The organism is Fundidesulfovibrio putealis DSM 16056 (genome assembly GCF_000429325.1).
In the GTDB taxonomy this organism is placed as follows: Bacteria; Desulfobacterota; Desulfovibrionia; order Desulfovibrionales; family Desulfovibrionaceae; genus Fundidesulfovibrio; species Fundidesulfovibrio putealis.
Genome location: NZ_AUBQ01000014.1, coordinates 57,672 through 114,699, shown reverse-complemented (window position 1 = coordinate 114,699; position 57,028 = coordinate 57,672). Strand labels below are relative to the sequence as shown.

The window sequence follows — 57,028 nt, the reverse complement described above, 5'->3', positions numbered from 1 at the left end:
GATGATAGAGCATGCTCACGTGGCTTATGGGAGCGGTCTCAGCCTGAATCCAGCCCGGCTCGGAAATCTCCAGGGAAGACGTGGGCAGCACCATGTTGTCCAGCGGCGAGAACAGGTTGAGCTTGGGCATGTCCGGCGGGCTCTTCAACTGGTTTATGCGCGTGATCAGCGGTCCGTTGTGGATGATGCTGCGCCCAAGGCTGCCGAACGCCAGGGCGGCCAGCTTGCTGCCGTGGTTGGGCGCGCCGAGGATGGCCACGGCCTGGACCAGCTTGGCCGTGTCCGGGTCGGCGATGGCCGCGCGCACCAGCAGGCCGCCCATGCTGTGCCCCATGAGCACGATGGGCTCGCCCCCGCACAGCCCTGCGGCCTCGCGCACTACACCCTTGATCTGCTCGGCCAGTTCCCAGAAGTCATACTTCACGGTGTTGTAACTCAGGCAGAAGATCTTTTCGTAGCCGCAGCGCCTGAGCATCCACTTGTACAGGTACCAGGCCGAAGCGTTGTGGTAGAGGCCGTGGATCAGAAGCACGGGAGGGCGGGTGCAGTGGGGCGAGGGCGCGGGCTTCCAGAGCTTTTTCGCGAATCCCACGGGGTAGGTGAGGTACGCCATGAGCTGGCTTGAAACGCTGGAAAGAAAACCCGCCACCACGCACCACAGGAGCCCCTTGGTTCCGGGGCAGGCCCGGGGATGGGACGGGTGGGGGGTGTTGGCCGCTTCGTACCAGAAGAAAATGTAGGTCAGGCCGGAGATGGTTGTTCCGGCTCCGAGTATGCATAGCAAAAAAGTCAGCAACATCAGAGACTCCCGTGAAATGGGACCGCTTGGCCCGCAAACGGGCTTCCTGTACGACAGATACGCACCTGTGGCAATATGGGGTCAATTGTTACAAAATGCCTTCGCGCTTGACGCCGCGTCCCTGAAAGGGGACTGTCATGAAATTGTGCAGTCATCAAAGGAGTATCAGGTGGTTGAAATATTTCGGCATCTGAGTGTCTGCTTTACGGCGGGCGTATTCGGCGGACTGGTGAACGCCCTGTTCGTCTGGGGGATGGGAGCGCTGGGCGCCGCCGCCTTATTCGGGATAGGGATAGCCCCGGCCTGGACCCTGCCCTGGCTGTATCAACGGCTGGTATGGGGCGGAATTTGGGGCTTTCTGTTCCTGATTCCGGTGATGACCAGATCCGTGTGGGGGCGCGGGGCGCTGCTGGGACTTTTCCCGAGCCTTGTGCAACTGCTGGTGGTGTTCCCCAACGTGCTGGACAAGGGCATGTTCGGCCTGGAGCTTGGCGCGCTGACCCCGGCTTACGTGCTGGTGGCCAATTCGGTCTGGGGCGCGGCGGCGGCGTTCTGGATGACCTGCGCCCAGGAACGGACCCGTCGGCGCGGGCGGTTGTAGCCTGTTGAATCAAAACAATGAAAAAAGGGTTGACCTGCGGAGCGGACGCATATAAAAGCTTCCCTTCGTGAGGCGGGCGGGTAGCTCAGTTGGAAGAGCATCGGCCTTACAAGCCGGGGGTCACAGGTTCGAGCCCTGTTCCGCCTACCACGAAGATGCGCGGGAGTAGTTCAGTTGGTTAGAACGCTGGCCTGTCACGTCAGAGGTCGCGGGTTCAAGTCCCGTCTCTCGCGCCACTAGAAAGCAAGAACCCGGAGATTCTCCGGGTTCTTTTTTTTGTGTCTTTCCCCGGACTCGGGGGCCGGACCTTCGCGGTCCATTTTTTTTCCCGAGTTTCGTATTTTGCCCCTTGACCTTTTTGCACGGCGCATATAAATCACGCTTCCCCGCGACGGAGAAGACGTCGCAGGGCTGCGCGGGAGTAGTTCAGTTGGTTAGAACGCTGGCCTGTCACGTCAGAGGTCGCGGGTTCAAGTCCCGTCTCTCGCGCCACAAAGTTCCGGGGTGACGCCCCACCCAAAACCGGTCAGGACCACCATCCTGGCCGGTTTTTCGTTGGCGCGCACAGGAGTGGGAGACCCTCGCCCCGGCGCTGGGCTTTCCCGCCTGGACGGTGTACGCTCATGAGCATGACCACGCGTTACCCCCTTCTTCTCGGTCTGCTCTTTTCGGTCTTCTGGATAGTCCTGGCCGTATCCCCTGTTTCGCGCGATGTCTGGTGGGCGGAGAACATTCCGGTGCTGATGGTTTGCGCTTTCCTGGCGGCCACGTACCGGCGTTTCCGCTTCTCCGGCCTGGCCTATACGTTCATGGCCGTGTGGCTCTTCCTGCACACCGTGGGCGGGCACTACACCTTCGCCAATGTTCCGTTCGGATGGGTGACGGACCTTTTCGGGTTCGAGCGAAATCATTTCGACCGCATCGCCCACTTCTCCGTGGGGTTTTACGCCTTCGCGCTGGCGGAATACCTCCAGCGCAAGCGCCTGGCGCATCCGGTGGTGGTGCTGGCCTTGAGCCTCACCTCGGTGATGGCCCTGGCCTGCGCGTACGAGATTGTCGAGTGGTGGTACGCGATCCTCGTGGGCGGGGACGCGGGGGTCGAATTTCTGGGCAGCCAGGGAGACCCCTGGGACGCTCAGAAGGACATGCTCGCCGACACCCTGGGCGCGGTGTTCACGCTGGCCGTGTTCGCCGCGCGCGAGGGGAGAGGACTGTTCAAAAGAACGCTTAACGACGGACGCGTGTCGGTATAGTTGTCGCGTGCCCGGCCTCTCGTTCCTCTCAGCGGTTGACAGCACCTCTTAGCCGCCGTAAGCGCTTTCCTTCACAAGACACTCCAGGAGCGCGATAATGAACAAAACCGTCCATTACATCATCGGCGACGGCATCGGACCCGAGGTCTTCGCCGCAGCCCGCCCCGTCATCGACGCCGCCGTGGCCAAGGCCTACGGCGATACCCGCAAGCTGACCTGGAAGGAGCTTCTCGCAGGCGAGAAGGCCTTCAAGGAGACCGGAAACTACCTGCCCCAGGAGACCCTGGACACCCTGGCCCAGGCCGAGCTGGCCATGAAAGGCCCCCTGGGCACTCCCGTGGGCGGCGGCATCCGCAGCCTGAACGTGACCATGCGCCAGGTGCTGGACCTCTACGCCTGCATCCGGCCCATCAAATACTTCCAGGGCATCGAGTCGCCGGTGAAGCGCCCCGACCTGGTGGACATGATCGTGTTCCGCGAGAACACCGAGGACGTCTACGCGGGCATCGAGTGGGCCTCCGGCTCCGACGAGGCCAAGCGCCTGATCGAGTTCCTGCGCTCCCTGGGCAAGAACGTGGACGAGACCGCCGGTGTCGGCATCAAGCCAATGACCCCCAAGGGCTCCAAGCGCCTGATCAAGAAGGCCATCGAGCACGCCATTGCCCAGAAGAAGCCCAGCGTGACCATCGTCCACAAGGGCAACATCATGAAGTTCACCGAAGGCGCTTTCCGCGCCTGGGGCTATGAGATGGCCGCCGAGGAGTTTTCCGCCGAAGTGATGACCGAGGCCCAGGCCAAGGAAGGCATGACCAAGCCCGTGCTGCTGAACGACCGCATCGCCGACGCCATGTTCCAGGAAGTGCTGATCCGTCCCCAGCAGTACTCGGTGATCGCCACCACCAACCTGAACGGCGACTACCTCTCCGACGCCCTGGCCGCCCAGGTGGGCGGGCTCGGCCTGGCCCCCGGCGTGAACATGAGCGAGAAGCTGGCCTTCTACGAGGCCACCCATGGAACCGCCCCCACCATCGCGGGCATGGACAAGGCCAACCCCGGCAGCCTGGTGCTGTGCGGCGCCATGATGCTCGAGCACCTGGGCTGGTTCGAGGCCGCCAAAAGCATCCACGACGCCATGGACAAGGCCATCAGCGCCAAGACCGTCACCGTGGACCTGGCCAACCAGATTCCCGGCAGCACCACCCTGGGCTGCACCGCCTTCGGCGAACTGCTCCAGAAAAACCTGTAGGCGCGGCGCTTCGGCGCGTGCCCTCGGGACGTGAAATACTGAGGCGTCCGGCCCGCCCCTTTGCGGGGCAGGCCGGACGCCTCTTCGTTTTTCTGCAGTCCGCTCTAGGCGAGCTTCGCCAGCGCCCACACATACACGGCTGATACGGCCAACTGGCAGACAGTGGCCGGGACGCCGTAGCGCAGGAATCCCGCGAACTGGACCGGGCGCCCATGGGAGGCGCATATGCCCACGCTGACCAGATTGGCCGAGGAGCCGATCATTGTGGCGTTGCCTCCCAGCGTGCCGCCGAACATCATGGCCACGAACACCGGCAGCGCAGTGTCCGGCCAGTCGGTGAAGCCCAGGCCAAGGGCTTCTTCAGGCACCATCTGCATGAGCACCAGATACCCCTTGGTCATGAGGATGGCCGCCGCCACCACGGGGATGTTGGCCAGAAAGCCCGAGGCCAGCCCCACCGCGCCAAGCAGCGCGAAACCAGCCAGCAGCAGGTTGTCGCCGAAATTTGCGTGCATGGCCCGCGAAAGCCCGCCCATGACCCCGGTCTTGGTGAACACCTCCACGAAGCACATCATGCAGAAGATGAAGATGAGGGTCTTCCAGTCGATGTCCCTGAAGATGGCATCCACCGGCTCCACCTTGGAGGAGTAGATGGCCAAAAGGGCCAGCGACGCTCCGATGATGGCGGCTGCCGGCGGGACGATGGGGGTCGGCAGGATGTCCCCGGTCAGGAACAGCCCGACCATCACCGCCAGCGTGAGCAACGCGAAGAGGCAGAAGCCGGGGCGCTCGAGCGGCTTGGGTTTGAGTCCGGGCGGCAGTTTGCGCCGGGTGCGCCAGATCTGCGGAAACAGGAGCGGCATCAGGGGGATCAGCACGATGATGGCCATCACCCCGCCCAGGCTCACCTTCTTCAGGTATTCCACGAAGCCAAGCCCGATGGACTGGCCCACCAGGAAGGTGGCGGGGTCGCCCACCAGGGTCAGGAGCCCGGCGGCGTTGCTGAGCATGGCCGTCAGGATCATGGGGCCGACGAAATCGACCTCCAGCTCGCCGCACACCCGGATCAGGATGGGGGCGATGAGGATGACCGCCGTGGCGTTGGGCAGGATGGCGCAGACCACGCTGACCATGGCGGTGAGCATCAGGAGAAAGCGTCTGCCGCTGCCCCCGGTCATGATGAGAAAGCGCGTGCCCACGTTCTCGAAGATGCCGGTGGGGCCGAGCACCCGCGCCACGACCATGCCCCCGAACAGGAGCGAGAGCGCCCCCTCGGAGGCCACGAAGGTGTTCAGCACGTCCTTGTGGGTGATTGCGCCGAGAATAGTCAGGATGGACAGCCCGAGCAGGGCGGCCAGGGTCATCTCCAGCAGGTTGAAGGCGATGCAGAGGATGACCGCCGCAAACACGGCATAGATGGAATATACTTGGAAATCGTGCATGAGCGGCGGCCTCCGTGTGGACGGGTTAGCGTGCGTGGCCGGTCACAGCGGGGGCGCCCAGATGAGGCCGCCGTCTTTCCAGAGCCGGTTCAGGTCCCGGTCGAGCTTCAGCGGGCTGCCCGCGCCCAGGTTGCGGGAGAACATCTCGCCGTAGTTGCCCACGGATTCGATCACCCGCACGCCCCAGTCCGGAGGGATGCCCAAGGGCTTGGCCAGCGCCCCGGCGCGCTCCAGCAGTTGACGCGCGGCCACGCTGCGGTTCGCAACGTCAGCGATGTTGGCCTGGGTCAGCCCGCACTCCTCGGCGGCCACCAGCAGGGACAACACCCCTCGCAGCACCGTGGTCCACTGCCCGTCGTCCTGGCGGGTCGCCGGAGAGAGTGGCTCCCGGCCGGATGCCTGGGCGATTATTTCGATGAGCTTCGTGCCGTCCGGCATCAGGCTGCGCTCGGCGGCGAGCACTGTTTCGTCTCCGAGGACTCCCCGGCACTCCCCCGACACGAAACCCTTCCAGGCCTGGGCCGTGCTGTCATAGAGGACCGGGTCGAAAGTCAGGCCGGTCCTGGCGGCGATCTCCTCGATGTCGCGCACGTGGGTGGATCCCCGGACCACGCCGATTTTGGCCTTGTCCAGGGCCGCGCGGACAGCGGAGGCATCTTCCTTCCTCACCGCAATCGCCTGCCTGGTGAACAGCAGCGGCCCCACGAAGGCCACGTTGAACGCCGCCTCGCGCCCGATTGTCCATGTGGTGTTTCGGGCCAGCAGGTCGATCTCCTTGCTCATGAGCGAGGTGAAACGCGCTCGCGAGGCCAGAGGCAGGTAGGCGCATTTGGCGGGATCGCCCAGCACGGCGGCGGACACGGCGCGGCAGAAATCGATGTCCATGCCGGACCACGTCCCGGTGGCGTCCTGCATGGCCATGCCGGGGATGTTGTCCCCCACGCCGCAACGGATGACTCCGTTTTTCTTGACTGCGGAGAGCGTCTCCCCGGCGATGCACGGCGCGACGGCGAACGATACAACCGCGACTAGCAGGAGCAGTATCTTCACGTGTATTGACCTTCGTGTGCGGCTGTGCGTGCCGGATGAGGTTTCATATCCGCGAGGAATTTACATGATTTATAGGTCAGGTAGCGCGTTGATGCAATGGCGCTTCGCTTCCTGCGGGCAGATTTGGTGGAACGATGCCTCGTGCGTCAGCTTCCTGTGCGGGGAAGCGGCTGACGAGCACTATCGTCCAGGCGAGGAGGGCTGCGCGGGCGCGTGTCGCAACGCGTTTTTTCGATGGGGCGTAGTGGGACGGGCAGAATGGGCCGCGCTGGTCAGGCCGGACAGGCGTCACATGCGGTGCGCTGTCAATGCCCGGCGGCGTATGAACGCGCAAAGGCGGGAGTCAGGCTGGGAAAACAAAAAGAGCTCGCTGGACGCGAGGGAGAGAGTCCCTCCGCGTCCGGCGAGTGATCGGTATCAGTCTTGCCGCGCGCAGGCGGCGGTTCTAGCGCAGGAAGTCCAGGTCGCTTGCGACCAGTTTCTCGGCGATGCGGCGCGGATTGGGGTTGTAGTTCCCCGCTTCCACCTGCGCCCGCAGCGCTTCCACCCTGTCCACCCGAATGTCCGGGGACGCCTGGGCCGTTTTGGCGGCTTCCGCCACCAACTTGGCGTCAGACGAAACAGAAACCCTATCGCCCGAGGAGGACTGGCTCTTGGCCTTGGCTTTGGCCTTGACGGCTGCTGCCGCTTCCGTGCCTTCACCCTTGTCCACCTTGGACTGTACGTACGGGTTGGAACCTCCCAATATGTTCTTGATGTCCATGTTCCCCTCCTCGGCGGGAATTTCCCGCCGAGACGCCCGCTCGGATTCCTTGGTGGATGAAGCCGCCTCCCCAGACAGCCTACCCTGCGGGCATCTCTTCAACGGGCCTGCGGCCCGTTAAAGCATCGTCTCGTCGACCTTTTCCAGCGCGATGTGCCAGAGCTTCTCCAGAATACGCACCCGCTCGGCTCCGGTCACTTCCTCCGCTTCGTTTTCGCCCAGGACCCGGAAGATCTGCAAGTCCATATCCTCGGGCGGGTAGGCGAAATGGAACTTCGTCCTGAACGCGGTTTCCAATTCCTTCTTGATGTCCACCACCACCGGGTTTTCGGACCCGGTGACGATCAGGCTCTCCACGATCTCCGCAGCCACCTTGTGAACCAGATCCCGGCGTTTGGCCTCGCGTGAGATCTCAACCTGATCCTGCGTCCCGGCGGCCTGGAGCGACCTTCGGTACCGCGCCAGCCTTCGCGCCGTGGTGATCTGCCGCCCGTATGTGCGCAGCATGTTGCGAAGCAATGCTGGGTTGGCGGCCATTTCTTGATTCTCCTCAGTCGTCACGAAACCTATCGGCCAAGAGGGCGGCGGACTTTAGGGGGGGAGGCGAAATAAAACCGGAACGCCCAAACGGCTTGAACCCTGGGCCGGATTCACATAGAGACGCGCTATGCAGGCATCAGTGCGCGAAGTTCTCGTGGTGGTCAAGTCCGGCGACGTCAAAGCCCTGGAACTGGCCGGTCAGATCGTATCCCGGCTCGACGGGCTCGGCTCGTCGGGGCGCATCGTGGAAAACCGTACCGACCAGGAAGGCTGCACGGACGCCTTCTGCCTGGCCAGCGGCGGGCCGCGTCCGCAGCTGGCCGTGGTGCTGGGCGGCGACGGCACGATGATAAGCGTCGCCCGCAAGCTGGCGAGCGAGTGCGTGCCGCTCATGGGCATAAACCTCGGCCGCCTGGGTTTCCTGACCCAGCTCACCGGGGACGACTGGCGCGAGCCGCTGGAGCTGGTGGTGCAGAAGGGCTTCGCGGTGAGCCAGCTCATCATGCTCACCTGCGAGGTGGCCCGCAACGGCAGGCAGATTTTTCACAGCGGCGCGGTGAACGACGTGGTGGTGCGCGGCTCCATGGCGCGCCTCATAAAGGTGGGCATCGTGTTCGGCGGCGAACGCCTGGGCGGCTTCCGGGCCGACGGCATGGTTGTGGCCACGCCCACCGGGGCCACGGCCTATTCCATGAGCGCGGGCGGGCCGCTGGTGCACCCGGACCTCCAGGTGCTGACCATCACCCCCATCTGCCCGTTCCTGTGTGATTTTCGCCCCATGGTGCTGCCCACCGACCGCCCCCTGGACATGGGCGTGGAGGAGGCCACGGCGGACGTGGTGCTCACCTGCGACGGGCAGGCCACCTTCCCCTTGCAGCCCGGCGACTGGGTGCGGGTACGCCGCTCGCCCCATACGCTCAGGCTGGTGGCCGTGGGCAGGCACTCCTACTTCAACAAGTTACTCGACAAAGGATTCATCAGGGAACGATGAGCCCGGTCAGCTTCCCCACCATGGGCTCGCCCAGCGAGCTCCGCTACGGCAAGGACCCGCTTCTCGACGCGTGGCTTCTGCACTTCATGAGCGAGAACCACATCGAGTACTCCATCGACCCCCTGCGCAACGCCTCGCCGGAGCAGATGCGCTTCATGGCGGCACTGGGGCCGGACGAAATTTACGTGCCCTGTTCGGACATGATGCTCGGCCATCTCCTTGAGAAGCATCAGGAACCCTCGCTCATGGACGCCTACTCCAAGGTGTGGCGAGACGTGCTGGAACTGATCGAGAACCACTGCCCCGGCGAGTACGAGAAGATGATGATCCTCTCGCTGTGCGACCACAAGTACCGCCAGGCCGTGAACGCGCCGGTGCTCATCCCCTCGCGGCTCCTGAAACGCCTGACCTCCATCGTGCTGGCCCAGGCCGGGCAGGACGACCCCCACCGCGAGCGCAAGCGCCTGCTGAACCGCCGCGCCAGCCAGTTCATGGAGACCCAGGCCATGAACGTGGCCCTGAACACCTGTCCGGGCATGGCCGTCAACTGCGCCACCATCCGCGACATGCGCTTCGAACTGGACATGCTGGAGATATCGCGGCTTCTGTGTCTCTCCGTGTGGAAGCCCATCTGGGAGAGCGACCACTTCGCGCCGCAGCCCCGGGAGATCGAATCCGAACTCCTGAACTGCGGGCCTTTCGACGTGCTGCGCCGCGCCCTGGACCCAGGCCGTCCCAAGTCCATGAAGATCCTCTACATGCCGGACACGGCGGGGGGGCTGTTGTTCGACATCCTGGTGGTGCGGGTGCTCCTGCGCATGGGCCACCGGGTGATCCTGGCCCTGAAGGACGGCTTCTTCTTCGACTGTCCCACGGTCTGGGACTCCGACGACGACCCCGTGCTGGCGCAGGCCCTGGCCGGTTCGCGCCTGCTGGGCGACAGCCGCGCGGGCAAGAATGCCCTTTTGCAGGCCCTGAAGGAGACCCCCTTCCTGGTGATCTCCGATGGCAGCCGCGAGCGCCTGAACCTGTACAAGACCAGCGTCACCTTTGCGCGCGCCTGGAAGGAATCCGACCTGGTGATCGCCAAGGGGGAGCTGAACCACCGGCGCATCATGCTGACGCGCACCAAGTTCACCCGCGACGTCATCTGCGTGCACCACGGCGCGGACGGGCTGCTCCACGTGGACCTGAAACCCAAGCCGTCCGGGCTTCGCACCTTCACCGAGCCGGAGATAACGGCCAAGGCCGAGGCCATTATCGCCCGCATGCGCGCCGAAAAAGCCGCCGGAAAGACCATTGTGTTCTATTCGGCCATCGTGGGTTCCATTCCCCACGAGACGGAGACCGCCATCAAGGTGGTCACCACGTTCGTGAAACAGCTTCGCGCCAGGCTGACGGGGACGCACATCATAAATCCCGCCGAACACTTCGAGGAGGGCATGGACGCCGACGACCTGATGTTCATGTGGGAGAAGGTGCAGCGCTCCGGGCTCATCGGGGTGTGGCGGTTCCAGTCCAGCTCCGACATCGAGCAGGCCTTCGAGATGATGGGGCGAAGCGTCCCCCCGGTCTGGACCGGCAAGGACGCCACGTTCTCCACCGGCTGCACCAAGGAGATGCACATCGCGCTGGACGTGCAGCGCTCCCACCCGGAGATGCAGATAATCGGGCCGGACCCGGAGAAGTTCTTCAGGCGGCGCGAGTACGGCGTGGGCAAGTTCATCGACGCGGCCATCGCGGCCAGGTAGCGACACGCTGGGGCAGGGTGGTTATTGTTCCGCCCCGCGTCGGGTGCGTCTGTCGGCGGGCGCATCCGGGAGGCTCGGTCTGCGCGAGAACACCGCGCGAGCGAACAGGGCGATGCGATCCTGTCCTGACAACGCCACGCCCCGACCGGTTCAGGGCTCCTCCCGTCCGGGTCGAGTCATCTTCTCTTCACACCTCCAGCTTGCTCAGTTGCGCTCCCTCGTTCGGGCGTCCTGGTGACGCATCTCGGCGCGCCTCTCCGGCATCCCCTGTCTGCTCATCTTGAAAGAAGGTTTGCACCTAGTAATTGATTTTGACTTTCAATTTCGACTATTGGTCTTTCACCCATCCACCAAGTCGGGACACCGGGGAGCGCGGCAGGCAAATCAGGAGGCAGGCAGTACCTCCCGCGCTTCCCGGACCGACATGCCGGACTCTTCACCAAGAACTATCACGCGAGGGTGATCTGCCTCCTAAAGCGCGAACAATCGTTTTCGGGGTTGTTGTTCCTGCCTGGGGTTTGCTAGCATGTTCATCGATATGACGACCAAAGAACAGAAAGAGAAGGTCTGTGAGGGCGAGGCCCCATCGACGAACGGTGGCGGGCTGGGCGGCGTCAGGCCGCCTGTGGTGCGGCTTCGCCTGTGGCTGGAGACCGAGGACGGCATGTTCTTCGGCACGGGCCGGGGCATGCTGCTGGAGGCCGTGGACCGTTTCGGTTCGCTGAAAAAGGCTGCAGAACACCTGGGGATGTCCTACCGGGCGGCCTGGGGCAAGATCCGCAAGACCGAAAAAGTGCTTGGCGTCCAGCTTATCGAGCAGGCGGGCAGCCGCAAGGGCGGGCACACGCTGACGCCGGGCGGACGGCTGCTCATGGACAAGTTCGGCGAATGGTACGAGGCTGTGGAGGCCTCCGCCGTGGGCAAGGCCCGCGAGCTGTTTCCCTGGGCCTGCATGAGCTTCAAGGAAGCCCATCCCCCCCGCAAGCACGACGAGGACGAATCCTGAGTACGCCTTCCCCAAGCCGCACTATTCAAACACAAGCCGCAACTGCCTCACCCCCACGCCGCCGAAGACCACGGCGTCATCATCATAAATATATTCGCGCAGCATGCTGAAGCCGAGCGTGGCGTACAGCCGTTCGGCCTGCACGTTGCCGATCTCGCAATAGAGCTCGATTCCAGTGCCCCCCGCTGCGCGCGCCTCCTGCATCACACGCTCCATGAGCCCCCTGGCGACGCCGCCTGCCCGGAACGGGCGGCGCACGGCCAGATATTCCAGCAGCCACATGCCCTGCGGTTCGGGATCGTCACCGGGCGAGAGCCAGTAGAGCAGGCGCTTCTGGCGTTCAAGCGCCGCATCCACGAGCTCGGGCGCGATGTTGAGCCCTGCCGCGACTTCTCTGAAGGGATCGGGAGAACACGGGAACTCCCCGAAGGGGACCGCCGGGCGCGCGGTGGCCGTGCCGGAGCACACGCCGTCAACAAGGGCCACGAAGGTGTTGTCGATGCGGCCCCATACCTGGGCGGGATGCATGGCGAGGCGCGCCATCACACGCAGGATCAGCGGTTCCGGCAGGTTCAGCAGGTAGTCCAGGATGCCGCGCTTGTGCTGGGCGCGGGTGGCCATGAGGATCATTTCGGCCAGGCAGGGGGCGTAGCCCGGACCTGCCCGGTAGACCGAGAGCGGTTCCGTGTTGTTGACTGGCATGGATAATCCTACCACGCCGGGGGGCATGGGGCAACGCGGGAGCCGGACGCGGCGTACGGCTCCCCTTCACTCATCCTTGCCGTATCAGCGTGCCTTGCACTGGTTCAGCGCGTTGTTGCAGTTGGCCACGCACACGTAGCGCTGATTGGCGTCGGCTATCTGATTGCAGACCCCCACGCAGTTCTGCCAGTTGTTGTTGCAGTTCACTTCCTGGCGTCTCTGCTGGCGATTGTCGTCGTTCTGGTCGTAGTAGCCTCCGCCTCGCTGGTTGTAATAGCCACGGTTGTCATCGTAATATCCGCCCTGGTTTGTGCCGGGGATGCATCCGGCGGCAGAAGCCAGCACGCACAGCAGGAGAAGGGGGAGCAGGGTGGTCGGTCGCATGGGGGCCTCCTGAAAAAGTGTTCGTCTTATCATACCCAACATGAACCGACCTGCAAGTCAATCTCGTCTGCCCATTGACCACGCCCCGCATGGGCTGTAAGACCAGACCCCGCTACCCACTACTTCCCAGGAGCCTCACGTCATGGCGGTATACGAGGCGGTCATCGGCCTTGAAGTCCACGCCCAGCTTCTCACCAAGAGCAAGATTTTCTGCGGCTGTTCCACCGCGTTCGGCGCGGACCCCAACGAAAACGTCTGCCCTGTCTGTTCGGGCATGCCGGGCATGCTGCCCGTGCTCAACGAGAAGGCTGTGGAATACGCGGCAAAAATGGGCATGGCCGTTGACTGCACCCTGAATCCGGTGTCGGTGTTTGCCCGCAAGAACTATTTCTATCCCGACCTGCCCAAGGGCTACCAGATCTCCCAGTACGAGCTGCCCATCGCCGAACACGGCAAGGTGGACATCCTGCTGGACGGACAGGTCAAGACCATCGGCGTCACCCGCATCCATATGGAAGAGGACGCCGGGAAGAACATCCATTCCTCCACGGACAACGCAAGCTACGTGGACCTGAACCGCGCCTGCGTGCCGCTCATCGAGATCGTCAGCGAGCCGGACATGCGAAGCGCCGAGGAGGCCGTGGCCTACTTGAAGGAGCTGCGCTCCATTCTGGTCTATCTGGGCATCTGCGACGGCAACATGGAGGAGGGGTCGTTTCGCTGCGACGCCAACGTCTCCATCCGCCCCAAGGGGCAGGAGGCCTTCGGCACGCGCGCCGAGATAAAAAACGTCAACTCCTTCCGCAACGTCCGCCTGGCCATCGAGTACGAGATCCAGCGCCAGAAGGACTGCCTGGAGGACGGCGAGGCCATCGTCCAGGAAACCCGGCTTTACAACCCGGACAAGAACATCACCGCCTCCATGCGCGGCAAGGAAGAAGCCCACGACTACCGCTACTTCCCCGACCCCGATCTTGTGCCCCTGAAGCTCGACCCCTCCAAGGTGGACGCCTGGCGCGCCGAGCTGCCGGAGCTGCCGCGCGCCAAGCGCGAACGCTTCATGCGCGACTTCGGCCTCTCCGTGCAGGACGCCGACGTGCTGACCGCCGAGCGCGAGATTGCCGAATACTTCGAGCAGGCTCTCTCCGCCTACGACCAGCCCAAGAAGATCGCCAACTGGGTCATGAGCGAGCTCATGCGCGAGATGGCCGAGGCCAAGCTTACTGCGAAGCAGGTGGCCCTCAAGCCCGCCGAGCTGGCCGCGCTGGTGAAGCTCATCGACGACGGCGTCATCTCCGGCAAGATCGCCAAGCAGATCTTCCCCGAGCTGTTCGCCCAGGGCGGCGACCCGCAGGCCCTGGTGAAGGCCAAGGGCCTGGTGCAGATCTCCGACACTTCGGCCCTTGAAGCCGCCATCGACGCCGTCATCGCCGCCAACCCCGCCGAGGCCGAGGCCTTCCGGGGCGGCAAGACCAAGCTCATGGGCTTCTTCGTGGGCCAGATCATGAAGGCCACCAAGGGGCAGGCCAACCCCGGACTGGTGAACGAACTCTTGGCCAAAAAACTCAGCTAGGACTTTAACTCCATGACCGATCATATTCAGTTCTCCCCCGAGAAGGATGCCCTGATCCTGCTCGACCAGCGCATCCTGCCCGGACGCGAGGAATATTTCCCCTGCACCAACACCCAGGAGACCATCTACGCCCTCCAGACCATGGTGGTGCGCGGCGCGCCCGCCATCGGCGTCACTGCCGCCTACGGCTGCTACCTGGCCTCGCGCGAGGTGGCCTCCGCCAGCGACTGGAAGGCCGCCCTGGAGAAGCTCCTCGTCGAGCTGGAAGAAGCCCGTCCCACAGCAGTGAACCTGCGCTGGGCCGTGAAGCTCATGCGCGACGCCTGGAAGGCCTCTCCGGGCCTGAGCCTGCCTGAGCTGTCCGCCAAGTGGCTGGCCATGGCCAAGGACATCCACGCCCAGGACATCGAGATCAACACGGCCATGGGCCGCTTCGGTGCGGACCTCATCGACGACGGCGACACCGTGATGACGCACTGCAACGCCGGAGCCCTGGCCACCGCCGGGTACGGCACGGCGCTTGGCGTCATTCGCGGCGCCTGGGAGCAGGGCAAGAAGATCTCCGTGATCGCCAACGAGACCCGCCCCTTCCTGCAGGGCGCGCGTCTCACCGCCTACGAGCTGGCCAAGGACGGCATCCCCGTCAAGGTCGCCTGCGACAACGCCTGCGCGCTCCTCATGCAGCGCGGCATGGTGCAGAAGGTCGTGGTCGGCGCCGACCGCATCGCGGCCAACGGCGACGCGGCCAACAAGATCGGCACCTTCGGCGTGGCCATCCTGGCCAAGCACTTCGGCGTGCCCTTCTACGTGGCGGCCCCGGCCAGCACCTTCGACCTCGCCTGTCCCTCGGGCGCGGACATCCCCATCGAGGACCGCACCCCCCGCGAGGTCACACACATTGGCGAGCACCAGATCACCCCGCAGGGCGTCGGCGTGTTCAACTACGCCTTCGACGCCACCCCCTCGGAGCTGATCGCGGGCATCGTCACCGAGCGCGGCGTCATCCGCGCGCCCTACGTGGAGAACATCGCCAGGATTATTGGCGGGAAGTAAGTAAGAATCAGGATGCCTCCGGCGGCCAAAGGGCTTCGCCCTTTGGAAACCCTCTCCGCTTCGCATTCCAGCGCGGCAGACTGGAGTTTCCTCGTAAACCGGATGCAGAACGTCCACTGCAAAGGTTTTCAAGCAAGGCAAAGCCTTTGCAGGCAAGTGCCGGGTGCGGGACGCCTGCCTCTTCTGGAATTGGAACACGGCAGACTGGAGTTTTGACGGGAATTTGGTGCAGGACGCCGTCTCCGCTTTGCATTTCTTGACGGAGTATGGGTTTTCGACGAGGGCTGGGTGCTGTCACGGTCGGGTTCTGGCGGGCGGGCGACGAATCGTCTTCAAATCGGTTCTAGCCCGCCCGCCAGGACACGAACGGGACAGCACCCAGCACCCGCCCCGACGACCTGCCCGACCCGGTCCCGGCCCGGTATGCCCAGGCCCTACCCAGCCCTTTACGCCGCCAGCAGCGGTGTTACACTCTCTCCCCAGCGGGAGCACTCCAACATGAACCTTCGCATCAACGGAAAATCCACCACCCTGCCGCACCCCCAGACCCTGGAAGCCTACCTGGCCTCCCGGAATCTGGACCCTGCGGTCGTGGTCATCGAACTGAACGAATCCATCGTCCCCAAGGACAAATGGGCGCAAACCCTCCTCGCAGAGGGCGACAGCCTGGAGATCGTGTCCTTCGTGGGAGGAGGCTGATATATGTCCGACAAGCTCACAATCGGCGGCGTCACCCTCCCGAGCCGCCTCTTCCTGGGGTCCGGGAAATATTCCTCCAACACGCTCATCCCGGCCATCGTCGAGGCCAGCGGTGCGGGCGTCATCACCGTGGCGGTTCGCCGCGTGGACCCCGAGGCCGGTCAGGAGAACATCCTTACCCATATTCCCAAGACCTGCATCCTGATGCCCAACACCTCCGGCGCGCGAAACGCCGCCGAGGCCGTGCGCATCGCGCGCCTCGCCCGCGCGGCAGGTTGCGGCGACTGGATCAAGATCGAGGTGATAAGCGACAACCGCTACCTGCTGCCCGACAACCAGGAGACCATCGAGGCCACGCGCATCCTGGCTGCCGAGGGCTTCACCGTGCTGCCCTACATGTCGCCGGACCTGATGGCCGCCAAGCGCATGGCCGAGGCCGGAGCCGCCGCCATCATGCCGCTGGGCGCGCCTATCGGCACCAATCGGGGTTTCCGCACCAAGGAACTCGTGCGCATCATGATCGAGGAGCTTGAGCTGCCGGTCATCGTGGATGCCGGGATCGGGCGGCCCTCCGAAGCCTGCGAGTGCATGGAGATGGGCGCGGCCGCCGTGCTGGTGAACACCGCCGTGGCGTCGGCGTCGGACCCCGTGGCCATGGGGCGCGCTTTCGGGCAGGCCGTGGCGGCAGGGCGCGCGGCGTTTCTGGCCGGGCCGGGAGCCGTGCAGGAGAGCGCGAAGGCGTCGTCGCCGCTTACGGGATTTCTTCACGAATAGAGACGTACCATGACATTCTACGACGAACTACGCCGCTACGACGGCTTCGACTTCGCGTCCTTCTTCGCCTCGGTGACGGACGCCGACATCGCGCGCATCATCAGCAAAGAGCGCCTGTCCCGCGAGGACTACTTGGCGCTTCTTTCCCCGCGCGCCACGTCCCACCTGGAGGCCATGGCGCGCCGCGCCAGCGAACTCACCGTGCGCCACTTCGGCAAGGCGGTGCTCTTGTTTACGCCGCTGTATCTGGCCAACCACTGCACCAACCAGTGTGTCTACTGCGGCTTCAACACGAAGAACGCGTTGGAGCGCCGCAAGTTGACGCTTGAGGAGGTCGAGGCCGAAGCGGTCGAGATCGCCAAGAGCGGGCTGAAGCACATCTTGATCCTCACTGGGGACGACCGCAAACAGACTCCGGTCAGCTACATCGCGGATTGCTCCAAGGTGCTGAAGAAGTACTTCACCAGCATCGCCGTGGAGGTCTACGCCCTCACCCAGGACGAATACGCCGAGCTGGCCGCCGTGGGCGTGGACGGCATGACCATGTTCCAGGAAGTCTACAACGAGGAAATCTACGCCGAGCTGCACCCCAAAGGCCCCAAGCGGGTTTACCGCAACCGCCTGGAGGCCCCGGAGCGCGCGGCTGCGGCGGGCATCCGCCAGATCACCACGGGGACGCTCCTGGGGTTGAACGACTGGCGCACCGAAGCCTTCTTCACCGGCCTGCACACGGACTACTTGCAGCACACCTACCCGGACGTGGAAGTGGCCATCTCGCCGCCGCGCATGCGCCCGCACCTGGGGGGCTTCCCGCCCAAGGTGATCGTGTCGGACGCGGACATGGTGCAGTATATTTTGGCGTTCAGGCTGTTCATGCCGCGCGGCGGGGTGACGCTCTCCACGCGCGAGAACGCGAAGCTGCGCGACAACCTGCTGGGGCTTGGCGTCACCAAGATGAGCGCGGGCGTATGCACCCAGGTCGGGGGCAGGGCGTCCGGCCAGGAAGACCCCGGCCAGTTCGAGATATCCGACGAGCGCAGTGTGGCCGAAATGGCCCAGATGCTGTACTCGCGGGGGTATCAGCCGGTGTACAAGGATTGGCAGTATTTGTAGGATGCAGACAATAGTTTGAACAGCAGTTGAACATTGAACAAATTATTGTTTCGAGTGAGGTCCTCCTATGGGATGGGAAGAGGTAGTTAAGTTCTCTCTCGCTGTGTTCTCCGCTGCTGTATCAATCTCTGCGGCCGTAGCTTGGCTGACGAAGAAATTGTTCAGTTCTTGGTTTGATAAATCACTTGAAAAATATAAGGCCAAGCTAAATGGAGACATAGAAACACATAGGGCATGCCTCAAGAGGGATGCAGATGAATATCAAGCGCGTATTTCTTTTGAATTGAGCCGTATTGATAATGAAAGGTCTTTTAGGTTTTCAAAGCTACATGAAGAAAGGCTCGAAGTTATAAAGTCAATGTATGGTAGTATAAGCTGTATTGGTGTTTATCTTGAGTCAACTTTGTCCGTATTGCATCGCTTGGATGATATGTCGATAGAGGAGATGTTTAGCAACGTTGTTGATAGCTATAATGAGCTTTTGAAAGTATATCCGCGTAATGGATTGTTTTTTTCTCCAGAGTTGTGTGCTTTGATTGATGATTTTCTTGCGAAAATGAGACAGGCTATTCGTGCGATTCAAGTGTATCCTCTTGATGTTGAGCACGCCACATATATAAATAATCCCCTGATTCTTGGCACGCGCCATGAAATGTTAGAAGGTGTTAGGGGTAAGTACAGGGATGAAATAAAAGTGTTGCAAGAGCGTTTGGCTGGAGAATTTAGAGAGTTGTTAGGCGTCAACTAGCAATGATTCGGTTTGTTTTCGGGTTGGATATACTTTTAGGATGACCGCATGAATCCCTTCCAGCAGGGCCTGTCGCGCTATCTGTCGCCGGACGATCTTTCGCGCGTGCGCTCCCTTCGCATCGGCATCGCGGGCGCGGGCGGGCTCGGTTCCAATTGCGCCTGGATGCTGGTGCGCTCCGGGTTCTCGAACTTCGTCATTGCTGACCACGACGTTGTCGATGCCAGCAACCTGAACCGCCAGTTCTTCTTTATCCGCCAGATCGGCATGCCCAAGGTCGCGGCGCTTCGCGACAACCTTCTGGACATCAACCCGGACGCGAACATCCAGGCCGTGCAGACCCTCATCACGCCCGACAATGTCGCTTCCCTGTTCGCGGACTGCGACGTTGTCGTCGAAGCCTTCGACGCGGCCAGCGCCAAGCGCATGATCGTGGAGGCCTACCTCCCTACGGGTAAATTTCTGGTGGCCGCGTCAGGTCTTGCGGGGTATGGCGATGCTGACCGCATCGTCACGCGGCGCGTGCGCGATAACTTCGCCATAGTGGGCGACATGGCCAGCGCGGCCACGGAGCAGTGTCCGCCCCTGGCCCCGTGCGTCACGGTTGCGGCGGCCAAACAGGCCGATCTGGTGCTCGAATTCGCTTTGCGGAGGCAAGCGTGAAGAAATCCATGCGTAATTTTCTGGCTGGCGGCATCTATGCCATCCTCTCGGAGGAGCACTCCAATGGCCGTTCCAATCTGGAGGTGGCCGAGAAGCTCCTGGAGGCGGGCATCACCGTCATCCAGTATCGCGAGAAGGACAAGAAGGCGGGGGCCATGTACGACGAGTGCCTGACATTGCGTGAAATGACGCGCTCCGCCAAGGCCACCTTCATCATCAACGATCACGTGGACCTGGCCCTGCTGGTGGACGCCGACGGCGTGCACGTCGGGCAGGAGGACCTGCCCCCGGCGGCGGTGCGCAAGCTCCTCGGGCCGGACAGGATAATCGGGCTCTCCACGCACGGTCCCAGCCAGGCGCGCGCAGCCCAGACTTCCGGCGTGGTGGACTACATCGGCGTCGGCCCCATCTTCGCCACCAAGACCAAGAAAGACGTCTGCGATCCCGTGGGCTTCGAGTATCTGGACTATGTTGTGGAGCATATCCCCATGCCCTTCGTGGCCATCGGCGGCATCAAGACCCACAACCTGCCCCAGGTGCGCGAGCGCGGAGCCCACATGGCCTGTCTGGTAACGGAGATCGTGGGCGCGGACGATATTTCCGGCACCGCCAGGAATCTTCGCAATATGATGAAGGCGTAATTTTCGTTTGGAGCCGGGCAAAGCCCGGATGCGTCAACAGGCATACATCATCGGGAGGACGGCGTGGAGATCAAGGATTACAAGGCCATCGAACCTGTTCGCTTCGACAACGAAGTAGCCAAGGGAGTCGCCGGGCGCGTGCTGATCGGCAAGGCTGACGGCGCGCCCAACTTCTGCATGCGACTGTTCGAGATCGCACCCGGCGGCCACACGCCGCGCCACACCCACGACTGGGAGCACGAGATGTTCTACCACAGCGGGCAGGGTGAAGTGTACGGCAACGGGCAGTGGAACCCGGTCGGGCCGGGCAGCGCCGTGCTCGTCAAGCCGAACGAGGAGCATCAGGTGCGAAATACCGGCACTGAACCGCTGATGCTCTTGTGCCTGGTTCCCTCGGGTGCGCCGGAGCTGTAAGAGATAATATGCCTCCGGCGGCCAGGGGGAGAAGCCTCCCCCTGGACCCGGCTTTCCGCTTCGCATTCCAGCGCGGCAGACTGAAGTTTCGACGGGGGCTGGGTGCTGTCCCGGTCGGGTTCTGGCGGGCGGGCGACGAATCGTCTTCACATCGATTCTAGCCCGCCCGCCAGGACACGGACGGGACAGCATCCAGCACCCGCGTCGGCGCAATCTGGCCGCTAACTATAATAAAGGCATCGCCATGAATACCGCACTCATCCTGATCGACCTCCAGATGGACTACTTCGCGGGCGGCCCCATGGAGCTCGTGGGGGCCGAGGCCGCCGTGCTGAAGGCGGGCCGCGCCTTGGGCTGGTTCCGCGAGCAGGGCTGGCCGGTCATCCACGTGCAGCACCTCTCGGTGCGCCCCGGCGCGGGCTTCTTCATCCCCGGCACGCCCGGCGTGGAGATCCACCCCGCAGTGGCTCCCCAGGAGGGCGAAGCGGTCGTCCAGAAGACTTTCCCCAACTCGTTCCGGGCCACGGAACTCCAGGACCGCCTGGACGAGGCCGACGTGAAGCGGCTGGTTATCGCCGGAATGATGACCCACATGTGCGTGGACGCAACCACCCGCGCAGCCTTCGACCTGGGCTACGAGTGCGTCGTGCTGGCCGACGCCTGCGCCACGCGCGCCCTGGACTACGGCCACGTGAACGTGCCCGCCGCGCATGTGCAGGCGGCCTTCATGGCGGCTCTGGGCGCGGTGTACGCCACCGTGACCGGCGTGAAGGACATGGCCGGGGAGCTGCGGTAATCGCCGTTTTTCAGAGGACTTGACAAGACGTCATGCGATAGTGCAAAGTACCCGTCCTCAGCGGAGCCCCCGACCTCGGGGATTCAAGGGGCCACCCCCCTTGCCCGCCGGGGCCTTAACCCGGGACATACCTCCAATGCCAGCCACTCTCGCCATTATCGGTCGCCCCAACGTGGGCAAGTCCACCCTGTTCAACCGCTTCCTGCGCAGGCGCAAGGCCATCACCCACGACCGCCCCGGCGTCACCCGCGACCGACTGGAAGGCCAGGCCGTGCTGGCTGGCGTGCCGGTGAACATCATCGACACGGGTGGCCTGACCCTGGAAGACCCGCAGGGCCTGGAAGTGGACGTGCTGGAGCAGGCGCGCCGCGCCGTGACCTCGTCGGATCTGGTGCTGCTGGTGGTTGACGGCCGCGAGGGCATCACCTCGGAAGACCAGCGCGTGGCCCAGCTGCTGCGCCAGTCCGGCAAGCCCGTGCTGGTGGCCGTGAACAAGGTGGACGGCGGCGAGAAGGAAGACCTCTTCATGGCGGACTTCCACTCCCTGGGCCTCGATCTGGCCCCGGTCTCCGCCGAGCACGGCTTTGGCATGCGCACCCTGGTGGACGACATCATATCGCGCCTGCCCGAGGTCGCGGAGCCGGAGGAGCGCATGGAGACGGAGCTCACGCTCTCCATGCTGGGCCGTCCCAACGCGGGAAAAAGTTCGATAATCAACGCCATGGTGGGCGATTACCGCATGATCGTCAGCGATCAGGCCGGAACCACCCGCGACGCCGTGGACGTCACCTTCGAGAAGGACGGCAAGCGCTTCGTGTTCGTGGACACAGCGGGCGTGCGCCGCAAGGCCAAGATCGACGACGCCCTGGAGCGCATCAGCAGCCTGACGGCGCTGGGCAGCGGCAGGCGCGCCGACGTGACCATCCTGGTGGTGGACGGCCCCGAGGGGCTGGCCATGCAGGACAAGCGCCTGATCTCCTACCTGGACAAGGAGAAGGTCCCCTTCCTCATCGTCATCAACAAGGTTGATCTCGTGGACGCCAAGGGGCTGGCCGAACTCAAGCAGGCCGTGAGCGAAGAGCTGCGCATCTGCAACCACGTGCCGGTCATCTTCACCTCCGCCGTCAAGGGCAAGGGGCTGCGCGACATCCTGCCCACTGCCCAGGCCATCCGCGCCGAATGCCATATCCGCATCGGCACCGGAGAGCTGAACCGCCTGCTGCGCGAGGCCTTGGAGCGCCACCAGCCGCCTCTGGTGAAAGGCAAACGCCCCAAATTTTACTACCTTACCCAGACGGGGACCGTCCCGGCTACCTTCGTATTCTTCGTCAACGATCCCGAGCGCATCAAGGATAGCTACGCCCGCTTCCTGGAAAACCAGCTGCGCAAGCTTTTCGGCATCCGCCACGCGCCGGTGAAGTTGCTTTTCCGGGGCAGCCGCCAGAGGAACGAGGAAGGGGAGATCGAGAACAGGCCCAGGCCCAAGCCGCAGAAGCCGGGCAAGGACAAGCCCTATCCCTCGACCTACGTGAAGCCCGCAGCGCCGAAAGCCGCCGTGGCGAAGTCCGGCGAGGCCGGTGCAGATGCGGGCAAGTCCGGCAGCGAGAAAGCTTCGGGAGACAGGCCTGACAGGGACCAGTCCCGTGGCCGGAAGCCTGCCGGTGAGAAAAGTTCGGGAGACAGGTCCGACAGGGATCAGTCCCGCGCGAGAAAGCCCTCCGCCCCGAGAACGGGCGGCTCGAAAGCTGGCGGCCAGAAATCCGGTGGGTCGAAAACCGGCGGATCAAAGTCCGGAAGCCAGAGGTCAGGCTCCAACAGGGCAGGCTCGTCGCGGTCGCGCTCCAAAGGGTAGGGGGCTCCCAGCGCCTGCCTGACGGGACCCGGATTATCGCCAGGTAAAGGCCGGGTCCACGCTGAAGGAGCGGGCCACGTCCTTGACGATGGGGTCGAACGCGGCTTTGAGCTGCTCGGCGTAGCTCAGTTCGAAGCTGGCCTGCACCCCGTGGGCCAGCAGGGTCTTTCGATAGAAGATCATCCCGTCTTTGACGCCCGAAATCACGAAGAAATCCTTCCCCAGATGCTTGTAGCTGACCTGCGCCCCGGCTTCCTGAAGAGCCTGGGCGTAGGCTTGGCCGATGCTCTCCCCGAGCACGTCGTTGAAGGACGCCCAGCAGGCCAGCCGCGCCTGCCCGTCCGGCGAACTGAAGACCTGCCCGTCGCCACTGTCCGATTCGCCTTGCCCCGTCAGGTACTTTTTAGGCCAGGCCACGACATAGCCGTACCTGTGGTTCGTGTAGCAGCCGTACACGCCGGTCTGTCCGCACACGGCGTCCAGCCGCGCGGCGACATCGGGCGAAGGCCTGCCTTGGCCTGCCCAGCCCAGGCTGCTCATCGTCAAGACCAGCGCCAGCGGAGCCAGTGCTGCCAGCACTGCATAACGTCGTGTCATGCTCACCCCTCCCTCACACATTATGGCCCGCTTGGCGGCGCAGGGTCCTCGCCGGGCGTCACTTCCCGTGGGGAGTCGCCAAGGCGCATGCTCCACACGCGAAACGGGTAGGCCGATCCGGCCTGGACGTCCGTGTAGCCTGTGAACAGAAGTCCCTGGCCGTCCGGCGTCCAGGACGGAGCGAAGGCGGTGAGGTTTTCGGGGGTGAGCCGCGTGGTCTTGCCGCTCTTGGGATCATACAGGAACAGCGCCGAGCTCAAATCCGGCACTTTCTTGTGAAAGAGCTTCGTGCCTGGGACCATCATGGAGTAAAGGATTTCCCCGCTCCCGCCAGGGCGCAGGCTGAAGCGGTCCGCGCTGGTGACGGCGTCCTGCTTTCCTCCCGTGACGTCACTTAGCGCCACGCGCCGTGCCTCTGATCCGTCAGGCTTGAAGAATCGCAGCCAGCGCATGTCCTGGGCAGTGATGAACGCTCCGTCCGGGGTCCAGGCCAGTTCAAAGAGTGAACCGTCGCCGGTTGTGGGCAGTTGCACGGGGTTTTCGCCGCTTCGCACCAGCCAGAGGCTCTGGCGTCCGTCCTCGCCCATGCGGGTGAAGGCCACGCTACGACCATCCGGCGAGAACCGGGGCGTCTGAAGATAGCCGCCCGGCTTGGCCAGCAGCGACTGTTTTCCGGTCGCCGTATCATAAACAGCGATACTGGCCTTGGCCGCGTCTTCGCCGTGCTCAACCCACACGGCCCGGAGTCCGTCCGGCGCGAGCGACGGCTGCCGCCCCTGGCCGATCTTGCGGGGCTGGCCGGATTGTCCGTCCAGGAGCATCACCGCACCTTTCAGGCCATATATGAGGGGAGTGGAGGGCTCCGCCGCAGACGCCCCATGTGCGGGCAGTGTCGCCAGGATGGCGGCGAACAGCGCGAGGCTCAGCAATCGACGGAACATGGCGCGTCCTCCCTCGGCAAACCAGTCTCGAGAGGACGATAGACCAGGGGGCGGGCGGCGTCCAGGCGGGGATGTGCTATCGCGTCTGTCGCGCAGCCCGCCAGGATACTGCCGCTGCTGCCAGGGCGGACAGGCCGAAGATGATGAAGCAGGACTTGAGCGCGGGCAGCGCTTCGGGGCCGGTCTGGCCCGTATGGGCCTCGCCCAGCACCAGCGCCAGCAGAAGGCCCGTCACCGACAGCGACAGGCACATGCCCATCCCGCGCATGGTGGACATGAACCCCGAGGCCATCCCTTTGTGGGCCGGGTCCACGCTGGACATGATGGCGTTGAAGTTCGGCGATACGAACAGCGAAAATCCCAGCCCCAGCACCACCTGCACCCCGACTATCCACAGCGTTGTGGTGTCGCTTCCGTTTCCCGTCAGCATCAGAAGTCCCGCTCCCAGCACGACCAGTCCGACCGCGCTCACCCGTGCCGGGTGCGCCATGTCCGACAACCTCCCCGCCAGCGGCGAGGCCAGCGCCTGCACCGTTGGCTGCACCAGCAGCAGATACCCTGCGTCGTGCGGGGCCATCCCCTGCACGCTTTGCAAAAAGAGGCTCAGCAGAAAGCTTGTGGAGAACGCAGCTGCGTATCCCAGCACCGAAGCCACGTTGGCCAGCGCAAACGCAGGATTTCGCCGGATGTACCCCACGTCCACCATGGGGTTGGCGTGTCCCTCCTGGAACTTCACGAAGCGCCACAGCAGCACGCCCGCCGCTGCCGAAAGCGCCGCGCCCCACCAGGACGGCTGCACCGAGAGCCCGAGGATCAGCCCCAGCATGGCCGGGATGAACAGCGCCGTGTCGGCGTAGCCCACCGTCTGCGACCGCTGCGGCCTGACTTCCTGGTAGCTTCTGAAGATGAGCGCGAAGGCCGCCACTCCCGCCGCCGCCGACAGATAGAAAATTACCCGCCAGGACAGCCACGAGGTCAGCGCCCCGCCAGCCAGAGGCCCAAGCGCTAGACCGGCAAAAATAAACGACAGGTTGAAGCCGATGGCTCGGCCCGTGCGCTCCGGCGGCACGATGGTCACGAGTATCGCTCCGCTGACCCCGAACGTCAGCGCGTCGCCCACGCCCTGGAGCGCCCTGGCGAACAGCAGCACCCCGGCGCTGTCCGCCAGCCCTGCCGTGAGCGAACTGACCGAGAACAGCACGCTGCCCGCCATGAACAGGCCCTTTCGCCCGATGAAGTCCGAGGCGCGGCCCACCGGCAGCATGCAGGAGGTGGAGAAAAGCAGGTGCACCATCATCACCATGGCCATCTCGCGCGCTGAAAAAGAAAACGCCCGCCCGATGGTGGGCATCGCCACCGACAGCGCCCCGTACAGGAACGGCGTCAGGAACGACGCCAGCCCCACGGCGATCTGCGCTTCGAGCGAACGGCGTTCGGCGGCGTCCATGATGAGTGTGGCGTCTCCTGGAAGGAGTTAGGGGAGATATGCTGGGCTCCGCCCAGACCCGGCAGGGCGCTGCCCTGCACCCGCCAGGGGAGAAGCCTCCCCTGGACCCGGCTTTCCGCTTCGCGTCGTGCGCGCGCAGTCTGCGGCGGGGCGGTGAGGCGGGGCATCCGCCGGGAACGCCCAAAGCGGCTTATCCCGGCGGCCAGCCATCGCCGAAGACGGCGATTTTCAGCAACAAAGCTGGAAATGTGGCTCGTGCTTCAGCGTTTTCCTGCGAGATGCCTGAAGCGTATCGCCTCGGGACGCGAAGCGGCTTGAGCGGGAACTGGTCACTATCCCGCCCGTGTTCTGGCGGGCGGGTGCCAAGGGCTGTAACGGTCGCGTCCTGCTCGACGGGCGACGAATCGTCTTCAAATCGATTCTAGCCCGCCGAGCAGGGCGTGAACGGGACAGCCCTCGGCACCCGCTTGAACCACAGAGTGCCGCCCTGGAATGCGAAGCTAAAAGCCGGGTCCAGGGGGAGGCTTCTCCCCCTGGCCGCCGGAGGCATCTTACTCTTATTCTTAATCTTTACGAGACGGCGCTGCCGGGCGTCACCTGCGCGGACGGGGCCAGCAGCTCCAGTCCGCCTTCGCGCTTCACGGCCAGAATCATGCCTTGCGACTCCACGCCGCGCAGCTTGCGTGGCTTCAGGTTGGCCACGACGACCACCTGGCGACCCACCAGATCCTCGGGCTTCCAGAACTCGGCGATGCCCGCGACGACCTGGCGCGGCTCGCCGTCTCCGGCGTCCAGCTTCACCAGCAGCAGCTTGTCGGCCTTGGGCACGGGCGAGGCCTCGAGAACGGTGGCCACGCGCAGCTCGATCTTCTGGAAATCCTCGAAGTCGATGGGGTCCTTGGGGCCTTGCGGGGCGGGGGCAGCAGCTGGCGCGGCCTTGGGCTTGTCGGCCTGCTTGGCTTTGGGAGCGGGCTCGGCGGGCGTGTCGGCCACGGGCGGTTCCACGCGCGGGAAGATGTTGGAGGCCTTGGCCACTTCGGTCCCGGCGCTCAGGTTGCCCCATCCTTCGGCTTCTGCGGGGAGATTGATGGAGGCGGGGTCTTCGGCGACGCCGAGCTGCGCCAGCATGGCCGAGGCGGCCTCGGGCATCACTGGCCAGAGGTGCACGGCGACTTTGCGCATGCATTCCAGCACGCAGTACATCACCGTGGCCAGACGCGAGCCGTTCTGTTCCTTGAAGAGGCTCCAGGGAGCCTGGGTGTCGATATACTTGTTCAGGCCGCGCACCAGCTCCCAGAGCGAGTCCAGGGCCTTGGCGGTCTGGAAACGCTCGAAGAGGCGCTGGTAGTTCAGGCAGGCGTCCTTGGCCAGCATCATGAGCTCTTCTTCGTCCGGCCCGCCCTGTCCGGCCTGGGGAATCTGCCCGCCGAAGTATTTGTGGGTCATGGCCAGGGTGCGGCTGAAGAGGTTGCCCAGGTCGTTGGCCAGATCCGAGTTGAAGCGGCCGCACAGGGCCTCTTCGGAGAAGGACGAGTCGTGCCCGAGGCTCATCTCGCGCAGCAGGAAGTAGCGGAAGCCGGACAGGCCGTACTTTCCGGCCAGCGAGAGGGGCTCCACCACGTTGCCCAGGGACTTGGACATCTTGGTGTCCTTGATGAGCCAGTAGCCGTGCACGTTCAGGTGCTGGAAGGGTTCCAGGCCCATGGCTTTGAGCATGGTGGGCCAGAACACGGCGTGGGGCTTCAGGATGTCCTTGGCGATCAGGTGGTTGGCGGCGGGCCAGAAGCGCTGCATCATCTCGCCGTCGGGCCAGCCCAGGGCGGTGAGGTAGTTGAGCAGGGCGTCGAACCAGACGTAGGCCACATAGTCCTTGTCGAAGGGCAGCTCCACGCCCCAGTCCAGGCGGGACTTGGGCCGCGAGATGCACAGGTCTTCCAGCGCGCCGGACTCCAGCAGGGAGACAACTTCGCTGCGGTACTGCTCGGGGCGGATGAAGTCCGGGTTGGCCTTGATGTGGTCCAGCAGCCACTGCTGGTACTTGGCCATGCGGAAGAAGTAGTTCTTCTCGGCGATGTATTCGGGCTTGGTCTTGTGGTCGGGGCAGAGGCCGTCCACGAGTTCTTTTTCCGTGTAGAAGCGCTCGCAGCCGAAGCAGTAGTGCCCGCCGTACTCGCCGAAGTAGATGTCGCCGGAGTCGTACACCTGCTGGAGCGCCATCTGGACCAGCCGCTTGTGCTCGGGGTCCGTGGTGCGGATGAACTGGGTGTTCTCGATGCCGAGCTTGGGCCAGAGGTCCTTGAAGATGGCGCTTATCTCGTCGCAGTATTCCTGGGGGGACTTGCCTGCGGCCTCGGCGGCCTTGACGATCTTGTCGCCGTGCTCGTCGGTGCCGGTCAGGAAGTGGACCTCGCGCCCCATGAGCCGGTTGAACCGGGTCATGGCGTCGGCCAGGATGGTGGTGTGGGCGTGTCCCAGGTGGGGGCGCGCGTTGACGTAGTAGATGGGCGTGGTGATGTAGAAGCGCTCCACGGCTATTCTCCGGAATCTGGCGTTGTGGTCGGTGCGCCCTCGGGGCGGCGCGATTTGGGCTTGCGTTTGCGTTTGCGCTTGGGCCGGGCCGGGGCGTCTGCGGCGGGCTGGCCTTCGGCCACGACTTCCCCGTCGTCGCCGTCGGTGGGCTCGGCAGGCATGGCGGGCAGCAGACCCTGCGGGGGCTGGGAGGCGTCCGGCGCCGGAGCGTCTGCGGCGGGCGCCGGAGCCTTCTGCTGCGGCGCGGGGCGCTGCTGTTGCGGCGGACGCTGCTGCGGCGCCTGCTGCGGGGTGATGTACGGGGTCCAGGTCTCGCCCGCGATGGCGCGCCATTCTTCCAGGGTGATCTCCCTCTCTTCACCGGATTCGGTGTAGATGGAGAGCGTCTCCGTGAAGAGGTTGGAACGCAGGATCTTCACCGGGCCCTGGCTGGTCTGGTACTTCTTGCCGATCTTGGGGCAACGGCGCTGGAATTCCTCGTAGGCGTTCTGCTCGTAGGCCAGGCAGCACAGCAGCCTGCCGCACATGCCTGATATCTTGGCCGGGTTCAGGAACAGGTTCTGTTCCTTGGCCATCTTGATGGTCACAGGCTGGAACTTGCGGATGAACCGGGCGCAGCAGCACATCTGGCCGCAGTTGCCGATGGCCCCGAGCATCTGTGTCTCGTGGCGCACACCGATCTGCCTGAGCTCGATGCGGGTGCGGTAGGCCTTGACCAGATCCTTGACCAGCTCGCGGAAATCAATGCGTCCGGGGGCCGTGAAATAGAAGACCATCTTGGAACGGTCCAGGAGGATCTCCACATCCACGAGCTTCATGTCCAGGTTGCGTTCGTTGATGCAGCGGCGGCAGTGCCGGATGGCGTCGCGGGCAAGCTCGCGGTTTTCGTCGTGCTGGATCATGTCCTCGTTGGAGGCCAGCCGCAGGATGGGTTTGATCTCGCTGGCCTGCATGTCGGCGGGGGGGGCGTCCAGCACGCTGGCCACGCGGGCCATGGCCGTGCCCTGGTCCGTCTTGACCAGCACGTATTCCCCGACTCGCACCCCGTAGGAGAGCGCGTCGAAGTAGTATATCTGGCCGTTTTCCCGGAACCTCAGTCCCAGAGTTGTGCTCATGATCGTATCCGAGTCGCCCTTAAGCGGGCGGTTGAAGATGTGTTGAACACCATACTCTAGCTCATAGTGTAACGAACTTCAAATGCTACGGGGAGGTATCGGCAGGACGGCCGGACTTGACGGGCAGGTGGCGGGCCGTGGGCCTTTTGCCGCAGGATCGGGAAGGCAGGGCATCGGGACGGGCTGGGCAACCGTGCGCAGGCTGCGTACGAGAGGTCGAGAAATGAAAATGTTCACCCTGGAAGAAAAAGTCGTTTTGATTTGTTGACAAGCATGTGCCGAATGGGTAGTTACCGCTTCCGCGCTGACGGGAACCCCGAAGGCACCCAGGGTGGGTCATTAGCTCAATTGGTAGAGCAGTTGACTCTTAATCAATTGGTTGTAGGTTCGAGTCCTACATGGCCCACCACAAATTTCAAGGGATATCAGGCGGATAGCGTGATATCCCTTTGTTCTTTCAGTTGACAGTTCTGCCTCGGATGTGTAGATGAGGTCCCGCGCTGACGGGAACCCCGGAAGCACCCTCAGAGTGGGTCATTAGCTCAATTGGTAGAGCAGTTGACTCTTAATCAATTGGTTGTAGGTTCGAGTCCTACATGGCCCACCACGAAGTTCAAGGGATATCAGGCACCGCCTGATATCCCTTTCTTCGTTTTGCATGCCTGTCGCGATCGCACGGTGTGCGATCACATGGGCGGCTTTTTCCCCATGCCCTGTCCCATTCCCGGAGGCATGCCCTGGCCCATCGCGGGCATGTTCAGGCGCTGGTAGCCTGCCGGGATGGCGAACTGCGACGGGTCCACTGTTCCCTGCCTGATGTTCCTGAATTCCATGATCATGGTTTCCGCGCCGCTCTTGTAGACGGTCCTGATGGGGTAGCCCAGCTTCTCCGCGAACCAGGCGGTCAGCTCCCCCTTCGATTTGTCCTTGAAGTCGAAGGCTTTCATCTCGCACTCCCACCCGTCGAGAGTCTCCTTTCCTATGGAACGCCACTGGCCTTCCTCGGTGCTGCCTTCCCGGATGGCCGCCGCACCCATCTGGGCCGGGTCCAGCTTCATTTCCATATACATCTTGGCGTCAGGCATCAGCATAAGGACCTTGCCCGCAGTCGGATCGGTAATCACGATCTGTCTTTGGCCTTCCATGGAGACGTCCATGCGCATCCGGAGGTCCTTCACGGAGGCCCTGCCGCTCATGACGGGTTTGCCGTTCATGGTCTGGAGCATGTCCGCTGTGAAGTCGGACGCCAAGGCGGCGGGGGCGCACAGGAGAAAAATCGCCAATGAGAAGCACAACGACGTGAACGGGTTCATGCTGGCTCCTTTCGCAGAGTTTTAAAACGGTAAGACCCAAGGCGCGCCGGGTCAAGCGCCGGGACAGGGCAGGGGAACGCGTGGCAGCCGCGCTCGTTGGAAATAGTATTCGCGCGTGGCTGGCCGGCGGATCATATATACTGTTCTGCGCGGATTGGGGCCCCGGCGTTCCGGATTCGTGCCCTCTCACAGCGCCTTGGCTTTGGACTCACGGCACGGGCGTCGCGAACATCAGGGCGAACGATGGATAACCATCTGGGTCGCACCTCGATTGTCTGGAGCACTTTGTGAGATTCAGCTATGCATGAGACGCAAATAAGGTACAATGGCGGATCGGTCGTCGAGACAGGATGCAACGATGGTCGATTTGATCAGTTTTTGCAAAAGTCCGGTTTTTTCAGATTGACATCCGTAGTAGGGTTTCCCTACATTCGAAATGTTATAATATGCTGAAAATGCAGGATAAGCACGAAGGTTTCGCCAGAGTGTCCTGCCAGGAATAAAATAGTTGTTCCGATTCGATTTCGATTTGGTTTCTCTGGGAAGCTTCTTGTGTAAATTTTGTCGAGAATCTTGTTTTATCGGACAGTCCGGAATGTCAAGACGGCGTTTTAGGGTGGATTTCAACTTTCGGCAGGTTGTGCGCTTCAGGTGTTGGCATTTAAATTCAGTGTGTTACTGGGTTTGACCCCGCTTGGCACGATCTTGGCTTAGTGTAGAAAACCATCGCGCTCCAAAGCCGTTCCGGTCGCGACGACAAACTCAAATCCCAAGGTATCGTCTATGACAGGAAGAGCATTGTGTCTGCTGCTGTTATTGTGTGTTGCCCTCCTGAACGCGTGTGGCAACAAGTCCCGTGACGAGATGATGCTTCAGGGCACCCAGCTTGTCGAAAAAGGTAATTCCAAAGGCGCGATAGTCGTCTTCAAGAACCTCCTTGAAAAGTATCCTGGGGACATCCCCGCCTCCATGGCTTTGGCTGAGGCCTACGTGGCCACAGATAAGCTTGCCCAGGCCGAAAGCGAACTGAAGTCCATCATGCAGAAGGCCCCCGCAACGCCGGGCCTGCCTGTATTGTATGCTAAGATTCTCATTGCCCAGCGCAAGCCCCAGGAAGCGCTCGACGCCTTAAAGCCCGTGCTGGATGCCCCTGGCGCCAGTGGCGAGGCCTGGGAGCAGGCCGGGCACGCCCTGATGCTCTTGGGTTGGTTCGACGAAGCCCAGCGCTCTTATCAGAAGGCCCTCTCGATCTCCGGCAGCTTGTCCAGGTCCCGGATCGGCCTGGCCGAATCCTACTTCCAGCGCAAACTGACCGACCAGGCCAAGCGCGAGATCGACCTGATCCTGGCGGATTCTCCCAAGAACCAGTCCGCGCTGCACATGCTCGCCCAGATTCAGGTTCTTGCAAACGATGATGACGCCGTCATCGAAACCTACGGCAAGATAGGGAAGTTCTACCCGGCAGACGTCAGGGCGCGTTACCTGGAAGCCTTCCTGAAGCTCTCCAAGAAGCAGGACGCCGATTACGCCATGGCCGTGTCCACCGCCCTGATCGGAGAATTCCCCAAGGCTCCTGAAGGCTACAAGCTCAAGGGCCTGGCGTACCTCGCCAAGAACGAGGGCGCCCTGGCCCTGGAACCGCTCCTGACCGCCCACAAGCTGCGCCCCGACGTAGACACCAACCTGTTCCTGGCCCAGACCTACCAGGGACTCGGCAACCTTGAGACGGCCGTCAGCCACCTTCAGTCCATCCTTTCGGCAAAGCCCGACCTGGAAGGCCCCAGGCGCATGCTGGCTTCCATCTACCTGCGTCAGAACCGCCTGGACGAGGCGATCGCCGAGACCCAGAAGGTGTTCGAACTCTCTCCGTCGGACCTCGGCGGCCAGCGCATCCTCGCGGACGCCCTGGTTGCGAAGAAGGAATACGACAAGGGCCTGGAGCTGTTCACCAAGATGAGTGAGCAGCCTGGATCCCCTCCGGTGATTTTCCTCAAGAAGGGCATGCTGCTGGCTATGAAGGGCGACAACGCCGCTGCTGAAGTCGACCTGCGCAAGGCGGTCGAGGCCGGAGGCAAGACCCTGGAGCCGCGCCTGTACCTGTCCTCCTTCCTGGCAGGACAGAACCGCATCGACGAGGCAGTCGAGGTGCTCCGCTCGGGCATGACCGAAGGAGCCGGGGCCGCCCTCGCGTACAACGGCATGGCCAAGCTGCGCCTGCGCCAGAACAAGCTCGACGAGGCCAAGGAACTGCTGGAAAAAGCCAAGCAGTTCGAACCCAAGGTGCTTATCACCTACTACAACCTGGCAGCCATCCAGGCCGCGACCGGCAACCTCGACAAGGCCGTCGCCGAATTCGAGGCGGCCCTCGCCGTGGCTCCCGATGACCAGCGCGCTCTGACCGGCGCTGCCGGCGCCTGGGAAACCCAGGGCGATCTTGTGAAGGCCCAGGCCCTTCTGGAGCGCGCCGCCAAGAACCACAATCCCCAGGCGTCACTGGCGCTGGCGTCGTTCTTTGTCAGGCGCTCCGACAACGCCAGGGCCATCGTAGTCCTGGATGAAATGCTGGCCGCCAATCCCAAGGACATTCAGGGCTGGCTCACCAAGAGCCGCATCCATTCCATCATGGGCGACCAGGAGAAGGCCCTGTCCTCCCTGGGACGAGTCGAGACCCTCAACCAGAGGCTCGGTCTCCTGGAAAAGGCCAAGTATTATCTCGCACAGAAAAATACCGCCCAGGCGCTCGAGGTGGCTCAAAAGCTTCGCAGCATGAACACCCGTTCCGGCGACTACGCCCTGCCTCTTGCGGAGATCCAGGAAATGGCCGGTCAGGCTGACGCTGCCAAAGCCACCCTGACAAACGTTCTGCGCGACGATCCTGCCAATCCCCGCGTGCTGACCTCCCTGGCCAATATCGAATCCCGCGCCAACAACACCGCTGAAGCCCTGGCTCTGTTGGACAAGGGCATCACGGCTGGAATGGATCCCGCATACGGCAACGCCCTCAAGGGCGTTATCCTTCAGCAGAAGGGCGACCTCAAGGGCGCCCAGGAACTGTACGAAAAAGCCCTTCGCTACCAGGAGCGCCAGGCATTGGCCCTGAACAACCTGGCCATGATCTACGCCGACCAGGCGGGTCAGGCGACCAAGGCCCTGGAACTGGCGGTCAAGGCTTACACCCTGGAATCCAACAGCGCATCGGTGATGGATACGTTGGGTTACGCGCTTTTGAAAAACGGTCGCGCCAAGGAAGCTGTGGTGGTCCTTGAGCGTGCAAAGAAGTTGATGCCCAACAGCAAGGACATCGACAAGCATCTGGAGATGGCGCGGGCAAGCGGACCTGCCTCGTAGAAACCGGCTGGAAAGATCGCGGCAAGAGTCCACAGTTTGAACGCGTCCTGGGGGAGGGAACACATGCAGAATCATACCGATGACCAACACACAGGAAGGCTGACGCTGAAGCAATGCGCCCTGGATGTGCTCGTCGCGCTGACCGCGCTTCAGTTGATGCTCGTTCTGCCGCATCTGGGCTTGAAGGGGCTTGATACATCCGTATTTGCGTCCGACAAGGCCGTGCACTTCCTGGTGATCGCCGCGTTTCCCTCCATGCTTGTGGGGATCATCCTGGCCTACGCCGCCAAGAGCAGGGGCATGGTGATCCATCTGACCAAGACGGCGATTTCGATCCTGGTCTCTTACGTGCTGTTCCTGGCCCTGGAGGAGTCGCGCATCCCCAACCGGCTGGGGCAGACCGAAATCGCCTGGGGTCTGGCCGTGTTCGCCCTTCTCAGCCTTTCTTGCGAAATGCTGCGCAGCTTCGGCATGTCGGCCAGGCGCAACGGGGGCCGCGTGCTGCTGGTGGGCAACGGGATCATGGCCCAGCAAATGAAGGACATGGTCCTGGAACATTCGGACCGCTTCGAACTGGTCGGCACCGTGGAATACCCCGCCACCAGCCAGGAGGCCCGCTCCGAGGACGCGCAGGACATCTTCGAGACCGCGAAGCGCCTGGGCGCCACCAAGGTCGTCATTTCACTTACTGAACGCCGGGGCGTGTTTCCGCTCCAGGATATGCTGAGCTGCAAGCTCTCGGGCATCGAGGTCCTCGATTCACCCGCGATGTTCGAACGCATGACCGGGAAACTGCTGATCGAAAACATCACCCCCAGTTGGTTCATCTTCTCAAACGGGTTCCGGGTCACCCCCCTGTTGCGGGCGACCAAGCGCACCGTGGACGTGATCCTCTCGGCCTTCGGCCTGCTGGCCTTCGCGCCGATCGGCCTGCTGGTGGCGCTGGCCATCAAGCTTGAATCCCCCGGACCGGTCTTTTTCCGGCAGATCCGCGTGGGCCAGGGCGACAGGAACTTCAGCCTGATCAAGTTCCGCTCCATGTGCAAGGACGCCGAGAAAAACTCCGGAGCGGTCTGGGCTCAGAAGAACGACTGCCGCGTGACCCGCCTGGGTCGCATCCTGCGCAAGACCCGCATCGATGAGATCCCCCAGCTGGTGAACGTGCTCAAGGGCGAGATGAGCCTGGTCGGGCCTCGGCCTGAGCGCCCGGAGTTCGTCCGGACCCTCAAGGAGCGCATTCCCTACTATTCCGAGCGCCATTACGTGAAGCCGGGCGTTTCCGGCTGGGCTCAGGTACGCTACCCCTACGGGGCCTCCGTGGAGGACGCCGTGGAAAAGTTGCGCTACGACCTTTACTACATCAAAAACATTTCCATATTTCTTGATTTCAAGATAATACTGAAAACCATTGCAGTCATGCTCTTCTGCAGGGGCGGAAGATAGAAGCTTATGGTCTCAGTCAACCGGGATTTACACGGCAGCCGTCATGGCCAGACACAGCCCAGGAGGAAACCAGAGGTGACGACGATTCTTTCCATCGCTCTTACTCTATTGATGGCGACCAGCGCTTTGGCGGGGGATTACGCAATCGTTGTCGGCGACAAGCTGGCTGTAGCGGTCGAAGGCGAACCCGACCTGAGCATCGCCGCATCTGTCCGGCCCGACGGGAAAATCACCTATCCCCACATCGGGGAAGTGGTGGCTGCGGGCCTCACCCCAACCCAGCTCGGCGAGCGTTTGGCATCCCAACTCAAAACCCTTGTCCGTAAGCCGCAGGTCAGCGTCACCATTGTGGATGGGCAGAACGACAAGGTTTACGTCGTTGGCGGAGGGGTCAAGCCGACATTCTTTGCCTTGGCCACCCACAAGAGCCTGTTGCAGGTGCTCGCCAGCATTGAAGACCTGAGCGTGGCCGACCTGAGTCAGGCTTCCCTCGTCCGTGAGAACGCAGTGGTCATCAAGGGACTGCGCGAGCTCTACGAAGAGGGGGACGTGTCCCGCAACCAGGAGCTGAAGGCCGGCGACGTCATCGTCATTCCGGTGCTGAAGGACCGTTTCGTGTATGTCTCCGGTGCGGTCAACTCGCCGAGGACATTGCCCTACCGGGAAGGGATGACCGTTCTGGACGCCTTGATGGAGGCCGGAGGTTTCACCAAGTTCGCCAGTAAGAACGACACCAAGATTGTCCGTCGTAGCGGCGACAAGGAAGAGATCGTCAAGGTCAAGGGCAAACGCCTGATGGAAGGCGGGGACTCCAGCCAGAACCTGCTGCTTCGGCGCGGCGACATGGTTATCGTGGAGGAAGGGTTTTTCTAGCCCTTAACGGAGAAATTGCATGTCTAGTGCCTTGAATGATTATGACTATTATTTGAAGATCATTCTCACAAGGAAGAAGCTGTTTGTCTCTGTCTTCTTGCTTGTGATGACTATCGGCGTCATTGTGGCGTATATGCTTCCGAAACAATACGAAGCCAAAACAACAGTGTTCCTTGAACAGAACGTCATAACGGATCTGGTGAAGGGCATTGCCGTTTCACCCTCCGTTGACGCCAAGCTCAAGATGCTGTCCGTCGCGTTGCTCAGCAGAAACATGGTCCTCAAGGTCCTGAGCGAACTGGACAAGGATCTCTTCCTTCAGGATGAGCGCCAGGTTGAAGCCTACCTCGCCGACCTGACCAAGCGGATCATGATTTCTTATCAGGAGAAGCAAGGCGTTTTCAGGATCACCTTGCGCGACAAGGACCCTGCATTCGCCAGCGATTTCGTAAACACCCTGACGCGGAAGTACATCGACACCAATACGTCCTCCAAGCGGGAGGAGTCGTTCGAGGCCAACAAATTCCTGGCCGAACAGATTGACAGCTTCAAACGCCGCATTGACGCGGCGGACGACGCAATCAATAAGTACAAAAGTGAAAAGGGCCTGATCCTGGCCACGGATGATCTCTATCTTCGCGGTGAGATAAACAACGCGGAGAAGAAGCTGGAGGAGCTGGCCATCAAGCGTAGCGAGCTTGAGGCCAAAAAACGCATTTTTGTGGAGCGGGGGCCTGAGCCGGGCAAACTCGCAGAGGCCGAGGCCAGGTTGTCGGAACTGCTTGGCCGCTACACATCCGAACATCCGAAGGTGGCTGCCGCGCAGGCTGAGGTTGCGAGGCTGCGCAGCGGTCGGGGTGACTCTTCGTCGCGCAAGACCAATGCGGCAGTTCGTGACGGCCTCCAGATGCTCCAGGTGGAGATCGACGCGTACAAGGAAATGGAAGCCCGCCAGCTGCGGATCGTGGAAGACAGCAAAGCCCTTCTGCGCGAGATTCCCAACGTGAGATCCACCTTGGCCGAGCTGGTCCGGAAGAAAGAGAACGAGGGAGTTGTCTATCAGCAGCTCGTATCGCGCTATGGGCAGTCGGAAGTTTCCAAGCAGATGGAACTGCAAGACAAGTCCATCACCTTCCGCATCCTTGACCCCGCCGTGAAGCCGTTGTCCCCTGTCAGCCCCAACAGGATGCTGATAATCCTGGGCTCGGCGGGAGCCGGGCTCGGCATCGGGTTCGCGCTCATTTTCCTGCTTGATTTCTTCAAGGGCGGGATCAAATCGCCTACTGCCCTGAAGGAGTTCGACCTGCCCGTGTTCGCCGTGATTCCCCACATGCCGGATGTGGCTGCGGACGCGAAGCAGCTCCGGGTGGATAGGATATTCCTCGTTTTTGCTACAGGGTATCTCGTTTTGATGCTGAGTTTCGCCATGGCGGATATGTTCCGTCTGGACGAACAGGCACAGCTCGCCCGCAAATTCGTCAGCTCCAAAATCAGCACTGTCCTCAATAAATGAACAAGGGCAAGGATATCTAATGAGCAGAATTGAAGAGGCCCTCAACAAGGCCGTTCAGACGAGCCCCGGCCGCCCTGTGAGCCGGGCCAAAGCGAACGCGCCTCTTGCATCGGAGTTGGGCGAAGCCCTTGCGCCGATTCCTTCCGAGCACACACTCCAGACGTTGACTGCCCCGCATTCCCATACGGCTGAAGAGTATCGCAAACTCAAAGAGGCGCTCATCAAAGAGTCCAGCCGGGAAGGGTTCAACAACGTGGTGCTGGTCACCAGCGCCAACCCCAAGGAAGGCAAGTCCGTCACGGCCCTCAATCTGGCCATCAGCCTTGCGCAGGAGTTCGACTATACCGTGCTGCTGCTTGATGCCGACCTTCGCGCGCCCAAGAGCCACACGTATCTGGGCATAGAACCCAAGATCGGCCTTTCGGATTGCCTCCAGGGCAAGGCCGACTGCTCCGAAGCACTGATACGTCTCGCCATTGGACGTCTGGTGCTTTTGCCTGCGGGAAAGGCGCTGCCCAACCCGGCGGAGCTGCTCTCGTCCAACAAAATGCGCCAGCTTCTTCAGGAACTCAAGCATCGCTATCCCGACAGGTTCATCCTCATCGATTCGCCGCCGGTGAACATGTTCGCGGAGACTCGCGCTCTGGCCGCCATGGCCGACGCCACCATTCTCGTGGTGCGCGAGGGCCAGTCATCTCGAGAGGACATCAGCGACGCCCTTGAGGCCCTGGATCACCGGGTAATGGGCGTGGTTTACAACGGCGCGCGGGAACTGCCTTTCCGCAAGTCCTCCCACTACGACCACTACGCCTATGCGGCGCCTCAGGAGTCTGGCCAGTGAGCGGGGCGAATGGGCGTGGCGGACAACCGGAGAGGAACGTGTACGAGTCATTCTTCAACTTGGAGCATAAACCCTTCGAGTTGGTGCCGAATCCGTCGTTTCTTTACATGAGCCAGGCACATCGCAAGGCATTGAACTACCTGACGTACGGCATTCGCCAGCAGAGCGGATTCATTCTACTGACCGGCGAGGTGGGCACCGGAAAGACAACGCTCATTCGCAGGCTCATCAACAGCCAGTTGACCGACGTGACCCTCTCCAAGATCTTCAATACGAAGGTCGAGGCCCAGCAGTTGCTGGAAATGATCCTGGAAGACTTCGGAGTGCGCCCCTCGGGCAAGGACAAGCCTTCGCTCCTTCGCGAGTTGAACGATTTTCTCATCTCTCAATATGCCAAGGGCCGCCAGTGCGTGCTTATCATCGATGAGGCCCAGAACCTCACCCATGAACTGCTGGAAGAAGTGCGGCTGCTTTCCAATCTGGAGAACGACTACCAGAAGCTTCTGCGCATAATTCTGGTTGGTCAGCCCGAGCTCAAGCAACTGCTCGCCGCGCCGGAGCTTCTTCAGTTGCGCCAGCGCATCCAGGTCAGCTGCCATATCCATCCGCTCCCGGCCACGGAGATGGAGGGGTACATCACCCACCGCCTCGAATCTGCGGGAAATCGCAACGCCGTGAGCTTTTCCTCCGAGGCGTACGATGCAATCTCCCAGTATACCAGGGGCGTGCCGCGCCTGATAAACATTTTGTGCGATTATCTTCTCCTGGACGCCTTCGCCCGTGAGTCGCACGAGATCACGGTGGACGCCGTGCATGAGGTGGCAGGCGACCTCAACTTCGACAACCAGTACTGGAACCCCGTTGTAGACCCGGTCGATGCGGATTCCGGCCCTGCCGAGACCCTCGGGCAGCGTCACTCCGCCGGACGGGCCACCGCAAAGATCACTTCGCTTCTGAAGAATCTCAACGGCAGGCTCAAATGCATCGAGGACGCGCTGCCCAGGTTGGAGTCCTCCCGTCAGCCAGTTATGCCCGACCAGAGCGCGCTTCACGGCCAGTTGACGCTTTTCCAGGAGAGCCTGCAGGCGCGCCTGGACGAGATGAACCGCAATGTGAGCCATATCGCAGGCGAGGTGGACGCGTTGAAAGAGCGTCTTGAGCGTCACGATGATGTTGTGGTTCCCCCGGCCGAGTTCGAATGCCAGACGGCGTCCGCGCCGCCCGAAACCACTGAGGTAAAGGCCGAACCTCCCGCCAAGGGTTGGATGAAACGTCTGATATTTGGAGCGCTATAGGATGCTGGATATGCGGGTGCCACTCTATTTGACCGTGCTCCTGGCGTTCTTCGCCATGCCAGTTTCGTCCCTGGCCGGTACGTCGGAATATTCCATGACGCTTGGCGTCGGCGAGGAATACAACTCCAACGTCAATGAAAAATCCAACGCCCAGGCGGATTGGGTCAGCAAGGCGACCGCCGTAGGCAAGGTCAAATACCAGTCTGCCCGGATCGAGGCGGATGGTGAAGTGGACGGCTCTTTCAACGTCTATGCGCTGGGCAACCGAAACGACGAATTCAAGGGCAGCGCGCTGGTCAATGCAAAAGTGACGCTTGCTGAAGAACTGCTCTTTGTGGAAGCGCATGGAACTTTCAAGCAGGTATATAACAACCTTATTCGAGGCGAGACAAATCCCACTGACTCCACAAGGTCTCAGGTTGACCAGTACGTTACAAGTGGGAGAGTATACATGACTCCGCGCCTGTCCGACAGGCTCTCGAGCATGATCGGCTACGAGTTCATAGGGTACTTCTATGGTGATGGAGCAAATACGGATTCTAACATCAACTCAACTTCATATGGAAGTGCCAAAAACAAAATCAGCAATGGAGTGTTTGCGAACTTCGTATACGAGTTGACGCCGCTGTGGCAGATCACTCTCGATGCAAACACCTTACGGCAGGACTCCCGCACCGGTGGATTGCAACGGACGTACGTAAACGCTGGGTTCAGGTGGCAGTACTCCGAGGATGGATACATCTCGGCAAAAGTTGGTCCCAGATATTCAGCCTACGACAACGGCAACACCAGCCTCAATCCCTATGTTGATGCAGTCTGGTCTCACACGCTCAACAGGTTTACGGCGAAGGCGATTCTGTCCTCCCTGTATACGGAGAACCCGGTAGCGACGTACTCCACATTGAAGAAAACCGCAGGGCTTTCCCTCGCCTGGCAGGGGGAAAAGCTGAATCTTCAGGCGAATGCGTCGCTCAGCAACACGGACGGCGAGGACACGCGCGATTCGGACCAACTCGCACTGGGAGTTGTCGCCCGTTACGAGATCACTCCGCGTTTGATGCTCAAGGCCGGGGCTTCCCGCAATTCGACTGTGACCAGCAGCTACACCCAGGTCCGCTGGTATGCGAACGGCGGCCTGGAATATTCCCTGGGCAAGGATTTCTCCCTGGAGGGCTACTACCGCTGGAAAATTTACGATTCGAGCCAGGGCTCCTCACTCAACTATAATGTGAACATCGTGGGTTTGAGCCTGAAGAAAACCTTCTAGGACGTTATGAAAGCCCCCGATGTAATTTTGAATGCCCTTACGGTGGACGTGGAAGACTATTTCCAGGTCCAGGCGTTCGCGGATGTCGTCTCCCCTCATCAATGGGAATCATTCGAGTCCAGAGTGGAGGACAACACCTACCGCGTGCTGGACCTGTTCGCGGAACACGGGCTGAAGGCCACGTTCTTCGTGCTGGGCTGGGAAGCGAAGCGCCGCCCGGCCATGGTCAGACGCATCATCGGCGAGGGCCATGAACTGGCCTGCCATGGGTATGGACATCAGCTGATCTACCGCATCGGACCCGACGCGTTTCGCGCTGACGTCCGCAGAGCGAAAGACCTCCTTGAGGATATCTCGGGCCAGCCCGTGCATGGCTACCGGGCTCCCAGCTATTCCATCACCGCCCAGAGCCTCTGGGCCTTGGACATCCTGATCGAAGAAGGCTTTCGCTACGATTCCAGCATCTTTCCCATTCATCACGACACCTATGGCATCCCGGACGCTCCGAGCTTTCCGCACATGATCCGGCGGGACTCGGGCTGCATCATGGAGTTTCCACCCAGCACGCTGGAAATGAGCGCCATGGGCTTCAAGTACAAGCTCCCCGTGTCCGGCGGAGGCTACCTTCGCCTGTTCCCCGTGGAGTTGGTGCGGCGGGCTCTGAGCAGAATCGGGCGGCGTGAGCGCCAGCCAGTGGTGCTGTACTTCCATCCCTGGGAGCTTGATCCAGGCCAGCCCCGCATCCGCGCGAAGCTCAAATCCCGCCTGAGGCACTACGTCAATCTGCACAAGACGGAAGGCAAGCTTCGCCATCTCTTCGCCTCGCTGCCGTTCGCTCCCATGGGCACGGTCCTGGAGCGCGCCATGACGGAGCACCTTGCATGCGCCAGGTAGAACCTGGGGCGGGCCGCATCGGTGGGCAGAAGAGTCTGCGGCTGCTCGATCCCGACTCCGCTGTCGATTCCGGCATGTGGGACGCTTACGTGGATTCCGCTCCGGGCGCGTCATCGGCGCATCAGATGGGATGGCTGCGGGTGATCAAGCGCGTTTTCGGCCATGAGACCTATGCCCTGGCCGTGGAAGCAGCCGACTCGACCCTTCACGGTATCCTGCCGCTGGTCTTTCTGAAGAGCCGCTTGTTCGGCACGTTCCTGGTTTCCATGCCTTTCCTGAATTACGGCGGCGTGCTGGCAGACGGTCGCGAAGAGGAGCGCCTGCTGCTTGCTGAAGCCGCAGAGCTGCGGGAACGCCTGGGCGCTGCCCATGTGGAGCTGCGCCATGCCGGGACTGTCGTTGAGGGTTTGCCTGTCCGTTCCCATAAAGTGAGCATGCTGCTGCCTCTTGGCGATTCGGAAGAGGCCCTGTGGGCCAAACTGAACGCCAAGGTGCGCAACCAGGTGCGCAAGGCCCAGAAGAGCGGGCTGACGGCCACAGTGTGCGATCAGGCCTTGCTGGACGGGTTCTATGCGGTGTTCGCCCACAACATGCGGGACCTGGGGACTCCGGTATATCCGAAATCCTTCTTTGCCAGGATACTTGAAGAGTTTCCGGCATCAAGCCGCATCATCATGGTCGAGCTCGACGGGAAACCCGTCGCCGGCGGGCTGGTCATGTGGCATCGCGGCAGGCTTGAGGTGCCCTGGGCTTCTTCGTTGCGGGAGTACAACTCCTCCTGCCCCAACAACCTGCTCTACTGGGAGGCCATCCGCTTTGCCGTCGGGCAGGGGCTGGACGTCCTGGATTTCGGCCGCTCCACCCCCGGAGGCGGAACGTACAAGTTCAAGGCGCAGTGGGGGGCGGCTCCGATCCAGCTGCACTGGCAATACATGTTGAAGCCTGGCGATTCCATTCCGGACATCACTCCGACCAATCCCCGCTATCAGGCCGCCATCGCGGTCTGGAAACGCCTGCCGGTTCCGGTGACCAAGGTGATAGGCCCTTTGCTGGTACGCAGCATTCCCTGACCCGGAGCCAGAATCATGCCCCGTAATCTTTCCCCTTCCGCTTCCCCTGTCCGTTGTGCCGACATCGCATCGTCGGCGTTCGACGCCGTGCGGGGGGATCAGGCCGCGCGGCGCTTTGGCGACGACCTGCGCGGGCGTTTCCATGCGGAGCACTGCCACCTGTTCAGCTCGGGCAGGGCGGCCCTGAGCGCGCTGTTTTCGGCCCTTCGCGCCCGCACCCCGGAGCGTGACACGGTTTCGCTCCCGGCGTTTACTTCCTACTCCGTGGCATCCGCAGCCGTCCGCTCGGGACTCAAGGTGGCCTTTTACGACCTGGACCCCGCCACCCTCTGCCCCGAGCCAGGCAGTTTCGAGCGCAGCCTCGGCCCTGATGTGGTCTGTGCCGTGGTCTGCCACCTGTTCGGCTATCCGTGTCCCATGAACGGGCTTGCCGACATCGCTGCCGGGCACGGTGTGCCGCTGGTGGACGACGCCGCCCAGGCCATGGGGGCGACAGTGGAGGGCCGCGCGACGGGCATGTCGGGCATCGCCGGCATCCTGAGCCTCAGCCGGGGCAAGAACATTACCTCGGTGGACGGCGGCGTGATCCTGACCAACGACTCGGAGCTGTCCAGGGCCATTGCCGGTGTCGCGTGTGAGCCGTCGCGCCGTCGCGACATTCCTGCGCTTGCGCTCAAGGCGCTGCTGATATGGGCTCTGCAACGCCCGCAGATATACTGGCTGCCCCGGAGTCTGCCGTTCCTGAAAATCGGGGCGTCGGTCTTTGAGCCGGATTTCCCCATCGGGGAGATGTCCCCGTTCCAGGCCGCCCTGGGGCGCAGGATGTTCGGGCGCCTGGACGAAATCAACCAAGAGCGCGTCCGCAATGCGGAGGACATCATCCGCCGCAGCGGCAAGCCCGGCAGATTTCCCGAGCCCGCTCCGGGGTCCCGGCCGGTTTACCTCAGGCTGCCCTGCCTGGGGCAGGCTGGCAGGGAGATTCCGGAAATGGGAGTCGTGCGCTCCTACCCCCAGGCCCTGTGCGATCTCCAGGAACTCAGGCCGCACGTCGTCCACGGCGCGCAGGACTGCCCCGAGGCGCGCAGGCTGGCCCGGGAGCTGGTAACACTGCCGACTCACTGCTTCGTCACCGAGGCCGACCGGGAAACGCTCGCAAGGAGCGTGGCATGACAACATTCATCTTCTGGGCCTGCCTGGCGGTCCTGGTCTATTCCTACGCGGGCTATCCGGTCCTTGTGGCTCTGGCGGCCCTTGTGGCAAGGACGCGCCCCTCGCGCGGTCCTGGGGGCGACACCCCGCAGCCCTCGGTGAGCATCCTGCTTTCCGTGTTCAACGAGGAGGCAGTGATACGCGAAAAGATCGAGAACTTTCTCGCTCTTGATTACCCGCCTGAGCTTCTGGAACTGGTGGTGGTCTCCGACGGCAGCACGGACGCCACGGAAGGCCTGGTGGCCGGGCATCCCTGCGGGCGCGTCCGCCTGCTCTGCCAGTCCGTCCGGCAGGGGAAGACCGCAGCCCTCAACCGTGCGGCATCGGAAGCGGCCGGGGATATCCTGGTGTTCACCGACGCCGACTCCATGTTCCGTCCCGACGCCCTGCGCCGCCTGGCCGCACGTTTCTCCTCGCAGGACGTGGGACTGGTGAGCGGGCGGACCCTCTACGTGGACCCGGCGACCGGCAAGCCCCTGGCCGCTGGTCTGTACCGAGCCTACGAGGAGTGGATCAAGGGCTACGAGAGCGAGGCGTTTTCCATCGTCGGGGCGGACGGCGCCATCTATGCGATGCGACGGGAGCTTTTCGAGCCCCTGAGCCCCGACTTGATCAACGATTTTGTCCACACCATCCAGGTTGCGGCCAAGGGCAAACGGGCGGTCAGCGAACCGGACGCCGTGTGCGTGGAACCCGCCGCCGACAGCGGCGCGGACGAGCTGGCCCGCCAGACCCGGATAATGTCCCAGTCCTGGCACGTGGTGGTTTCGCAACTGCCGCTTCTGCTTGCCGCCGGAAAAACCGGATACGTCTGGCAACTGCTTTCCCACAAGGCGCTGCGCTGGCTGTCGCTGCCGCTGATGGCCGGGCTCCTGGTCGCGAATGTTTTCCTGGCCGCGTGCGGGCCGGGATACGGCGTGTTTCTCGCGGCGCAGCTGGCTGCATACGGCGGAGCATGGGCCGGATACCGGGGCGCTGGCGGAGTGTTCAGAGTGTCGTATTTTTTCGTCCTGCTGCAAGTTTCCGGAATACTGGGGTTTGTGGGCTTTGTGCGGGGGCGGCGTTTTGTCACTTGGAACCCCAGGGCCAATTGAGCCGCACGGCAGGCAGGACCCCGGCAAGGGAGTTATCAGCATGGTGAGCATGTTCCGGAAAATGTTTCAGATACTGACTCGGCGCGAACGCCTGAGTCTTCTCGTGCTCATGGTCCTGGTTACAGGAATGGCTGCGCTGGACGTGCTGGGTGTGGCGTCCATCATGCCGTTCCTGACTCTGGCGGCCAATCCCAACGTGATCACCACCAACCGCTGGCTGGCCAAGGCCTACGAGCTGAGCGGAGTGGACGGCGTGACCGCCTTCCTGATGCTGCTGGGCGGCGTATCCCTGGGGCTGCTGGTCTTCGGCAATGCCTACAAGGTGCTGACCACCTGGCTGCTGCTCCGGTTCATCCAGATGCGCAACCACTCCCTGGCGCGCAGGATGCTGCTTGGCTACATGCGCCAGCCGTATGCCTTCTTCCTCGACCGTTCCAGCAGCGACCTGGGAAAGAATGTTCTCCAGGAGACCGGCACGGTGGTGAGCGGCGTGCTGACCCCCTGCGTGGAGATCGTCTCGCGCCTTGTGGTGGCGGGCGCGCTGGCGCTGTTCCTTTTTCTCGTGGACCCCGTGCTGGCTCTTTCCATGCTTGCCGTCGTGGGATCGACCTACGCCACCATCTTCGCCCTGGTGCGCCGCAAGCTCGGCAAAGCCGGTGAAATCAGAAGCTCAAGCATGCGCCAGCGCTTCAAGATGGCCGGCGAAGCCCTCCAGGGAATAAAGGACATCAAGATCCTAGGCAGGGAGGCCTACTTCCTGGAGCGGTTCTCGCGCGCGTCCAAACAGCTCGCGGAAGGGATGGCCTTCAGCCAGGTAATCTCCCAGGTGCCCCGGTTCGCCATGGAGACCGTGGCTTTTGGCGGCCTGATGGTGATCGTGCTGTACAGTCTCGTGGTGAGCGGGAACCAGGCTGCGGAGCTGCTCCCCATGATCGGGCTTTACGCCTTCGCCGGGTTCAGGCTCATGCCGGCCATGCAGCAGATATTCAACGGGGTGTCGGTCCTTCGCTACCATCAGTCAGCCCTGCAACTCCTGGTCGAGGACATGGAGCGCCTGGGGCAGGAAGCCCTGGAGAGCCCCCTGGAAACCAAGGCCGCAGCCAAGCTGTCCTTCGAGAAGAATATTGAGATCGACGACGTGTTCTTTTCCTACGACGGCACAAAGGACGTCCTCAAGGGCCTCAGCCTGGAGGTGGCAAGGAACACAACCGTAGGCATCGCCGGTTCCACGGGTGCGGGCAAGACCACCCTGGTGGACCTGCTGCTCGGACTGGTGGAGCCTGTCGAGGGGACGGTTCGCGTGGACGGGGTGGCATTGACCAGGGAGAGCCTGCGTAACTGGCAGCGCAACATCGGCTACGTGCCCCAGGTCATCTTCCTCTGCGACGACACCATGGCGGCCAACATCGCGTTCGGCGTACCCGAGGACGCAATCGACATGGAGGCCGTGATCAGGGCAGCCAAGATTGCCAGCCTTCACGAATTCATCACCAAGGAAATGCCGCAAGGGTACGCCACCAACATCGGGGAACGGGGGATACGCCTCTCCGGCGGGCAGCGGCAGCGCATAGGCATCGCCCGAGCCCTCTACCACGACCCCGATGTCCTTGTTTTCGACGAAGCCACGAGTTCCCTCGACGGCCTCACCGAGGCTGCGGTCATGCAGTCCATCGACCGCCTCGCCCGCAAAAAGACCATCATCATGATCGCCCACAGGCTCAGCACGCTGAGAAACTGTGACGAGGTCTTCGTGTTGGAAAACGGGCGCGTGGCGGAGAAAGGCCGATACGAGGACCTGATCTCCACGGGATCGAAGTTCGCCGTCATGGCCACGCAGCACAAGGCATAGCGCGGTGCCACCAATGAAAGCGGAGCATGAAATGAAGATCCTCGTGGACAATTCCGGGTATCACCTGCGCAATCTCGGCGACGCGGCCATGTTGCAGGTCGGGGTTTCCCGCCTGCGGGGACTCTGGCCCCGCGCGCGCATCAATGTCCTGACCCTGGACCCGCAGGCATTACGCAGGCTCTGCCCAGAGGCCGAGCCGGTCCCCGCGAAGGGCAAGATGCTGTTCAACGCCCTGGGCAACCTCATCCCAGGTGCGCTCAAGAACAAACGCTCCGGGCTGGCGGCGCGCCTCAGCGACATGTACTCCGAGGGCCTGAGCGTGTTGCCCCGGGGCGGTCTGGCCCTGGCGAAACTTCGCGGTGCGTTCAAGAAGATCGATACCGGGGTTGTGGACGAGTTCTTCACCGCTGTTTCGGAAGCGGATGCCGTGGTGAGCACGGGAGGAGGGTTCGTCAACGACGAATTCGAAGGGCACGCCCTTGAGACGCTGGCCCTGTTGCGCATGGCCCAGCGCATGGGGAAGCCTACCGCCATGTTCGGCCAGGGGCTTGGGCCGATCACTTCGGCCCGGTTGCACGCAGCAGCCATGCGTGTACTGCCCCGCCTGTCCTATCTCGGGCTCAGGGAGCGGCTCGGCGGTGAAAAGCTGCTCAATTCGGTTGGCGGCGCGCCCAGACGCTGCCTCATCACGGGTGACGACGCGATCGAACTGGCCCTTCAGGCGAACGGCAAGGCTCCGGGAAGCGCGATCGGGCTCAATGTCCGGGTGGCCGCTTATTCCGGAGTGAGCCATGAAGACGCCGTGCGCATCGCCGGAGTCGTGACCCGCACTGCTGGTGAGGCGGGCGTCGGCGTCGTGCCGTTTTCCATCTCGATCCACGACCAGGACTCCGACCTCAATTCCCTGCGCCTCTGCGGGCTGGACGTGGAATCCGGCGGAGCCAGCCGGGCGCAGTCTCCCGCCGATGTGATCGATGTGATCGGGCAGTGCGCCGTGGTGGTCACCGGCAGTTACCACGGAGCCGTGCTGGCCCTGTCGCAGGGAATCCCCGTGGTCGCGCTGGCGAAGTCCGCCTACTACCGCGCCAAGTTCGACGGTGTGGCCGACATGTTTCCGGGGGGAGCTGAAGTCGTCCTGCTGGACTCGGAATATGAAAACCGCCTGGAGAACGCGCTTGGCGTCTCTCTGGGGCGGGCCAGCCTCTCCAGGGAGGCGTTGTCGGAGTCCGCGCGCTTGCAGGTGCGCAACGGCCAGGCAGGCTATGCAATGTTCAAGGAAATCGTGGACAGCCGGAGCGGGCGTTAACTGGTGACAGGCATGAGGGATACAGCACCACGCCTCACGGTTCTGCTGCCTGTCTTCAACGCCGCGCCTTATCTTGGCGAGGCGGTGCGGTCGGTGCTCGGGCAGAGCTTCGCGGATTTCGAGCTGCTCGCCATTGACGACGGGTCAACCGACGAATCGTTGGACATCCTGCGCTCCTTTGACGACCCCCGAATCCGCATAGAGCGCAACGACGTCAATCTGGGGCTGATCGCCACGCTGAACAAGGGGCTTGATCTGGCGCGCGGGGAGTACGTCGCCCGCATGGACGCGGACGATGTGGCCATGCCCCGGCGACTTGAAACGCAGGTGGAGCTGCTGGACGGCGATGCAGGGCTTGGAGCCTGCGGAATGTTCATCAAGACGTTCGGATTTGGGCGTCCCAAGGTGCTGCGTTACCCCGTCAGCAATGAGCAGGTGCAATGCCACCTGCTTGGCTACACGCCCATGGCGCACCCGTCTGTGATGTTTCGCAAACAGCTTCTTGATCAGCACGATTTGCGCTATGATCGCAATTTCCCCCACGCGGAAGACTACGACCTGCTGGAGAGGGCGTCGCACTATTTCCGCCTGGCCAACATTCCAGAGGTTGGACTGCGTTACCGGCTTCATGCAACGCAGGTGAGCCGCGTCCATTCCGATATCCTTCAGGACAGCGTCGCCAGGATACGCTCACGCCGGATGAAGCTGTTCCTGCAGGAAGAGTACAGCGAGGCCGTACCAGGCATGCTCGAACTGTTTTTCAACACAGGTCGCAATGTCACGTTGGACGATGCCTCAGCAGTCAGAAGCTGGATCGACATCCTCATGGGCAGGAATGAGCGCATAAGAATATTTGGCGATGCGGAGTTGTCGGATTTCTTGGCTGCAAGATGGATTAATATGTGCAACAGGGTTCCCAGGAAAGGGATGCATCTGTGGAAAATGTATAGTTCTCTTCCTTTTGGTAGAAGTGGAGCAAGTTCTATGTTTGACCGGTTCAAGCTTTTTGCAAAGTGTATACTGTAGTGAAGTTGATGAAATATATTTATGAATAATCCAGCAGGTTCGTACTCTCGGGGGAAGCCCAAAGGCCTGAACCGTGTTTCAGGCGGCGCTGACTCGGCGGGAAAGACCGTCAAGGAAGGACGCGTCCGCCGTTATCTGCGTGAAAGCGACAGTCCGCTCAGGCTCTTCGGTGCTTGCGCCATGGTGCTGGTCAACGTGGTCCGCGTTCAGGAACTGCACCTGGCGCTGGTCGCTCTCAGCATCGGGAAAATCGTTACGGCGCTGAGCGTGCTGTTGGTCTTCTCGACAACAGCGCAGCAGGGTGTCCGGCCGCTCATGTCTTTTCCCCAGACCAGGCTTTATCTGGGGATATTTGTCCTGGCCGCCCTGTCCGTTCCCGGCGGGGTTTGGCCCGGAATGAGTTTCAACTATGTTGTGAACGTTTTGCCCAAGATGGCCTTTTTCTACTACTGCCTTGTCCGCTTCGTGCATTCCGAAAAGGATTATCTCACGTTGGTGAAGGTGTTTTTGATCGGCGTGGCATTCTACGCTCTGCTGTCGTTGTTTTCGGGGCGTGAACGGTTTTCGGCAGGTTATACATATGACCCGAATGACATTGGGATGGTGATGTGCACTGCCTTCCCCCTCGCCTATTACATGCGCAAGGCTGTGGCGGGAAAAATGGCAAAGCTTATGTGGCTCGGATGCGTCTGGATGATTTTCATTGGAATAATGTCCACAATGTCACGAGGCGCTTTCATAGGTATTTGTGTAATAATCCCTTATTGTTTGCTTCGGGATAAGGCTGTCGGGAAGTTCAAGTCAGTCATTCTGTTGTGCGCTGTTGCGTTGATGTTTGTTTTGTTTGCTCCGGAGAGTTATTTAGACAGGGTGTCCACCATACTTAATCCTGAGAAAGACTATAACTACACGCACCAGGCTGGACGGATAGAGGTGTGGAAGAATGGGATTTCCATCGCAATCAAGAACCCTTTCCTTGGTGTCGGAGTACAAGGATTCGTCGCGGCAGAAGGGCAACAGCATGATCTCGGAGCATGGAAGGCAGCCCATAACTTCCTGATCCAGATGGCGGCCGAACTTGGTTTCGGAGGCCTCATCCTCCTGCTGTCTCTTTTGTATGTCTGCATTCGTGACGTGCGGCGATTGCAAACAAGCGCATACCAGCTGTCGTCCCGTGTGGTCGATGTGGTTGTTGGTCTGGAAGGTGCATTTTATGGTTTTATTGTGACGGCAATGTTTTTGTCGCATGCCTACTCTGGCGTCATGCTGTTCCTTGCCGCACAATTGGTCATTCTTCAGCGTATTTCTTCACTTCGTACAGGGTATTGCAAGGAGAATGCATGCTGAAGAGGCTGTGCTCGCTCAAGACCTTATCGAGTAGTCTTGAATCATCCTACGGGACGGGTGTGCAGAAATACGTGAAGTTTCTGTATTACAGCATATTTCGGATTAATACTTTCGTCGTGATGTTCGCCGACAAGAATTCGCTGGCAGGATACGCAGACATGTTTCCGGAACTGGACTGGAAAGAGATCAGCCTGAAGTTGCTGGATAGCTACAGGCAAGGAAAACAGCTTCCCAGGGAGTACCATGTGGACGAAATGGGCTGGTCCAGGCGCTGCTTCGGCGTATGGGAAGACGGGACGCCCTGTCACATCCACTGGGTTCACCAGGGCGAGGATCACAGCAGATTCCTGAAACTTGGCGACGCGGATGCGGAAATAAACCATATCGTCACCATGCCCGGGCAACGCGGAAAGGGGCTGTGCGCCAAGGCGATACGGCTCACTCTGCGGCAGCTGTTCGATGAAGGGGTAGAGCGGGTCTATTCCGTGGTCCACTCGGAGAACGTGGCTTCCTGCAGGGCTTTGGCCAAGGCTGGAATGCGGCCCCTCATGACGTTGCATTCCGTTGGCCCGTTTAATTTTAAAACCCGGCCCTGCATTGCGGGCCAGGGGTGATATGAAGAATATCCTCGTCATAACCGCCAGAGTGCCTGTTCCTCCTGACGACGGATGGAAGATGCGCACCTCCGCCCTCATCCGGGCGCTCGCGTCTCGCGGCAACCATGTGGACTTGTTGTCGTATTCGGGCAGTGACGCCGATGATGCGGACCTGGACGCCCTTTCGGGCGTATTGCGGACGGTCAGGTCCGTGCGTCGGAGCAAGGCCTATTCGCCGGTGGATCTCTTGCGCGGCTTGATTCTCCCCGAGCCTTTCCCGGTGTTCAACTACCGCCAGGACGATTTCGCCCGTGAGATCGAGGCCATGGCGGCGCAGCATGAGTACGACGCCGTACAGGTCGAAGACGTGGTGATGGCCCAGTACGTCCTCAACCTGCCGTTCCCCTTGAAGGTGCTGGACATGCATAACGTGGAGTCCAGCCTCATGGCCCGGTTCGCCCGCCAGGAGCGTTCCCCCGCGAAATCGCTCTATGCCAGGATCACCGCCGCCAAGTTGGAGCGTTACGAGCGCGACGTCACCCGGTTTTTCGATCTGGTCACGGTCTGTTCGGAGCAGGACAAGGCGCTTTTGATGAGCATGGGCGTCACCGCCTCCATGGAGGTCATCCCCAACGGCGTCTGGTGCGACGCCTACGATTCCGGCCAGGCAGCGGCCCAGGACAACGAAATCGTGTTCGTCGGGCGTATGGACTATCACGCCAACGTCTCCGGCGCGCATTTCCTGGTGGATGAGATTCTCCCCCACCTGCTCAAGTCCTGTCCGGGAGTGCGCCTTTCCATCGTGGGCAAGAATCCCGGCCCGGCAATTCGCGCCATGGAAGGACCCAACGTGGCGGTTTACGCTGACGTGCCGGAGGTCGCTCCGTACTTGGCCAGGGCTGCCGTGGTGGTTGTGCCGTTGCTGGTCGGCGGTGGGACGCGCCTGAAAATCCTGGAGGCCATGGCCGCAGGCAAGGCGGTCGTGTCCACGCGCATCGGCGCGGAAGGGATCGAGGCGGTGGAGGGAGAGGAAATCTCGCTGATGGATTCTCCGAGTGATTTCGCGGCAGAGGTGGCGAGGTTGCTGGGCGATCCCGGAGCGCGCATGCGGATGGGGGCAGCCGCCAGGGACATGGTTTCCAAGCGTTACGACTGGGATGTGGTCGGGGGGACCCTGGACCGTTGCCTGACAAGCTTCATGTCAGGCCGTGTTCACGACGGCGCGAGGGGACGGGCATGAGAACTGTCCTGGCCATGATCGCGGCGGACAGGGCGACCGGTCCTGTGAACCAACTGGTCCAACTGGCCGGACAGTTCCGCAGGCTGGAGGGCCGCCGCATCATCTTCGCCTGCACCTGGCCCCGGGGTGTCGGCCACCCGCCGCTGTTCGACGAGTTGCGCGGCCAGGGGCATGAGGTGCACGTCCTGTCCCAGCGCTTCGCCTTTGATCCGATGCTTGTGTCCCAGACCGTGCGGCTGCTCCGCGAGACGGGAGCATCAGTTCTCCAGACTCACGGATACAAGCCCAACGTGCTCGGGCTTTTCCTGAGCAGGCTGACCGGCACCCCCTGGGTGGCCTTCATTCACGGAGACACCAACGAGAACGCCAAGGTCCGCTTCTATTTCAAGATGGAGCGCTTCTTCGCCCGGCGTGCCGACCGGATAGTGGCCGTATGCGAGGCCATGAAGAAGCGGCTCGTGGGGGGCGGCTTCCCGGAAAACCGGACCGTGGCCGTGCCCAACGCCCTGGAAATCAAGCCCGGGGAGGGCGACCAGCCGGGCCTGTCCCGTGAGACTTTCGGGTTGGGCGCATCCGACACGGTTCTTGGCGTGGTGGGACGGTTCAGCCCGGAAAAGGGGCACGCAGTATTTCTGGAAGCGCTGCGCCTTGTGAGGGATCGGCGCGCGGGCATCAAGGCGCTCCTGGTCGGAGACGGGCAGGAGGAGGCGGCCCTGCGCGACTTCTGCGCCGCGAACGACCTGTCGGACAGCGTTGTCTTCGCGGGATACCAGAAGGATGTCGCTCCGTTCTACCGGCTCATGGATGTCCTGGTGATCCCCTCGTTCAGCGAGGGCATGCCCAACGTCGCGCTTGAGGGCATGGCCGCCGGATTGCCGGTGATCGCCTCGGCGGTGGGCGGCGTGCCGGAAACGGTCGCGGACGGTGTCACGGGACGTCTTGTCCCGGCCGGGGCGCCTCGCGCGCTGGCTGACGCGGTTCTGGAGTTGGCGGAGTCGCCGGAAAAGGCCAGGGCCTGGGGGGAAGCAGGGCTTGAGCGCCTGCGGGAGATGTTCTCCCCCGGAGTCCGGGCCAGGCGGGTGGATGCGGTGCACACGGCCGCCATGAACGAAAGAGGCAGGGGGACGCTGCATCATGGATAAGAAGAAGCTGTTTTTCATCAACTATCTCGTATGGACGCCGGGTACTCCCAGCTATAGATACAAATACGAGCTGTTCTCCCGCTGGTACAGCGGCACGATGATGCATCTGGCCTCAAGGATCGCAGAGGTCCAGGCCGGGGATTTCCGGTTCTTCTCGTACAAGTATCACAGCAACATCATCCGCAGGCAGTTGGGATACGTGGTGCATTGCCTCAAGGCAGCCTGGAAGGTGAAGCCGCTGGATTACATCATCGCCTACGATCCGGGCATATGCGGCCTGATAGGCCTCCTGGTGCGCGCCGTCGCGGGCGGCAAGCTTGTCATAGAAGTGAACACCGACCACCTGTTCAAGCGCAAAGAGGTCAGGCAGGGGCTGTCCACGCGCATCGCCGAGGCCGTCAAGATCGCGCTGATGCGCTTCACCCTGCCCAAGGCGGACGGGATCAAGTTCATCAACCAGCCCATCGCCAAGAGCTATCGGGAAAAATTCGGGCTGTCCGAAAATACTCCCAAGCAGATTACGTTCTATTCCTACATAGCCACCCAGATGTTGACCAGGACCGACCGGCATGACCCCTACATCCTGCTGGTGGGGCACCCGTTCGACATCAAAGGCGTGGACATACTGATCAAGGCGTTCCAGCGCATCAGCCCCCGGTATCCCGACATCACGGTGAAGATCATCGGGCACTGCCCAGACATCCAGCCTTACAAGGATCTGGCGGCCGGAAATCCCAACATCGTGTTTCATGAAGGCATGCCGCACGTACAGGTCGTCTCGGAATTCGCAAACTGTCTCTTTTACGTGTGCGCGTCCCGCACGGAAGGCATTCCCCGCGTGATCATCGAAGCCATGACCTGCGCCAAGGCGGTGATCGGCACCAGGGCGGGAGGCATTCCGGAAGTGATCGAAGAAGGCGTCACCGGGCTGCTGTTCGAACCCGAAAACGACGCAGACCTGGCCGACAAGATGCTCACGCTGCTGAACGACCCTGATGCGCGCACGAAAATGGGCGAGGCCGGGGCGGCCAGGGCCGCGTCCTGCTTCTCCCCTGAAAATTACGTGAACATCTACCGCAAATTCCTGGATTCGCTGGGCTAGGAGAGAGTCGGTAATGGCTGGCAAAAGAATAATGCAGATCGTCTACTCGCTGGGCGTGGGCGGCTCCGAGATGGTGGCCCGCGACATTGCGCTGGGGCTCAAGGGCCTCGGGTGGGCGAACGCGGTCTGCGCGCTGGAGCGGGGCGGAGCGTTGCAGCCCGAGCTTGAGCAGGCCGGCGTCGAGACCTTCGTCTCGGGCCGCAAGACCGGAGTGTTGGGGACGATGTTCAAGCTCCATCAGGCGATCCGCGCGTTCAGGCCTGACGTGGTCCACACCCATCACCTGTACGAACTCTTTTATGCCTGGCCTGGGGCACTCCTCTGCGGAGCAGGGATCGTTCACACCGAGCACGAGTATTTCTCCCTGGAGAACGGCAAGGCGAGGTTCTTCATCCGCGTGCTTTCCCGCCTGTGCAAGCGCATTACGGCTGTGAACCGGGAGACTGCCTCCTACCTCGAAAACCTTCTGGGCTGGCCCAAGGGCCGGGTGGCCACCATAGTCAACGGCATTGATCTCCAGGCGTTCGGGGAAGCGCGCCCGGACAGGGCGCCCCTTGGGCTTTCCGAGCAGGATAGGGTGGTCGGCATCGTGGCGCGCCTGGAACCCGTGAAGGGGCATGACGTGTTGCTCACGGCGTTCGCCCGGGTGCTTGAAAATATTCCCGATGCCGTACTGCTCGTGGTGGGGGAAGGCTCCCGCCGCCAGGAACTGGAACGGCTGGCGGAGAGCCTTGGAATCTCCCGGCGAGTCCGTTTCCTTGGGATACGCCGGGATGTGCCGCAGCTTCTGGCCGCCATGGACGTGATGGCGCTCTCCTCCCTTGAGGAGGGGCTGCCGGTGTCCATCCTCGAGGCCATGGGCGCGGGGCTGCCGGTGGTGGCCAGCGCGGTGGGCGGCATTCCCTCGGTTGTGCGGGATCTCGAGACCGGAATGCTGGTTCCTGCAGGCGACGTCCAAGCCCTTGCCGACGCGCTGGAGCGGGTCCTGAGCGACGCCGGACTGGCTCGCGCAATGGGTGCGGAAGGATTCAGGCTGGTAAGCGGCAAGTACGGGGCCAATGCCATGGTCCAGAGTTACAGGGAAATCTACGATACAATCTGAATAATCTGAGGCGGGTATTGCCTTGAAATCACAGACTCAAAACGTACGTTCGTTTTACGATAAAGACTCGAAACGCTACCGGGACGACCGCTACGACGGCGAAGGCTGCGAGCAGTTCTCCTATCGCAGCCGCACGGGCATCGCCCTGGAAATGTTGCAGGGCACTTCCGGCAGGACTCTGGACGTAGGCTGCGGTCCGGCCATCTATACCCGCTCCCTCTCGGAGCTGGGGCATCGTCCCGTCAGCGCGGACCTGTCCATCGAGATGCTCAAGCACGCCAGGACCCTGGCAGGCCCTCTGCCCGGCGCATCGTGGGCCAATAGCGAGGTCGAGAAGCTGCCGTTCCGGGACGCCTCCTTTGACAACGTCCTGGCCATTGGCGTGCTGGCTTACGCGTCCGATACGTTGTCCGCCCTCACCGAGCTGGCCAGGGTCCTCAAGCCCGGCGGCACGCTCATCACCCAGTGTTCCAACACGCTGGCCCCGGCTCCCCGGTTGGTCAAGCTCAAGGACAAGGCGCTGCAGGCGCTCGGCCTGCGGGAAAAGCCCGCCTACGGCTTCCGCATGGCTGCGCATTCGAGGGCGGCTTTCCTGGAGTTGGTGCACCGCGCCGGACTGGAACCGCTTGAGGCGCGCAGCTATGCCTTCAGGCTACCGTTCCTCGAAAAGTTTTT

The 57,028-nt window shown here is 62.2% G+C and carries 51 protein-coding genes and 5 tRNA genes (2 of these 56 only partly in view); 43 read left to right on the top strand and 13 right to left on the bottom strand.

The window, feature by feature from the left end:
• Positions 1 to 799 carry the 5' portion of an esterase/lipase family protein gene (locus G453_RS0111920; protein ID WP_027191253.1) on the bottom strand. The gene continues 122 nt to the left of window position 1, outside the view, so 799 of the gene's 921 nt are visible here — the first part of the coding sequence; it begins with the start codon at positions 797 to 799; its stop codon lies off the left edge, out of view.
• Positions 800 to 968: 169 nt separating this feature from the next.
• Here G453_RS0111920 and G453_RS0111915 point away from each other — a divergent pair, with 169 nt between their 5' ends.
• From G453_RS0111915 to icd, 6 genes are all read left to right on the top strand, one after another.
• Positions 969 to 1,400 (top strand): hypothetical protein, encoded by a 432-nt coding sequence (locus G453_RS0111915; RefSeq protein WP_027191252.1) that lies wholly within the window; start codon positions 969 to 971, stop codon positions 1,398 to 1,400.
• Positions 1,401 to 1,474: 74 nt separating this feature from the next.
• Positions 1,475 to 1,550: transfer RNA gene (locus G453_RS0111910), tRNA-Val, on the top strand.
• A gap of 9 nt (positions 1,551 to 1,559) precedes the next feature.
• Positions 1,560 to 1,636, top strand: a tRNA-Asp gene (locus G453_RS0111905).
• A gap of 179 nt (positions 1,637 to 1,815) precedes the next feature.
• Positions 1,816 to 1,892: transfer RNA gene (locus tag G453_RS0111900), tRNA-Asp, on the top strand.
• A 137-nt stretch (positions 1,893 to 2,029) separates the two neighbouring features.
• On the top strand, positions 2,030 to 2,653 hold the full coding sequence (locus tag G453_RS0111895; RefSeq protein ID WP_027191251.1) for a DUF2238 domain-containing protein: 624 nt from the start codon (positions 2,030 to 2,032) through the stop codon (positions 2,651 to 2,653).
• 97 nt (positions 2,654 to 2,750) lie between these two features.
• Complete coding sequence (icd, locus tag G453_RS0111890) at positions 2,751 to 3,899, top strand: NADP-dependent isocitrate dehydrogenase (protein ID WP_027191250.1); 1,149 nt, start codon at positions 2,751 to 2,753, stop codon at positions 3,897 to 3,899.
• Positions 3,900 to 4,003: 104 nt separating this feature from the next.
• Here the strand turns inward: icd and G453_RS0111885 are convergent, their stop codons facing one another.
• From G453_RS0111885 to G453_RS0111870, 4 genes are all read right to left on the bottom strand, one after another.
• Positions 4,004 to 5,341: an ArsB/NhaD family transporter gene (locus tag G453_RS0111885; RefSeq protein ID WP_027191249.1), complete on the bottom strand. Its 1,338-nt coding sequence runs from the start codon at positions 5,339 to 5,341 to the stop codon at positions 4,004 to 4,006.
• A 42-nt stretch (positions 5,342 to 5,383) separates the two neighbouring features.
• Positions 5,384 to 6,391, bottom strand: coding sequence for a transporter substrate-binding domain-containing protein (locus tag G453_RS0111880; protein ID WP_051272357.1), 1,008 nt, complete (start codon positions 6,389 to 6,391; stop codon positions 5,384 to 5,386).
• Between the two features lie 445 nt (positions 6,392 to 6,836).
• Positions 6,837 to 7,154 carry a flagellar biosynthesis anti-sigma factor FlgM gene (flgM, locus tag G453_RS0111875; protein WP_027191247.1) on the bottom strand — a complete coding sequence of 106 codons (318 nt, stop codon included), beginning with the start codon at positions 7,152 to 7,154 and terminating at the stop codon, positions 6,837 to 6,839.
• Between the two features lie 117 nt (positions 7,155 to 7,271).
• The gene (locus tag G453_RS0111870) at positions 7,272 to 7,691 is read right to left on the bottom strand and encodes a DVU0524 family FlgM-associated protein (RefSeq protein ID WP_027191246.1); all 420 of its coding nucleotides are present in this window, start codon (positions 7,689 to 7,691) and stop codon (positions 7,272 to 7,274) included.
• A gap of 142 nt (positions 7,692 to 7,833) precedes the next feature.
• On the opposite strand from G453_RS0111870, the gene G453_RS0111865 reads away from it, so the two are divergent.
• The 3 genes from G453_RS0111865 (at position 7,834) to G453_RS0111855 (ending at position 11,442) form a co-directional block, all read left to right on the top strand.
• Positions 7,834 to 8,685, top strand: a complete 852-nt coding sequence (locus G453_RS0111865) for an NAD(+)/NADH kinase (RefSeq protein ID WP_169725327.1) — start codon at positions 7,834 to 7,836, stop codon at positions 8,683 to 8,685.
• Entirely contained in the window at positions 8,682 to 10,436 is a 1,755-nt protein-coding gene (locus tag G453_RS0111860; RefSeq protein ID WP_027191244.1) for an ARMT1-like domain-containing protein, read from the top strand. Before G453_RS0111865 ends, G453_RS0111860 begins: the two co-directional genes overlap by 4 nt.
• Before the next feature lie 538 nt (positions 10,437 to 10,974).
• On the top strand, positions 10,975 to 11,442 hold the full coding sequence (locus G453_RS0111855; RefSeq protein ID WP_084502296.1) for a winged helix-turn-helix domain-containing protein: 468 nt from the start codon (positions 10,975 to 10,977) through the stop codon (positions 11,440 to 11,442).
• Between the two features lie 21 nt (positions 11,443 to 11,463).
• Here the strand turns inward: G453_RS0111855 and G453_RS0111850 are convergent, their stop codons facing one another.
• Positions 11,464 to 12,144 (bottom strand): GNAT family N-acetyltransferase, encoded by a 681-nt coding sequence (locus G453_RS0111850; protein ID WP_027191242.1) that lies wholly within the window; start codon positions 12,142 to 12,144, stop codon positions 11,464 to 11,466.
• An 84-nt stretch (positions 12,145 to 12,228) separates the two neighbouring features.
• Entirely contained in the window at positions 12,229 to 12,528 is a 300-nt protein-coding gene (locus tag G453_RS0111845; RefSeq protein ID WP_027191241.1) for a hypothetical protein, read from the bottom strand.
• Between the two features lie 142 nt (positions 12,529 to 12,670).
• Between G453_RS0111845 and gatB the strand changes: the two genes are divergently transcribed.
• The 11 genes from gatB (at position 12,671) to der (ending at position 22,854) form a co-directional block, all read left to right on the top strand.
• Complete coding sequence (gene gatB / locus G453_RS0111840) at positions 12,671 to 14,101, top strand: Asp-tRNA(Asn)/Glu-tRNA(Gln) amidotransferase subunit GatB (RefSeq protein ID WP_027191240.1); 1,431 nt, start codon at positions 12,671 to 12,673, stop codon at positions 14,099 to 14,101.
• Positions 14,102 to 14,113: 12 nt separating this feature from the next.
• On the top strand, positions 14,114 to 15,154 hold the full coding sequence (mtnA, locus tag G453_RS0111835) for an S-methyl-5-thioribose-1-phosphate isomerase (RefSeq protein WP_027191239.1): 1,041 nt from the start codon (positions 14,114 to 14,116) through the stop codon (positions 15,152 to 15,154).
• A gap of 498 nt (positions 15,155 to 15,652) precedes the next feature.
• The gene (gene thiS / locus G453_RS0111830; RefSeq protein WP_027191238.1) at positions 15,653 to 15,853 is read left to right on the top strand and encodes a sulfur carrier protein ThiS; all 201 of its coding nucleotides are present in this window, start codon (positions 15,653 to 15,655) and stop codon (positions 15,851 to 15,853) included.
• A 3-nt stretch (positions 15,854 to 15,856) separates the two neighbouring features.
• Positions 15,857 to 16,627, top strand: coding sequence for a thiazole synthase (locus G453_RS0111825; protein WP_027191237.1), 771 nt, complete (start codon positions 15,857 to 15,859; stop codon positions 16,625 to 16,627).
• Between the two features lie 9 nt (positions 16,628 to 16,636).
• The gene (gene thiH / locus G453_RS0111820; protein WP_027191236.1) at positions 16,637 to 17,740 is read left to right on the top strand and encodes a 2-iminoacetate synthase ThiH; all 1,104 of its coding nucleotides are present in this window, start codon (positions 16,637 to 16,639) and stop codon (positions 17,738 to 17,740) included.
• A gap of 67 nt (positions 17,741 to 17,807) precedes the next feature.
• A complete protein-coding gene (locus tag G453_RS27950; protein ID WP_156920897.1) occupies positions 17,808 to 18,488 on the top strand; it encodes a hypothetical protein in 681 nt (226 codons plus the stop codon).
• A gap of 48 nt (positions 18,489 to 18,536) precedes the next feature.
• A complete protein-coding gene (gene thiF, locus G453_RS0111815) occupies positions 18,537 to 19,151 on the top strand; it encodes a sulfur carrier protein ThiS adenylyltransferase ThiF (RefSeq protein WP_027191235.1) in 615 nt (204 codons plus the stop codon).
• A gap of 8 nt (positions 19,152 to 19,159) precedes the next feature.
• A complete protein-coding gene (gene thiE, locus G453_RS0111810; RefSeq protein ID WP_027191234.1) occupies positions 19,160 to 19,792 on the top strand; it encodes a thiamine phosphate synthase in 633 nt (210 codons plus the stop codon).
• A gap of 63 nt (positions 19,793 to 19,855) precedes the next feature.
• Positions 19,856 to 20,206, top strand: coding sequence for a cupin domain-containing protein (locus tag G453_RS0111805; protein ID WP_027191233.1), 351 nt, complete (start codon positions 19,856 to 19,858; stop codon positions 20,204 to 20,206).
• Positions 20,207 to 20,450: 244 nt separating this feature from the next.
• On the top strand, positions 20,451 to 21,002 hold the full coding sequence (locus tag G453_RS0111800) for a cysteine hydrolase family protein (RefSeq protein ID WP_027191232.1): 552 nt from the start codon (positions 20,451 to 20,453) through the stop codon (positions 21,000 to 21,002).
• 136 nt (positions 21,003 to 21,138) lie between these two features.
• Positions 21,139 to 22,854 carry a ribosome biogenesis GTPase Der gene (gene der / locus G453_RS23715; RefSeq protein WP_084502271.1) on the top strand — a complete coding sequence of 572 codons (1,716 nt, stop codon included), beginning with the start codon at positions 21,139 to 21,141 and terminating at the stop codon, positions 22,852 to 22,854.
• Positions 22,855 to 22,887: 33 nt separating this feature from the next.
• Here der and G453_RS0111790 read toward each other — a convergent pair whose 3' ends face one another.
• From G453_RS0111790 to G453_RS23710, 5 genes are all read right to left on the bottom strand, one after another.
• Positions 22,888 to 23,451, bottom strand: a complete 564-nt coding sequence (locus G453_RS0111790; RefSeq protein ID WP_043645559.1) for a hypothetical protein — start codon at positions 23,449 to 23,451, stop codon at positions 22,888 to 22,890.
• A gap of 20 nt (positions 23,452 to 23,471) precedes the next feature.
• Complete coding sequence (locus G453_RS0111785; RefSeq protein ID WP_027191230.1) at positions 23,472 to 24,392, bottom strand: PD40 domain-containing protein; 921 nt, start codon at positions 24,390 to 24,392, stop codon at positions 23,472 to 23,474.
• Positions 24,393 to 24,468: 76 nt separating this feature from the next.
• Positions 24,469 to 25,839: an MFS transporter gene (locus G453_RS0111780; RefSeq protein WP_027191229.1), complete on the bottom strand. Its 1,371-nt coding sequence runs from the start codon at positions 25,837 to 25,839 to the stop codon at positions 24,469 to 24,471.
• 570 nt (positions 25,840 to 26,409) lie between these two features.
• Positions 26,410 to 28,368, bottom strand: coding sequence for a methionine--tRNA ligase (gene metG, locus G453_RS0111775; protein ID WP_027191228.1), 1,959 nt, complete (start codon positions 28,366 to 28,368; stop codon positions 26,410 to 26,412).
• A 2-nt stretch (positions 28,369 to 28,370) separates the two neighbouring features.
• On the bottom strand, positions 28,371 to 29,483 hold the full coding sequence (locus tag G453_RS23710; protein WP_051272356.1) for a PSP1 domain-containing protein: 1,113 nt from the start codon (positions 29,481 to 29,483) through the stop codon (positions 28,371 to 28,373).
• A gap of 333 nt (positions 29,484 to 29,816) precedes the next feature.
• Here G453_RS23710 and G453_RS0111765 point away from each other — a divergent pair.
• Both G453_RS0111765 and G453_RS0111760 read left to right on the top strand, forming a co-directional pair.
• Positions 29,817 to 29,892 (top strand) — tRNA-Lys (locus G453_RS0111765).
• Positions 29,893 to 30,014: 122 nt separating this feature from the next.
• Positions 30,015 to 30,090 (top strand) — tRNA-Lys (locus tag G453_RS0111760).
• A 79-nt stretch (positions 30,091 to 30,169) separates the two neighbouring features.
• Here the strand turns inward: G453_RS0111760 and G453_RS0111755 are convergent.
• Positions 30,170 to 30,796: a DUF4412 domain-containing protein gene (locus G453_RS0111755; protein ID WP_084502270.1), complete on the bottom strand. Its 627-nt coding sequence runs from the start codon at positions 30,794 to 30,796 to the stop codon at positions 30,170 to 30,172.
• Positions 30,797 to 31,579: 783 nt separating this feature from the next.
• Between G453_RS0111755 and prsT the strand changes: the two genes are divergently transcribed.
• The 21 genes from prsT to G453_RS26320 form a co-directional block, all read left to right on the top strand.
• On the top strand, positions 31,580 to 34,144 hold the full coding sequence (gene prsT / locus G453_RS0111745) for an XrtA/PEP-CTERM system TPR-repeat protein PrsT (protein ID WP_084502269.1): 2,565 nt from the start codon (positions 31,580 to 31,582) through the stop codon (positions 34,142 to 34,144).
• A 63-nt stretch (positions 34,145 to 34,207) separates the two neighbouring features.
• Positions 34,208 to 35,587: a TIGR03013 family XrtA/PEP-CTERM system glycosyltransferase gene (locus G453_RS0111740; RefSeq protein WP_051272355.1), complete on the top strand. Its 1,380-nt coding sequence runs from the start codon at positions 34,208 to 34,210 to the stop codon at positions 35,585 to 35,587.
• A gap of 75 nt (positions 35,588 to 35,662) precedes the next feature.
• Positions 35,663 to 36,460, top strand: coding sequence for a polysaccharide biosynthesis/export family protein (locus tag G453_RS0111735; protein ID WP_027191223.1), 798 nt, complete (start codon positions 35,663 to 35,665; stop codon positions 36,458 to 36,460).
• A gap of 19 nt (positions 36,461 to 36,479) precedes the next feature.
• Positions 36,480 to 37,973 carry an XrtA system polysaccharide chain length determinant gene (locus tag G453_RS0111730; protein ID WP_027191222.1) on the top strand — a complete coding sequence of 498 codons (1,494 nt, stop codon included), beginning with the start codon at positions 36,480 to 36,482 and terminating at the stop codon, positions 37,971 to 37,973.
• A 19-nt stretch (positions 37,974 to 37,992) separates the two neighbouring features.
• Entirely contained in the window at positions 37,993 to 38,814 is an 822-nt protein-coding gene (locus G453_RS0111725; protein WP_027191221.1) for an XrtA-associated tyrosine autokinase, read from the top strand.
• A 38-nt stretch (positions 38,815 to 38,852) separates the two neighbouring features.
• Positions 38,853 to 40,109, top strand: a complete 1,257-nt coding sequence (locus G453_RS0111720; RefSeq protein ID WP_027191220.1) for an XrtA/PEP-CTERM system-associated ATPase — start codon at positions 38,853 to 38,855, stop codon at positions 40,107 to 40,109.
• A 10-nt stretch (positions 40,110 to 40,119) separates the two neighbouring features.
• Positions 40,120 to 41,376, top strand: coding sequence for a porin family protein (locus G453_RS0111715; RefSeq protein ID WP_156920896.1), 1,257 nt, complete (start codon positions 40,120 to 40,122; stop codon positions 41,374 to 41,376).
• Between the two features lie 6 nt (positions 41,377 to 41,382).
• Positions 41,383 to 42,270, top strand: coding sequence for an XrtA system polysaccharide deacetylase (locus G453_RS23705; RefSeq protein WP_235731751.1), 888 nt, complete (start codon positions 41,383 to 41,385; stop codon positions 42,268 to 42,270).
• A complete protein-coding gene (locus G453_RS0111705; protein WP_205620064.1) occupies positions 42,258 to 43,340 on the top strand; it encodes a FemAB family XrtA/PEP-CTERM system-associated protein in 1,083 nt (360 codons plus the stop codon). Before G453_RS23705 ends, G453_RS0111705 begins: the two co-directional genes overlap by 13 nt.
• Before the next feature lie 15 nt (positions 43,341 to 43,355).
• Positions 43,356 to 44,510: a DegT/DnrJ/EryC1/StrS family aminotransferase gene (locus G453_RS26325; protein WP_084502267.1), complete on the top strand. Its 1,155-nt coding sequence runs from the start codon at positions 43,356 to 43,358 to the stop codon at positions 44,508 to 44,510.
• Positions 44,507 to 45,643: a glycosyltransferase family 2 protein gene (locus G453_RS0111695; RefSeq protein WP_027191217.1), complete on the top strand. Its 1,137-nt coding sequence runs from the start codon at positions 44,507 to 44,509 to the stop codon at positions 45,641 to 45,643. Before G453_RS26325 ends, G453_RS0111695 begins: the two co-directional genes overlap by 4 nt.
• Positions 45,644 to 45,704: 61 nt before the next feature.
• Positions 45,705 to 47,492 carry an ABC transporter ATP-binding protein gene (locus G453_RS23690; RefSeq protein WP_169725326.1) on the top strand — a complete coding sequence of 596 codons (1,788 nt, stop codon included), beginning with the start codon at positions 45,705 to 45,707 and terminating at the stop codon, positions 47,490 to 47,492.
• A 31-nt stretch (positions 47,493 to 47,523) separates the two neighbouring features.
• Entirely contained in the window at positions 47,524 to 48,798 is a 1,275-nt protein-coding gene (locus tag G453_RS0111685) for a polysaccharide pyruvyl transferase family protein (protein ID WP_027191216.1), read from the top strand.
• A 12-nt stretch (positions 48,799 to 48,810) separates the two neighbouring features.
• Positions 48,811 to 49,824, top strand: coding sequence for a glycosyltransferase family 2 protein (locus G453_RS23685; protein ID WP_051272352.1), 1,014 nt, complete (start codon positions 48,811 to 48,813; stop codon positions 49,822 to 49,824).
• A gap of 21 nt (positions 49,825 to 49,845) precedes the next feature.
• Complete coding sequence (locus tag G453_RS0111675) at positions 49,846 to 51,171, top strand: O-antigen ligase family protein (protein WP_043645555.1); 1,326 nt, start codon at positions 49,846 to 49,848, stop codon at positions 51,169 to 51,171.
• On the top strand, positions 51,165 to 51,785 hold the full coding sequence (locus G453_RS0111670) for a GNAT family N-acetyltransferase (RefSeq protein ID WP_027191214.1): 621 nt from the start codon (positions 51,165 to 51,167) through the stop codon (positions 51,783 to 51,785). Before G453_RS0111675 ends, G453_RS0111670 begins: the two co-directional genes overlap by 7 nt.
• A gap of 61 nt (positions 51,786 to 51,846) precedes the next feature.
• Entirely contained in the window at positions 51,847 to 53,007 is a 1,161-nt protein-coding gene (locus G453_RS23680) for a glycosyltransferase (protein WP_169725325.1), read from the top strand.
• Positions 53,004 to 54,149: a glycosyltransferase gene (locus G453_RS23675; protein WP_051272351.1), complete on the top strand. Its 1,146-nt coding sequence runs from the start codon at positions 53,004 to 53,006 to the stop codon at positions 54,147 to 54,149. Before G453_RS23680 ends, G453_RS23675 begins: the two co-directional genes overlap by 4 nt.
• The gene (locus G453_RS0111655) at positions 54,142 to 55,251 is read left to right on the top strand and encodes a glycosyltransferase family 4 protein (protein ID WP_027191213.1); all 1,110 of its coding nucleotides are present in this window, start codon (positions 54,142 to 54,144) and stop codon (positions 55,249 to 55,251) included. Before G453_RS23675 ends, G453_RS0111655 begins: the two co-directional genes overlap by 8 nt.
• A gap of 13 nt (positions 55,252 to 55,264) precedes the next feature.
• Complete coding sequence (gene pelF / locus G453_RS23670) at positions 55,265 to 56,353, top strand: GT4 family glycosyltransferase PelF (protein ID WP_084502265.1); 1,089 nt, start codon at positions 55,265 to 55,267, stop codon at positions 56,351 to 56,353.
• Between the two features lie 22 nt (positions 56,354 to 56,375).
• Positions 56,376 to 57,028, top strand: the 5' portion of a protein-coding gene (locus G453_RS26320; RefSeq protein ID WP_051272349.1) for a class I SAM-dependent methyltransferase. It continues 121 nt past the right edge of the window; 653 of the gene's 774 nt are visible here — the first part of the coding sequence; it begins with the start codon at positions 56,376 to 56,378; its stop codon lies off the right edge, out of view.

Excerpts from the sequence above, each read along its gene's own strand:
- G453_RS0111895 (WP_027191251.1), top strand. The coding sequence starts at position 2,030 with ATGACCACGCGTTACCCCCTTCTTCTCGGTCTGCTCTTTTCGGTCTTC.
- icd (WP_027191250.1), top strand. The coding sequence starts at position 2,751 with ATGAACAAAACCGTCCATTACATCATCGGCGACGGCATCGGACCCGAG.
- G453_RS0111885 (WP_027191249.1), bottom strand. The coding sequence starts at position 5,341 with ATGCACGATTTCCAAGTATATTCCATCTATGCCGTGTTTGCGGCGGTC.
- flgM (WP_027191247.1), bottom strand. The coding sequence starts at position 7,154 with ATGGACATCAAGAACATATTGGGAGGTTCCAACCCGTACGTACAGTCC.
- G453_RS0111870 (WP_027191246.1), bottom strand. The coding sequence starts at position 7,691 with ATGGCCGCCAACCCAGCATTGCTTCGCAACATGCTGCGCACATACGGG.
- G453_RS0111860 (WP_027191244.1), top strand. The coding sequence starts at position 8,682 with ATGAGCCCGGTCAGCTTCCCCACCATGGGCTCGCCCAGCGAGCTCCGC.
- G453_RS0111855 (WP_084502296.1), top strand. The coding sequence starts at position 10,975 with ATGACGACCAAAGAACAGAAAGAGAAGGTCTGTGAGGGCGAGGCCCCA.
- G453_RS0111850 (WP_027191242.1), bottom strand. The coding sequence starts at position 12,144 with ATGCCAGTCAACAACACGGAACCGCTCTCGGTCTACCGGGCAGGTCCG.
- G453_RS0111845 (WP_027191241.1), bottom strand. The coding sequence starts at position 12,528 with ATGCGACCGACCACCCTGCTCCCCCTTCTCCTGCTGTGCGTGCTGGCT.
- gatB (WP_027191240.1), top strand. The coding sequence starts at position 12,671 with ATGGCGGTATACGAGGCGGTCATCGGCCTTGAAGTCCACGCCCAGCTT.
- mtnA (WP_027191239.1), top strand. The coding sequence starts at position 14,114 with ATGACCGATCATATTCAGTTCTCCCCCGAGAAGGATGCCCTGATCCTG.
- thiS (WP_027191238.1), top strand. The coding sequence starts at position 15,653 with ATGAACCTTCGCATCAACGGAAAATCCACCACCCTGCCGCACCCCCAG.
- G453_RS0111825 (WP_027191237.1), top strand. The coding sequence starts at position 15,857 with ATGTCCGACAAGCTCACAATCGGCGGCGTCACCCTCCCGAGCCGCCTC.
- thiH (WP_027191236.1), top strand. The coding sequence starts at position 16,637 with ATGACATTCTACGACGAACTACGCCGCTACGACGGCTTCGACTTCGCG.
- G453_RS27950 (WP_156920897.1), top strand. The coding sequence starts at position 17,808 with ATGGGATGGGAAGAGGTAGTTAAGTTCTCTCTCGCTGTGTTCTCCGCT.
- thiF (WP_027191235.1), top strand. The coding sequence starts at position 18,537 with ATGAATCCCTTCCAGCAGGGCCTGTCGCGCTATCTGTCGCCGGACGAT.
- thiE (WP_027191234.1), top strand. The coding sequence starts at position 19,160 with ATGCGTAATTTTCTGGCTGGCGGCATCTATGCCATCCTCTCGGAGGAG.
- G453_RS0111800 (WP_027191232.1), top strand. The coding sequence starts at position 20,451 with ATGAATACCGCACTCATCCTGATCGACCTCCAGATGGACTACTTCGCG.
- der (WP_084502271.1), top strand. The coding sequence starts at position 21,139 with ATGCCAGCCACTCTCGCCATTATCGGTCGCCCCAACGTGGGCAAGTCC.
- G453_RS0111790 (WP_043645559.1), bottom strand. The coding sequence starts at position 23,451 with ATGACACGACGTTATGCAGTGCTGGCAGCACTGGCTCCGCTGGCGCTG.
- G453_RS0111785 (WP_027191230.1), bottom strand. The coding sequence starts at position 24,392 with ATGTTCCGTCGATTGCTGAGCCTCGCGCTGTTCGCCGCCATCCTGGCG.
- G453_RS0111780 (WP_027191229.1), bottom strand. The coding sequence starts at position 25,839 with ATGGACGCCGCCGAACGCCGTTCGCTCGAAGCGCAGATCGCCGTGGGG.
- G453_RS23710 (WP_051272356.1), bottom strand. The coding sequence starts at position 29,483 with ATGAGCACAACTCTGGGACTGAGGTTCCGGGAAAACGGCCAGATATAC.
- G453_RS0111755 (WP_084502270.1), bottom strand. The coding sequence starts at position 30,796 with ATGAACCCGTTCACGTCGTTGTGCTTCTCATTGGCGATTTTTCTCCTG.
- prsT (WP_084502269.1), top strand. The coding sequence starts at position 31,580 with ATGACAGGAAGAGCATTGTGTCTGCTGCTGTTATTGTGTGTTGCCCTC.
- G453_RS0111740 (WP_051272355.1), top strand. The coding sequence starts at position 34,208 with ATGCAGAATCATACCGATGACCAACACACAGGAAGGCTGACGCTGAAG.
- G453_RS0111730 (WP_027191222.1), top strand. The coding sequence starts at position 36,480 with ATGTCTAGTGCCTTGAATGATTATGACTATTATTTGAAGATCATTCTC.
- G453_RS0111725 (WP_027191221.1), top strand. The coding sequence starts at position 37,993 with ATGAGCAGAATTGAAGAGGCCCTCAACAAGGCCGTTCAGACGAGCCCC.
- G453_RS0111715 (WP_156920896.1), top strand. The coding sequence starts at position 40,120 with ATGCGGGTGCCACTCTATTTGACCGTGCTCCTGGCGTTCTTCGCCATG.
- G453_RS23705 (WP_235731751.1), top strand. The coding sequence starts at position 41,383 with ATGAAAGCCCCCGATGTAATTTTGAATGCCCTTACGGTGGACGTGGAA.
- G453_RS0111705 (WP_205620064.1), top strand. The coding sequence starts at position 42,258 with ATGCGCCAGGTAGAACCTGGGGCGGGCCGCATCGGTGGGCAGAAGAGT.
- G453_RS26325 (WP_084502267.1), top strand. The coding sequence starts at position 43,356 with ATGCCCCGTAATCTTTCCCCTTCCGCTTCCCCTGTCCGTTGTGCCGAC.
- G453_RS0111695 (WP_027191217.1), top strand. The coding sequence starts at position 44,507 with ATGACAACATTCATCTTCTGGGCCTGCCTGGCGGTCCTGGTCTATTCC.
- G453_RS23690 (WP_169725326.1), top strand. The coding sequence starts at position 45,705 with ATGTTTCAGATACTGACTCGGCGCGAACGCCTGAGTCTTCTCGTGCTC.
- G453_RS0111685 (WP_027191216.1), top strand. The coding sequence starts at position 47,524 with ATGAAGATCCTCGTGGACAATTCCGGGTATCACCTGCGCAATCTCGGC.
- G453_RS23685 (WP_051272352.1), top strand. The coding sequence starts at position 48,811 with ATGAGGGATACAGCACCACGCCTCACGGTTCTGCTGCCTGTCTTCAAC.
- G453_RS0111675 (WP_043645555.1), top strand. The coding sequence starts at position 49,846 with ATGAATAATCCAGCAGGTTCGTACTCTCGGGGGAAGCCCAAAGGCCTG.
- G453_RS0111670 (WP_027191214.1), top strand. The coding sequence starts at position 51,165 with ATGCTGAAGAGGCTGTGCTCGCTCAAGACCTTATCGAGTAGTCTTGAA.
- G453_RS23680 (WP_169725325.1), top strand. The coding sequence starts at position 51,847 with ATGCGCACCTCCGCCCTCATCCGGGCGCTCGCGTCTCGCGGCAACCAT.
- G453_RS23675 (WP_051272351.1), top strand. The coding sequence starts at position 53,004 with ATGAGAACTGTCCTGGCCATGATCGCGGCGGACAGGGCGACCGGTCCT.
- G453_RS0111655 (WP_027191213.1), top strand. The coding sequence starts at position 54,142 with ATGGATAAGAAGAAGCTGTTTTTCATCAACTATCTCGTATGGACGCCG.
- pelF (WP_084502265.1), top strand. The coding sequence starts at position 55,265 with ATGGCTGGCAAAAGAATAATGCAGATCGTCTACTCGCTGGGCGTGGGC.